The organism is Chryseobacterium sp. JV558, from assembly GCF_033712365.1.
Taxonomy (GTDB): domain Bacteria; phylum Bacteroidota; class Bacteroidia; order Flavobacteriales; family Weeksellaceae; genus Chryseobacterium.
This window is the reverse complement of the sequence record NZ_WJHU01000008.1, coordinates 1-57,671: the sequence shown is the minus strand read 5'-3', so window position 1 is coordinate 57,671 and position 57,671 is coordinate 1. Positions and strand designations below refer to the sequence as shown.

General features: G+C 35.1%; 30 protein-coding genes and 4 tRNA genes (1 of these 34 running past the window's edge). All 34 read left to right on the top strand.

The features are described from left to right. On the top strand, nt 1–224 hold the final stretch of the coding sequence (locus tag GFU89_RS20390; RefSeq protein ID WP_318848871.1) for an SDR family NAD(P)-dependent oxidoreductase. It extends 502 nt beyond the left edge of the window; only the last 224 of its 726 coding nucleotides appear in the window; its start codon lies beyond the left edge, outside the window; its stop codon occupies nt 222–224. Nucleotides 225–230: 6 nt separating this feature from the next. Further along, a complete protein-coding gene (locus GFU89_RS20385) occupies nt 231–818 on the top strand; it encodes an HAD family hydrolase (protein WP_318848870.1) in 588 nt (195 codons plus the stop codon). A gap of 24 nt (nt 819–842) precedes the next feature. Further along, a complete protein-coding gene (locus GFU89_RS20380) occupies nt 843–1,310 on the top strand; it encodes a hypothetical protein (RefSeq protein ID WP_318848869.1) in 468 nt (155 codons plus the stop codon). A gap of 2 nt (nt 1,311–1,312) precedes the next feature. Continuing rightward, on the top strand, nt 1,313–2,488 hold the full coding sequence (locus GFU89_RS20375; RefSeq protein WP_318848868.1) for a cysteine desulfurase family protein: 1,176 nt from the start codon (nt 1,313–1,315) through the stop codon (nt 2,486–2,488). Between the two features lie 84 nt (nt 2,489–2,572). After that, entirely contained in the window at nt 2,573–2,890 is a 318-nt protein-coding gene (gene trxA / locus GFU89_RS20370; RefSeq protein ID WP_047380983.1) for a thioredoxin, read from the top strand. A gap of 124 nt (nt 2,891–3,014) precedes the next feature. Further along, nucleotides 3,015–3,088 (top strand) — tRNA-Asp (locus GFU89_RS20365). 33 nt (nt 3,089–3,121) lie between these two features. Then, nucleotides 3,122–3,195: transfer RNA gene (locus GFU89_RS20360), tRNA-Asp, on the top strand. A 32-nt stretch (nt 3,196–3,227) separates the two neighbouring features. After that, nucleotides 3,228–3,301, top strand: a tRNA-Asp gene (locus GFU89_RS20355). Nucleotides 3,302–3,630: 329 nt separating this feature from the next. Then, a complete protein-coding gene (locus GFU89_RS20350) occupies nt 3,631–5,544 on the top strand; it encodes a nucleoside-diphosphate sugar epimerase/dehydratase (protein WP_318848867.1) in 1,914 nt (637 codons plus the stop codon). Between the two features lie 269 nt (nt 5,545–5,813). After that, nucleotides 5,814–6,533: a polysaccharide biosynthesis/export family protein gene (locus GFU89_RS20345; RefSeq protein WP_318848866.1), complete on the top strand. Its 720-nt coding sequence runs from the start codon at nt 5,814–5,816 to the stop codon at nt 6,531–6,533. A 3-nt stretch (nt 6,534–6,536) separates the two neighbouring features. Then, a complete protein-coding gene (locus GFU89_RS20340) occupies nt 6,537–8,876 on the top strand; it encodes a polysaccharide biosynthesis tyrosine autokinase (protein ID WP_318848865.1) in 2,340 nt (779 codons plus the stop codon). Between the two features lie 2 nt (nt 8,877–8,878). Continuing rightward, the gene (locus GFU89_RS20335; RefSeq protein WP_318848864.1) at nt 8,879–9,847 is read left to right on the top strand and encodes an SDR family oxidoreductase; all 969 of its coding nucleotides are present in this window, start codon (nt 8,879–8,881) and stop codon (nt 9,845–9,847) included. Between the two features lie 21 nt (nt 9,848–9,868). Further along, on the top strand, nt 9,869–11,161 hold the full coding sequence (locus GFU89_RS20330; RefSeq protein WP_318848863.1) for a nucleotide sugar dehydrogenase: 1,293 nt from the start codon (nt 9,869–9,871) through the stop codon (nt 11,159–11,161). A 39-nt stretch (nt 11,162–11,200) separates the two neighbouring features. After that, nucleotides 11,201–12,610: a lipopolysaccharide biosynthesis protein gene (locus GFU89_RS20325; protein WP_318848862.1), complete on the top strand. Its 1,410-nt coding sequence runs from the start codon at nt 11,201–11,203 to the stop codon at nt 12,608–12,610. Between the two features lie 2 nt (nt 12,611–12,612). Then, nucleotides 12,613–13,608, top strand: a complete 996-nt coding sequence (locus tag GFU89_RS20320; RefSeq protein ID WP_318848861.1) for a polysaccharide pyruvyl transferase family protein — start codon at nt 12,613–12,615, stop codon at nt 13,606–13,608. Then, nucleotides 13,598–14,614: a glycosyltransferase family 2 protein gene (locus GFU89_RS20315; protein ID WP_318848860.1), complete on the top strand. Its 1,017-nt coding sequence runs from the start codon at nt 13,598–13,600 to the stop codon at nt 14,612–14,614. Before GFU89_RS20320 ends, GFU89_RS20315 begins: the two co-directional genes overlap by 11 nt. Next, nucleotides 14,595–15,860: a hypothetical protein gene (locus GFU89_RS20310; RefSeq protein ID WP_318848859.1), complete on the top strand. Its 1,266-nt coding sequence runs from the start codon at nt 14,595–14,597 to the stop codon at nt 15,858–15,860. The genes GFU89_RS20315 and GFU89_RS20310 overlap by 20 nt, the downstream gene beginning before the upstream one ends. Next, entirely contained in the window at nt 15,835–16,917 is a 1,083-nt protein-coding gene (locus tag GFU89_RS20305; protein ID WP_318848858.1) for a glycosyltransferase, read from the top strand. Before GFU89_RS20310 ends, GFU89_RS20305 begins: the two co-directional genes overlap by 26 nt. Continuing rightward, nucleotides 16,914–18,038: a right-handed parallel beta-helix repeat-containing protein gene (locus GFU89_RS20300; protein ID WP_318848857.1), complete on the top strand. Its 1,125-nt coding sequence runs from the start codon at nt 16,914–16,916 to the stop codon at nt 18,036–18,038. The genes GFU89_RS20305 and GFU89_RS20300 overlap by 4 nt, the downstream gene beginning before the upstream one ends. A 659-nt stretch (nt 18,039–18,697) precedes the next feature. Further along, nucleotides 18,698–19,798, top strand: coding sequence for a glycosyltransferase family 4 protein (locus GFU89_RS20295; RefSeq protein WP_318848958.1), 1,101 nt, complete (start codon nt 18,698–18,700; stop codon nt 19,796–19,798). A gap of 456 nt (nt 19,799–20,254) precedes the next feature. Then, nucleotides 20,255–20,328: transfer RNA gene (locus GFU89_RS20290), tRNA-Asp, on the top strand. A gap of 1,281 nt (nt 20,329–21,609) precedes the next feature. After that, the gene (locus tag GFU89_RS20285) at nt 21,610–22,371 is read left to right on the top strand and encodes a GLPGLI family protein (protein WP_318848856.1); all 762 of its coding nucleotides are present in this window, start codon (nt 21,610–21,612) and stop codon (nt 22,369–22,371) included. A gap of 31 nt (nt 22,372–22,402) precedes the next feature. After that, nucleotides 22,403–25,120: an outer membrane beta-barrel protein gene (locus GFU89_RS20280; protein ID WP_318848855.1), complete on the top strand. Its 2,718-nt coding sequence runs from the start codon at nt 22,403–22,405 to the stop codon at nt 25,118–25,120. A 604-nt stretch (nt 25,121–25,724) separates the two neighbouring features. Beyond that, nucleotides 25,725–25,961, top strand: coding sequence for an IS1 family transposase (locus GFU89_RS20275; RefSeq protein ID WP_318848957.1), 237 nt, complete (start codon nt 25,725–25,727; stop codon nt 25,959–25,961). A gap of 17 nt (nt 25,962–25,978) precedes the next feature. Further along, a complete protein-coding gene (locus GFU89_RS20270; RefSeq protein WP_318848854.1) occupies nt 25,979–27,676 on the top strand; it encodes a cyclic peptide export ABC transporter in 1,698 nt (565 codons plus the stop codon). 36 nt (nt 27,677–27,712) lie between these two features. Then, complete coding sequence (locus GFU89_RS20265; protein ID WP_318848853.1) at nt 27,713–30,124, top strand: penicillin acylase family protein; 2,412 nt, start codon at nt 27,713–27,715, stop codon at nt 30,122–30,124. A gap of 49 nt (nt 30,125–30,173) precedes the next feature. Then, nucleotides 30,174–30,491: a hypothetical protein gene (locus tag GFU89_RS20260; protein WP_318848852.1), complete on the top strand. Its 318-nt coding sequence runs from the start codon at nt 30,174–30,176 to the stop codon at nt 30,489–30,491. A 77-nt stretch (nt 30,492–30,568) separates the two neighbouring features. Continuing rightward, entirely contained in the window at nt 30,569–32,305 is a 1,737-nt protein-coding gene (locus GFU89_RS20255) for a hypothetical protein (RefSeq protein WP_318848851.1), read from the top strand. A 41-nt stretch (nt 32,306–32,346) separates the two neighbouring features. Further along, a complete protein-coding gene (locus GFU89_RS20250) occupies nt 32,347–38,547 on the top strand; it encodes a non-ribosomal peptide synthetase (protein WP_318848850.1) in 6,201 nt (2,066 codons plus the stop codon). 50 nt (nt 38,548–38,597) lie between these two features. Next, nucleotides 38,598–43,784 (top strand): MupA/Atu3671 family FMN-dependent luciferase-like monooxygenase, encoded by a 5,187-nt coding sequence (locus GFU89_RS20245; protein WP_318848849.1) that lies wholly within the window; start codon nt 38,598–38,600, stop codon nt 43,782–43,784. Nucleotides 43,785–43,803: 19 nt separating this feature from the next. Beyond that, nucleotides 43,804–48,390 (top strand): polyketide synthase, encoded by a 4,587-nt coding sequence (locus GFU89_RS20240; protein ID WP_318848848.1) that lies wholly within the window; start codon nt 43,804–43,806, stop codon nt 48,388–48,390. A gap of 42 nt (nt 48,391–48,432) precedes the next feature. Further along, the gene (locus tag GFU89_RS20235; protein ID WP_318848847.1) at nt 48,433–51,630 is read left to right on the top strand and encodes a non-ribosomal peptide synthetase; all 3,198 of its coding nucleotides are present in this window, start codon (nt 48,433–48,435) and stop codon (nt 51,628–51,630) included. Nucleotides 51,631–51,654: 24 nt separating this feature from the next. Beyond that, nucleotides 51,655–56,142 carry an SDR family NAD(P)-dependent oxidoreductase gene (locus GFU89_RS20230; RefSeq protein WP_318848846.1) on the top strand — a complete coding sequence of 1,496 codons (4,488 nt, stop codon included), beginning with the start codon at nt 51,655–51,657 and terminating at the stop codon, nt 56,140–56,142. A 32-nt stretch (nt 56,143–56,174) separates the two neighbouring features. After that, nucleotides 56,175–57,671: condensation domain-containing protein (locus GFU89_RS20225; protein WP_318848845.1), on the top strand; the 1,497-nt coding region annotated here is incomplete at its 3' end.

The window sequence follows — 57,671 nt, the reverse complement described above, 5'->3', positions numbered from 1 at the left end:
AAGTACATGTTCTTACCATAAAACCTGGGTTTATGGCAACCAAAATGACAGAAGGTCTGCCTTTAAATCCGAAACTGACAGCAACACCGAAACAAGCAGCTGCCTGTATTTATAAAGCCTTCAAAAAGGAGAAAAACGTGGCATATGTTTTGCCAATTTGGAGTATTATTATGATGATTATCAGGAATATCCCTGAATTTATATTCAAAAAATTAAAGCTTTAAAGAGAAATGAAAAAATTGTATTGTTTTGATTTTGACGGAACTTTGACCTATAAGGATACGATGTTTATGTATCTTAAATTCTACGATTCTACAAAATACCGGATACAATTTTTAAGACATGTACCCCTCTTTATTCTGTTGAAACTGAAGCTGGCCGAAACGGAAAAAGTAAAGAAAAGTTTTATCGGGTCTATTTTAAAAGGACAGACTCAGGAAAAGATCGAAATGAAGTCTAAACAATTTTTTGAACTTCATTATCCTAAAATTGTGAGGGAAAATGCTTTAGACTTTATAAAAAATATCGATAGGAATAATACACAGAGTTTATTGGTGACGGCTTCTCTGGATATCTGGGTAAAGCCTTTCGCTGAGGAACTTAAAATGGAGCTTGTTTCTACGCGGGCTGAGTTTAAGAACGGTCTTTTCACAGGAAATTTTGTGGGAAAAAACTGCAACGGGAAAGAAAAATTGGTAAGAATTAAAGCAGAAATTAGCGATTCCAGGTACGATAAAATTATTGCATTTGGGGATACTTCAGGAGATCGGCCAATGTTGAAATGGGCAAATGAGGGACATTACCAATTTTTTCATTAATTTTGGGAGATAAAATTGTAAAAAATGAAAAGCCTGTTAATTGCATGTGTGGTAATCTTCATGAGCTGTGCTAGCGCACCATCTCAGAAGTCTTCTGCCGTACAGGGAAATGCGGAACTCCTTGTTTCTGAATCTCAGGGAGGAACTGATCAATCTGGCTTTAAGATAATTGAAGACGAAAAAGAATTTTGTACTATTATCAGAGGAAGTTTTGGCATCGCAGATCTAGGAAAAGAATCTTATATCAAATACCCTCAATTCCCGAAAAATAAGAAAGTCGTTTTATACAATTTGGGAACCTTCAGATCAGGAAGTCACAAAATTGAAGAAGTTAAAGGAGTATCTGTGAAAAATCAGATTCTCTATGTAGAAGTTCCGGCCGGAGAACCTTCTGGTGGAATGGAAATTCAGGTGATCTCCAGCCCATGGTTTATTTTTACTGTTCCCACAGATTACCAATTTACCTCCGTAGAATTAAAATATTCAAAATAATAATGGATAAAGTATATTTAGATAATGCCGCAACCACTCCGCTTGCAGATGAAGTTATAGATGCAATGGTAGGCACTATGAAGATGAATTTCGGAAACCCGTCTTCAACGCACAGCTTTGGCCAGGAAGCAAAAATACTTATTGAAAATGTAAGAAGACAGGTTGCAGACTATCTTCATGTAACTCCTGCAGAAATTATTTTCACTTCCTGTGGAACCGAATCCAACAATATGATCATCAAATCCTCGGTAGAACACCTTGGAGTGGAAAGAATCATCAGCTCTCCTCTGGAACATAAATGTGTTTCCGAAAGTATTCTGGACATGAAAAGCAGAAAAGGAGTAGAAGTAAACTACATCCGTCCGAATGAAAAAGGAGATATTGACCTTACAAAATTAGAAGAGCTGTTAAAAGCTTCAGATAAAAAAACACTGGTAAGCTTAATGCATGCCAATAACGAAATCGGAAATATTGTTGATATTAAAAAAATTGCAGCAATATGTAAAGCGCACAATGCTCTTTACCATTCCGATACTGTGAAGACAATGGCCCACATGAAATTTGATTTCTCAGATACTCTGGTAGATTTTGCTTCTTGCAGTGCTCATAAATTCCACGGTCCAAAAGGAGTAGGTTTTGCTTTTATTAGAAAAGCTACGGGCTTGAAAGGGATCATCACTGGTGGACCTCAGGAAAGAAGCCTAAGAGCAGGAACTGAAAATGTTGCCGGTATCGTAGGTTTAGGTAAGGCTTTAGAGCTTTGCATCAACAATATGGAGTCTTATGCTGCCCATATCAGAGAAATTAAAGAATACGCTATTGAAAAATTATCTGCAGAGGTTCCTAATATTAAATTTAATGGAAGAAGCGGGGAAATGGAGAATAGTGTTGACAGTGTTTTAAGTGTCTTACTTCCATACAAAAATCCATTGATAGGACTTCAGCTGGATATGAAAGGAATTGCAATCTCTCAGGGAAGCGCATGCTCATCAGGAGCTTCAAAACCTTCAATGGTGATGATGATGGTGCTTTCTGAAGATGAAATGGATCACTGTACACCATTACGCATCTCTTTCAGCCATTTAACGACAAAATCCGATATAGACGCATTGGCAAATGCTTTGAAAGAAATTTCAAGCGACTATACTATAGAAAAAACTAATGTTGAGCATAGATAGTCTTGTGCTCTAAAAATCGTAATTTTGAACATCCGATAAAGGATTAAAAAGAAAATAATATTAATTAAAATAAAAGAAACAAAAATGGCTTTAGAAATTACAGACAGCTCATTTCAGGATACGGTTTTAAAATCTGACAAACCGGTATTAGTAGACTTCTGGGCAGTATGGTGCGGACCTTGCAGAACGTTGGGACCAATCATCGAAGAAGTAGCATCAGATTTTGAAGGAAAAGCAATCGTTGGGAAAGTGGATGTTGATAACAACCAGGAGATTTCTATGCAGTATGGTATCAGAAATATCCCTACAGTTCTTATTTTTAAGAACGGAGAAGTAGTAGATAAATTAGTAGGTGTAGCTCCAAAAGAGGTAATCGCTGAAAAATTAAGCGCTCACTTATAAAAAAATAAGTTTGATAATGAATGCCTTCCAGTATTGGGAGGCATTTTTTCTAAAATAATTTGCAGATAACAAAAAAAGGTGTAATTTTGCAACCACGAAAAAGAAACGACGTTCTTTAAAAAATGATCCGGTAGTTCAGCTGGTTAGAATGCCGCCCTGTCACGGCGGAGGTCGCGGGTTCGAGTCCCGTCCGGATCGCAGAAGTTTTTCTCAATTTACTTTAAAAAAATTGATCCGGTAGTTCAGCTGGTTAGAATGCCGCCCTGTCACGGCGGAGGTCGCGGGTTCGAGTCCCGTCCGGATCGCAGAAGTTTTCTCAATTTACTTTAAAAAAATTGATCCGGTAGTTCAGCTGGTTAGAATGCCGCCCTGTCACGGCGGAGGTCGCGGGTTCGAGTCCCGTCCGGATCGCAACTACTATAGGAGAGTAGTAGAATACTGTAAAATATATGTTTTACAGTATTTTTTTTTGTTTATCGTATTTCAAAAAAATACACAAATTAATAAGCAGAACAGTTGAAGGTGGAAATAATATCCGCATATTCAAGCTGATTTTTTGGCCTTTTAATAGTTTTAATTGAGGGATTTTGTTTTAAAATGTTTCCGATATGTTAATTTATATTTTGAATAAAAATTAATATGTGGTACTAAAAATATTAATAATAATTGTTACCTTCGCCCAATAATAAAAGCCACTGAATGTTGAATTAATGAAAATGATATTTTAGGCTATTTGTATTATGGGGGACATTTTTAAAATCAGGGAATTAAGGTATATACCCAGGTGGTTGGTTTTTTTTATCGATATTTCAGTTATTTTCTTTTCTGTTTTAGTTTCATACTTGTTCTTAAAAAGTCTGGAGGTAAAACTTAACTTTATTGAGTATCAGAATGAAAAAATATTTTCAGTCATTATTGTTAATATTCTTTTTATACTTCTGTTCAAAACATATGCAGGAATTATAAGACACTCTAGTTTTTTTGATTTTTGTAAAATTATGTGGTCTTCGGGTAGTACTCTTATCGCATTGTTAGTACTCAATTTTATCTCAGATCTGACATTGGGTAAGCCTGTTTTTTTATACCCCGTTCTTTTTTTATTTTTCTTGATTTCTATTTTTCTGATGTTCTTTTTCAGAATGATAACCAAGCAAATTTTTGGTATACTTACGAATCCTAAGGATATATCAACTAAAGCAAGGGTTGCAGTTGTAGGAGTAGAAGATGTTTCTATTTCATTAGCGAATGCTATTATTCATAATCCCAATCATCCATACCAGCTGGCAGGATTTCTTAGTGCCAGGTCAGATTCTAAGAAAGCTATGCTGCTAGGTCATAAAATTTATAATAAAAAGCAGTTTCTTAAAAGTGATACTCTCAGAGAACAGTTTGATGCGGTTTTGATCAAGGATATGATGACAAAGCGGGAAATGGAAGAATGGACGGCTCTCGCATTGGATAATGGATTGAAAGTATTAAAAGCACCTATAGCCAGTATCATAAAAGAAGATGATGTTGTAAGGGGTATTCGCCCGCTTAAGATTGAAGATTTGCTTAATCGTCCGGCTATTAAAATAGAAGGTGAGGAGGTGAAAAGTTACCATGTTAATAAAACTATTTTGGTAACCGGTGGCGCCGGGTCTATAGGAAGTGAAATTGTAAGACAGGTTGCTCAATTGAATTCATCGCTTATTGTTATAGTTGATCAGGCTGAATCTCCTTTATATGAGCTACAGCTGGAGTTATTAGAGAAATTTCCAAATCAAAAGTTTAAATTTGTATTAGCGGATATTTCAAACTATTCCAGGATTGAAAAGCTGTTTGATAATCATCAGTTTTCAATAGTTTATCATGCTGCGGCATACAAGCATGTACCTTTAATAGAAGATAATCCACATGAAGCTATATTTGTGAATATTGGAGGAACTAAAAATTTAGCTCTTTTATCAAAAAGATATAACGTTAACCGTTTTGTTATGGTATCTACAGATAAAGCTGTAAATCCTACCAACGTAATGGGAGCCTCTAAAAGAGCTGCTGAACTCTTTGTACAGTCTTTACAAAATTCTCCTGGGAACACAACAAAATTTATTACCACACGTTTTGGAAATGTACTAGGGTCTAATGGTTCTGTAATACCACATTTTAAAAAACAAATCGAAAAAGGAGGTCCGGTTACAATTACTCATCCTGATATTATTCGTTATTTTATGACTATTCCGGAAGCCTGCGAACTGGTACTTCAAGCAGGAACAATGGGACAAGGTGGTGAAATTTATGTTTTTGATATGGGTAAACCTGTTAAAATTCTGGATTTGGCAGAAAGAATGATCAAATTATCAGGGTATACACCGGGTATAGATATTAAAATTGATTTTATAGGCTTACGACCTGGTGAAAAATTATATGAAGAGCTTTTAACTGATAATTCCACAACTATTCCTACCCATCATGAAAAAATTATGATATCCAGGGATCCATTGATGGAATTTGAAGATATAGATACTTTGTGTCAACAGATTATTCTGTCAGCAATGAATAAAGACAGTTTACAAATCGTGAAAATATTAAAAATCATTGTGCCAGAATTTATAAGCAATAATTCGGAATTTGAAGTTCTGGATAAAATATCTGAGTATGAAGTATATGAGTAAAATATATAAATAAAATCAATGAAAAAAATAGTGAAAAATAATAATTTTCGTTATTTTTTTTCAAACGGAATGAAAATTGCTAGAAAAAGAATTGATTTAAATATAGGTGTTAAAATACACTTTACATAAGTAAAAACTAATATCATAGAATCTTAAATAAATTGAAGTTAACTCAAGTAGACTTAGAACAAAAACATATGAATAAAACTATTATTGCATATATATTACTGTTGTCGGTTACTTTACTATCATGTAGACCGAAGCAAAATATGGTATATATATCGAAACATAATATGGAGGAGGAAGTTGCAAAAGCAAAGTTCCAGGGCTTACATATTCAGGAAGGGGATGTGCTTTTAATTCTTGTTTCTGCACTGGATGAAGTTGCAGTAAAGCCATTCAATCTTAATACTACAAATAAGGTAGGGAGCAATTCAAATACAGGAATAAATCAATATGCACAACCAAGTGAGTATTTGGTAAATGAGGAAGGAAACATATATTTCCCTGTAATAGGAAATGTATATGCGAAAGGAATGACACAGATACAGCTGAAAAATGACCTTGAGGCTCGACTTAAAAGATATCTTACAGATCCTATGGTGAGTATTACTCTGAAAAATTTTAATGTGAGTATCTTGGGTGAAGTTAAAAACCCGGGTCAGAAAGAAAGTGTTTCTCAAAAGATTAACATCTTTCAGGCGCTAGGTCTTGCTGGTGATATGACAGATTTCGGAGATCGTACCAATGTAAAGCTTATCCGTACGGGTGATGATGGAACTGATCAAATTGCAAATGTTGACCTTACCAGATCTGATATTGTAAGTTCTCCGTACTATTATATGAAACAAAATGACATATTATATGTACAGCCGGACAAGAATAAACAGGTTCAGGCTAACTCAAATCCGAACAGAGCTCTTACATTCCAGATTATTGGTGCATTATTAACGGCGGGTACGCTTATTATTGCTTTAACACGAAGATAAAATATGCAGAAGATAGAATTTCAGGAAAAGGAAGATAGTTTGAATCTAAAAAAAGTTATCTCTCAATACCTATATAAATGGCCATGGTTTATTGCCTCTATTTTAGTTTTTGTTATTGGAGCTTATATCTATCTTAGATATAGTGTTCCTCAATATCAATCAACAACGACTCTTAAGTTTGATAAAAAAGAAAATAATCTTTCCTCGGCATTGTCTGATCTGGAGAATCTTGGTATGGGACTAGGTAATGCTGATGAATTGAAAAGTGAGGGAGCTGTTGTCACCTCACGACCTATCCTCATGGAGGTTGTGAAAAATCTTAATCTTAGTGTAGAATATTTCAATACAGGAGAAATTAAAGATTCACAACTATTTAGTAAAATCCCGGTTGTTGCAAAAGTACTATCATATAATAACAATGAGAATTTTAAATTTTCAGAATATACAATGATAGACTTAAAAGGTGATGAGTTTACGCTTCAGAATGAGAAAAAGGCAACTTTTAAAGGTAAATTCAATACTCCTCTGAATTTAGATTTTGGAATAGTAATGTTTCAGAGAAATTCTGGTGTTCCTTTTAAATCAAAATATAAAATAGTTTTTTGGAATCCTATTGAGAAAGTAAAAAAATTAGAAAAAAAGGTTGTAATAAATTTACCAGATGAAAAAGCCATGTTAATGGAGATAAATCTGATAGGATCTCTTCCTGAGAAATCGGAGGCTATTCTTAACGAGGTGACTAAGCAATATAATCTGGATGGTCAGAAAGATAAAAATTTACAAGCTCAGAATACTCAGGAATTCATTGATAAAAGACTGGAAGTAATTACCAAAGACCTTTCAGGGGTAGAAAATCAAAAAGAAGATTTTGAGAACCGTAATCGTATTGTAGACATTCAGGCACAGGCAGAACTGGCATTACAGAATACAAGTGATAATACTAAAGTTCTCCTTCAGCAGCAGGCTCAGCTGGATCTTCTGAATTCACTTTCAGGAGAAGCTTTAAAAGGTAATAACCAGCTTATGCCATCCAATCTTGGGTTGAATCCTTCTCTTGAACAAACAATATCTCAGTATAATTCATTGATTATCAGTAGAAATAAAACCCTTAAACAAGCTACCAATGAAAACCCTGCTATTATCGAAATGAACAGGGAAATTGCTTCTTTAAAGGATGTAATCCGTGATAATATCCGTGAGCAGAAGCAAACAGTGCAGACAGGTATTTCTCAGCTACAGAACCAGATCAATACTAACAACAGTATGATTGAAAAAGTTCCCGGACAGTCTAAAGTCTATAGAGGAATTGAGCGTCAGCAAAATCTTAAAGAACAGTTATTTTTATTTCTCCTTCAAAAAAGAGAAGAAAATGCAATCAATTTATCAGTAAATGTACCGAAAGCTAAAATTGTAAACCCTGCATTTACAGAGGATATTCCTGTATCCCCTAAAAAAGATATTATCCTTTTAGGAGCCTTATTACTTGGTATATTATTTCCTTTTGCAGTTTTATATTTCCTTTTCATGCTGGATGATAAGATTTATACCAGAGATGATATTAAAGAACGTTCAGAATTGGGTGTATTGGTAGATATTCCTTCTCTTAAGGATAATGAAAACCATTTGATACAGAAAAACGACTTTTCCGAGTTGGCTGAAGCCTTCAGGGTACTTGTTTCCAATTTGAAATTTGTATTGCCGGTAAAAGATACAGCTAAGGTGGTTATGGTAACTTCCTCGGTAAAAGGAGAAGGGAAAACCCTGGTTTCTGTGAATCTTGCGCTTACCATTGCGAATAAAAATTCAAGAGCACTTCTGATAGGTTCTGATATCCGTAACCCACAGATCCAGCGATATGACAGTGAGCCAACCAAAAGAAAAGGTCTTACAGAATATTTATATGATAATTCTGTAAATGTTGAAGAACTTATCCATACATCTACTACCAATCCATCATGTGATGTCATTTATGCCGGAGCAATTCCTCCTAACCCTCAGGAGCTGCTTTCTAACGGAAGATATCAAAAACTTATTGAGGAGATGTCATCTCAATATGCTTATATCATTATAGACTCTGCACCACTTATGCTGGTTTCAGATACTCTTAGCATTGTTGACACGGCAGATGCAACATTATATGTTGTAAGATCTGGAGTATCAAGAAATATTTTGATCGATTTTGCTAATGATCTGGTGAGAGACTCTAAGTTGAAGAATGTATCTTTTGTTATTAATGATGTTTCTAAACGTGCAGGAGGTTACGGATACAACTATAGTTATGGATATGGCTACAGTCAAACAAATGATAAAAAAAGTTGGTGGAGCAAAATTTTCAAATCATAAAAATGAATAAAATTTTAATTACAGGTGGAGCGGGTTTTATCGGTTCTAACTTAACAGAGTATTTTTTAAATAAAGGGTATTATGTAGCGTGCTTGGACAATTTTGCAACAGGACACCGTCATAATATTGAACCTTTTCTTGAAAATCCAAACTATCAGCTTATCGAAGGAGATATCCGTGATTTGGAAGTTTGTCAGAAAGCAGTGGAAAATGTAGATTATATTCTGCATCAGGCTGCACTTGGTTCAGTTCCCAGATCTATTAAGGATCCTATTACAAGTAACGATGTGAATGTTTCAGGATTTTTAAATATGCTGACTGCTGCACGCGATGCCAAAGTAAAACGTTTTGTATATGCTGCTTCCTCATCTACCTATGGTGATTCTACATCATTACCTAAAGTGGAAGATGTTATCGGAAGACCGTTATCACCGTATGCCATTACCAAATATGTGAATGAATTATATGCAGATGTATTTGGAAAGACTTATGGGTTGGAGTGTATTGGCTTGAGATATTTTAATGTATTTGGAAGAAGACAGGATCCTAACGGAGCTTATGCTGCTGTGATTCCTTTATTCATAAAACAATTAATCAACCATGAATCACCGAAAATTAATGGTACAGGTGATTTTTCCCGTGATTTTACATACATTGACAACGTTATTCAGATGAATGAGCTGGCCATGCTTACTGAAAATCCGGATGCTGTGAATACAGTTTATAATACGGCAGTGGGTGATCGTACAACATTGAATGATCTGATTGGATATCTCAAAAAATATCTGAGCGAATTTGATGGTGAGATTGCCAACATTGATGCTGTCCATGGTCCGAATCGTGTAGGAGATATTCCGCACTCATTGGCATCGGTTGAAAAAGCAGAAAAATTGTTAGGATATAAACCTAGCCATAATATAGATAAAGGCTTAAAAGAAGCAATCAACTGGTATTGGACAAATTTAAAGTAAACATTTTTTAATTGAATCTTTATGAAGAAAGAACATAAAATTGCTATTATAGGGCTAGGATACGTAGGATTGCCTTTAGCTCGTTTGTTTGCCACTCAATATCCGGTTGTAGGTTTTGATATCAATCAGAAAAGGATTGCAGAATTGAACACAGGGGTAGACAGTACTTTGGAAGTGGAAAATGAAGTATTGGAATCTGTATTAATTAAGAATAATCCTTTTAATCAGGGAACTGAAAAAGGATTATATTGTTCAGCTGAGATCAAGGATATTCAGGATGCGGACATTTACGTTATTACTGTCCCAACTCCGGTGGACCAACATAACAGACCTGACCTTACTCCGCTGTATAAAGCCTCAGAGACTGTAGGAAAAGTATTATCAGCAGGTGATATAGTGATTTATGAATCTACGGTATATCCCGGAGCTACCGAAGAAGAATGTATCCCTGTGCTGGAAAAAGTTTCGGGAATGGTCTTTAATAAAGACTTCTTTGCTGGATATTCTCCTGAACGTATTAATCCTGGTGATAAGGAACATACTGTTGAAAAGATCTTAAAAGTTACCTCAGGTTCAACACCTGAAATCGGGGAAATAGTAAATAATTTATATCAGTCTGTTATCGTTGCGGGGACTCATTTGGCTCCAACAATCAAAGTTGCAGAAGCTGCCAAAGTAATTGAAAATTCACAAAGAGATATTAATATTGCCTTTGTAAATGAATTGGCGAAAATATTCAATCTTTTAGATATTGATACTCATGCAGTATTGGAAGCTGCAGGAACCAAATGGAACTTTTTACCTTTCAAACCAGGGTTGGTAGGAGGACACTGTATTGGTGTAGATCCTTATTATTTGGCTCAGAAAGCTCAGGAAAAAGGGTATCATCCTGAAATTATATTAGCAGGACGCCGTCTTAACGATTCCATGGGACAGTATGTAGCTTCTCAGTTATTGAAAACCATGATTAAAAACAAGGTGACGATTAATGGTGCTACAGTTTTGAATTTAGGAATAACTTTCAAGGAAAATTGCCCGGATGTTCGTAATACGAAAGCAGTAGATGTGATTCATGGACTTGAAGACTATGCTTTACAGGTAACTACTTTTGACCCGTGGGCTAATCCTGATGAAGTAAAACACGAATATGGATTAGAGGTCGTGAATGAAATTCCACAGGAAAAATATGATGCTATTATACTTACCGTTGCACATAAACAATTCAATGATCTGGATTTAAAAAATCATTTAAAAGAAAATGGAATAATTTATGACGTAAAAGGAATCTTAGAAGAAAGTGATTCAAGATTATAAATAAATATGAAACTGAAATAAATATTTATTACTATAATAATGAATAGCAATACTTTACTAAAAAGTACATTAATATATACAGTTGGTAATTTTGGATCTAAGATTTTATCTTTTCTATTAATTCCTATTTATTCCTACTATCTTTCCAGAAAAGAATTAGGAGAATATGACTTAGTGTTAACAAGTGTCAATTTATTAGTTCCTTTTGTCTCTTTGCAGATGAATGAGGCCATTTATCGATGGTTTCTGGATAAAGAAAACGAGAAAGAAAATTATATTGATAATATATTTAAGCAGTGTAGTATTTTATTATTGATTTCCTTTATCAGTTTTGAACTATTGCTTTATCTGGCTGGAATTTTTTATCATATTCCTTACCAGAAAGAATTATCCCTATTGATTATAAGTTCATGTTTATTGCCCTTTTTTCAACAAATATTAAGAGGGCTAGGGTTAACGAGATTCTATTCATTTATAGGAATTATAAATAGTTTTTTTATATTTTCTTTTAGTTTACTTTTCTTACTAACCGATATATTTCATGATAAGGTACAAGGGATATTTTATGCCCTTTTTATCAGTAATTTTATTGCAATTTTATTGATGTTGTTCAAAGTAAGCTTTCTGTTTAAAAAATATGTTAGTATAAAAATCAACTATCCATTACAAAAGCAGATCCTATTTTATTCACTTCCATTAATATTGAACTCCATAAGCTGGTGGGTAATCAATGCTTCAGACAGATATATTATTTTAAAATTTTTGACAATAGAGGATAATGGTATTTATGCTGTTTCTGCAAGACTTCCCGCTATTCTGACGATTTTTAATACCGTCTTTATGCTGGCCTGGCAGGATATGGCAATCTCCGGAAATGATCCTAATAATCCTTTTTTCTCAAAGCTGTTTAATAAATATATCGCTGTAAATATTGGCTTATCAACTATTTTAATAGCTGCAACTCCATTAATTACGGAAGTTTTATTTGATTCAAAATTTTATGAATCCTGGAAATATGCTACTCTTCTGTATATAGGATCTTGCTTTTCGTCGATTTCCGGCTTTTTAGGTGCTATTTATTTAAAAACCAAATCAACGAAAGGAATTTTTATTACAAGTATGATAGGGGCGTTGGTGAATGTATTTATTTCTATGGCTTTTATTAAGTATATTGGCCTGTATGCACCTGCTTTAGGAACATTTGTAAGCTTCTTTGTCATGTTTGTTATAAGATATAGACAGACTGCTGAGATTTTAAAATTAGATATAGATATTAAGTCTTTCATCATACAGCTGTTGGTAGTTTTTAGTATAATTATATTGCTATACGTAAACAGCAGCCATTTAATTTCAATATCATTAACGGTATTATCGTTGTGCTTGTTCGGTTATTTTAATAAAGATATTTTTAAGAAAGTCTTTAATAAATTAAATTCTCTAAAAAAATAAATATGAATTCCAATAAAGAAAATATAAGACAATTAAAAAATATAATATCTGCTCAGCTTACTCCTCTCATTGATAATGATTTTATTCTATTGGATATACCTAATCATAGAAATATTGGAGATTCTTTAATTTGGAAAGGAGAATTAGAGTTTTTTAAAACATTATCCCATAAGTGTATTGGGCAGTACAACAGATATACTTTCAAAAAAAGTGATATAAAATCTGAAAAGACTGTTATTCTGTTGCATGGAGGAGGAAACTTTGGTGATATATATGAATCAAGTCAAAGTTTTAAAAGATACATTATTGAAAATTTCCCTAATAACAGGATTGTTGTTCTGCCTCAAACGGTACATTACAATAACGGAGAAAATTTAAAAAGAGATTTTGCTGTTTTCAACGCTCATCGTGATCTTTATGTATTGGTAAGAGATCAGCCTTCATATGATACTTTAAAAGCTAATTTTAATGAAGAAAGATTAAAATTAGCACCGGATATGGCTTTCTTTTTAGATTTTGATGCTGATATTAAAACCAGTTCTCCTGAAACAAGAAAGAACTTATATCTGAACAGAACTGATGCAGAAGCAATTAAAGATTCTTTTCAGAATGTTATTGAAGGTGAATATGATATAAAAGATTGGCCTACGTATAATTCTTCCTCAAAGAAAATGAATACCATTACCAATTATGTAGAAGCTCTGGACGGTAAGCTTTCAAAAGTCATCAAGTATCTGCCTGCCTCTTCTTTAATCATTGATAACGCCTATGGGTTCAAAAAGAAGAATGGAATGGATCTGCATATCAACCGTGGAAAGGAGTTTATCAATCAATACAATAAAGTATATACCACCCGTTTGCATGGGTTAATCCTTAGTATCTTATTGGATAAAGAGGTTGTTATCCTGGATAATGTTTATGGGAAAAGTAAAAATTTTTACGATGCATGGCTGAAGAATTTTAATAATGTTAAACTTTATGTAAAGAATGAGTCCTAAAATTTCGGTAATTTTACCTGCATATAATGCTGAACAGTATCTTAGAACAGCGGTAGACAGTATCCTTGCACAAAGTTTCAAAGACTTTGAGTTGTTGGTTATTAATGATGGTTCCATAGATTTTACAAAAGAAATCATATTAAGCTATAATGATGAAAGGATAACATACATTGAAAATGAAAAGAATTTAGGATTAATAGAAACCTTGAATAAAGGGATCTTATTATCAAAAGGTGAATATATTGCCAGAATGGATGCTGATGATATATGTGATTCATCCCGTTTTCAAATGCAGATAGATTTCATGGAGAAGAATCCCGAATATATTATCTGCAGTTCATCCAGAAAGGAATTTGCCCATTCTATTTCTCATTTTCATCTTAGTGTACTTCCGGTTGATGATACATCCATTAGGATACATTCAATTTTCAGTACTCCTTTTACCCATCCGGCAGTGATGTTCAGGGCTGGTATAATTAAAGACAATAATCTTTTTTTTGAAAAGGATTATAAATATGCTGAAGACTATCAATTGTGGATTAAAATTTTGCAATATGGTAAAGGATATAACTTTAGAATGCCTTTGTTGTATTATAGAGATACACCCAATAGTCAAACCAATGTTGGAACCAGCCAGATAGAACAGAGAAAGAGAACAATATCTAACATCCAGCAACTGGCTTTACAGCAGCAGAATATTGTTTTAGATCAAAAAGAATTAGATTTTATTTATATTCTGTCTTTATCCGATAAGATTAGAAATATCAGTTTTGAAGACTTTTCTGTAGATTTTATTCTTTCCTTCTTTAAGAAACTGTCTTTAAACCTGAAATCAAATTATCCGAATAATAAATTCAATGTTAATTTTGTTTTAGGTAAAAGATATCTTAAAATTTTATTATTTAACTTAAAAAGGTTACCATTTGCTCAGTTAATGAAGTTAGCATTTAATAGATTGACTTTTTTTGGAATATATGAATTGATAAATGAAAAGATTAGAAGCTAATAATATTATTAGACATAGTATGAATGTTTTTATATACTTCCTTTTTGTATATAATGTATCATTTGTTTTTTTGCCGTCTATCCTTAGAACGAGAGTGCTTCTTGGTCTTCTTGGTCTTGCTTTTTTTTTGAGTCAGACCAAAATAGCAATTCCTAAATCTTTTAGTCATATAATCCTTTTATGTTTCGCCTCAATATTACTAATAGTACTTACAACTGTTGTTAATAGCTATTTTGACCCACGTTTTATTGGAAATACTATACAGAATATTCTTTATTTATTTGGTGCTTATTATATGGTAATCCGAGTAAATATGGATAGGCTTTACGCATTAAAATTAATTGTTTTAGCAATCTTTTTGCACAATTTTTTGGCACTATTGATGTTTTTAAATCCTAGCCTGTTAGAGTTTGTTACTTCGATACAATCTACTGGAGATAAATTTGAATATGCATTAGGAAATGCTGTGAAATTTGGTACAAGATTTATCGGAATTGGTGCTGGAACATTTTTCTCGGGTGGTATTATCTCATCCATTGGAATGCTAATAGCAGCATATATAATTGATTCTATAAAAAAAGGTAAATTATTATGGATATTATTATATATTTTTATTTGCATTACTGGAATTTATATTGCAAGAGTAGCTTTCTTGGGAATCTTTTTATCTTTAGCATATTTGGTTATTAGTTATATTCTAAAAAAGAATTATAATAATTTACCTAAAATTTTTATTTACTCAACTGTGTTTGGAGTAATTGCTTTTAGCTATTTATTGACAAATTTAGATAGCTTAATGGCTTCGAATTCTTTTCGGCACTCTTTTGAAGTATTTATAAACTTATTTTCTTCTGGAGAATTAAAAACAGATTCTACAGAAGGAGTAAAAGCGATGTTGATATTCCCTTCTGAACTTAAAAGTATATTAATAGGGGATGGTCAGTTCTATTATGAAAACGGATCTTTTTATATGCATACGGATATCGGTTATTCCAGACTTGTATACTATTATGGAGTTTTTGGTATAGTAATTTACTTTTCATTACATTTTTATATTCTAAGATATAATTTAAAGAGATTCAAGCATGATAAAAGCTTTAAACTTTTACTTTGGGCATTAACTGTTTTATTAATAATCGGAAATTTTAAGGGCCTTTTAGATATTAACTGGATAATATTCATTTTTTATTGGTTGGCATTATATAAAACTAGAATTGAAAATGAAAATTTATCATATAATAAATAGTTTAAGATTTGGTGGTGCTGAAAGATTAGTAGTTGATCTTTGTACTGAATTATCTGAAGGAGGTTCAGACGAAATACACTTGTTATTATTAGATGATATTGATACCTCTCTAAAAAAAGAAGTAGAAAATAATGGAAAAATAAAAATTGAAGTAATTCCTTCAAAAAGTCTATATGACATCCGGATACCCTTTTTTATAAGTAGAATAGCAGCAGATGCGGATGTTATTCATTTGCATTTATTTCCTACACTATATTGGGGAGTACTGTACAAGCTTTTCTTTTCTGGAAAACAAAAAGTAGTATTTACTGAACATAGTACCGAAAATAACAGAAGATCTAAATGGTATTTTAAAAGAATAGAAAAATTTATTTACTCCAAATTAAATTCTATTATCTGTATTTCAGATTCCACAGAAAAAAATCTTATTCAGCATTTAGGATCTGAATTTAAGAAAAGGATGAAGGTCATAAATAATGGAGTCAATCTGGGTAGATTTTATAATTCAGAAGCTTATTCCCGGACTGCATATAATTTATCTGACAAAGATTTCTTAGTAATACAGGTAGCAAGTTTTAGAGCTGCAAAAGATCAGCCTACCTTAATCAGAGCACTTACATTGTTGCCGTCTCATGTAAAAGCAATTTTCGTAGGAGAAGGACCAGAGCTAGAAAACTGCAAAGAACTTGTTAAAAATAATGGGTTGGAAAATAGGGCCTTTTTTTTAGGTAACCAGGCTAATATCGCTGAACTCATCAAAATGAGTGATGTAGTCGTTGTATCATCACATTATGAAGGTTTTGGTATTGTAGCAGTAGAAGGTATGGCTTGTAAAAAACCTGTAGTTGCCTCAAATGTACCAGGGCTTTCAGAAGTTGTTGCAGAATATGGAATATTATTTGATAAAGGTAAAGAAAAATGTTTAGCAGAAGTAGTTAACAAGTTAAATAAGGATGAGGCTTTTTATAAAGAAGTATCAGAAAATTGTTATACAAGGTCAAATATTTTTTCTATTAAAGAAATTGCAAATCAATACAGAAAAATATATAAATTATGATAAAAACAATCAAATTATTTTTTTATATAGTCTTTCTATTTTCAATGAATTTATCTTGTGCTCAGGACAAATTCACATATAGAGAAGTACCGGATTCCTTTGTAAAAACAATGGATATTTCTTCATCAGTAAATCTTCTTAAAAATAAAGCTTTTAAAGTTGTTGATATTCTTCCTCCAAATTACAAGAAGGATGGTTCTGAAGATTACACTATATATCTGCAGAAAGCAATAGATGAAAATGCAATTGTATTATTACCAAATTTTCCTCTTTTAGTAAATGATAAAGGGATAAAACTTAACAACAATTCAGTTTTGTTGTTTGACAGTAATTCTCAAATTAAGTTAAAGCCGACTGACAAAGGGGGATATGCAATTATAAGTATTAATAATAAAAAAAATGTAAGTATATATAATGCAAAAATTATAGGTGATAGAAATGAACATTTAGGAACAAAAGGAGAATGGGGAATGGGTATCAGCATCAATGATGCCGTTGATGTTAAAATATATAATGCTGTTATTAAAAATTGTTGGGGTGATGGGATTTATGTAGGAGGTAAGAACTTTTCAACTAATATAAATGTTATTGGAGGTCTTATTGATAATAATAGAAGAAATGGAATTTCAATTATAGGTGGCGATAATATATTATTACAAAATTTAGTGATTTCTAACTCGAACGGGGCAAACCCTCAAACAGGGATTGATCTTGAACCTAATACTCAACAGAATAAGACACTAAATGTTACATTAAAATCAATCCTAACATTTAATAATAAATTGAACGGATTATCCTTTTATTTAGATAATTTGAAGGGTGATATGCAATCCAACAATGTCCAGATTTTAGTTGACGATTATAAAGATTTATATTCTACAAATGGCATGTCTTATTCCAATCGAAAATCACAAACAAAAAAATCTTTAAATGGGAATATTATGCTTAATAATATTGATTTAAAGTACAATGTGAAACCTTTTAGGTATTTATACAATAATTCTTCTTTGGATAATATTAATTTGAAGGTAAATGATTTTAAATCTGATAATAAAGATAATAAGGGGATTGTAACTGATTTACAAAAATTTTCACAGCAAAAAATAAAATACAATCAATAATTAATTTTGCTTTAAAATAAAGCATATAAAATATATTTATTTTATTGTTAATATTAATTTTTTCCAAAAAAGTGATAATGGAAAGATTTTTGCTATGATACTATTGCTTAAAAAACTTAAAAATTGAAATAGAAATTTTTTAGTATTCCTGAAATATTAAAAATATAATGAAATTGCTTATGAAACTTGAAAAACTGAAATATTCTGTAAACAATCAAATCATCTAATGTAAAATAGATGATATTCAAGGTATTCAATTACCAAAAAATAGCTGGCGAAGGTGTGATATGATGCACATTTATCTTCGCTGCAAAAAGCTGTCAAATCTCAAAAAACACGTATGCAAACCGGGAAATTAATGATTTTCGGGACAGTAATGATGCAATATTAATCCAAAACTAAGTTCTGTTTGAAATAAGTTTTGGATTAGTTGTGGTTCATAAAAATTATATTGTCTTTTTTAAAATCACCAATTAGTGAATTTGCAATAAATGAGTAAAAACAACAACACAAAATAGATTTATGAAGAATTTATTAATTAGTTCTAGGTTTTATAGAAATAATAATAAAAAAAATGAAAGAAGTTGAAAACTAAATTGATACGGATTACAACAGTGCCGCTTTCTTTAAAGATTCTACTGAAAGGGCAGCATCGGTTTATGTCAGAACATTTTGATGTAATAGGCGTTTCATCACCAGGTAAGGAGCTGGATGAAGTGAAAAAAGATGAAGAAATAGACGTAATAGCGATTGATATGTCTCGTAAGATTACTCCTCTTAAAGATATCAAATCTTTATGGAGTACTTATCGATTTTTAAGAAAGGAGAAACCACAAATTGTTCATACCCATACCCCTAAAGCTGGTATTGTAGGTATGTTGGCAGCAAGAATGGCAGGAGTTCCTCATCGGCTGCATACAGTAGCGGGTTTACCATTGATGGAGGTAACAGGCATGAAACGTCAGGTTTTAGATATTGTTGAAAAATTAACCTATGCTTCTGCAACCCAGGTGTACCCAAATTCAAAAGGACTGTCTGATTATATTATTGAGAACAAATATACAAACAAGTACAAGCTTAAAGTAATCGGAAATGGTTCATCAAACGGAATTGATACTTCATTTTTTTCACCTGAACAAGTTTCAGAAGATCAGAAAACTCTCCTCAAAGAACAATTGAAAATAAAAGATACAGATTTTGTTTTTGTATTTGTAGGGCGCTTAGTGGGAGACAAGGGAATTAATGAACTGATAAAAGCATTTTCTGTTTTAAATAAACAAGAAAATCAGCAGCATTCAAAATTATTATTGGTAGGTCCTTTGGAACAGGAGCTTGATCCATTATATCCGGAAACATTAAACGAAATAGAAAACAACCCGGATATTGTCTCTGTAGGTTTTCAGAAAGACGTTCGTCCTTATTTTGCAATTTCTGATGCATTGGTTTTTCCAAGCTATCGCGAGGGCTTCCCTAATGTGGTGATGCAGGCTGGAGCAATGGAACTGCCGAGTATAGTTTCTGATATCAATGGATGCAATGAAATTATTGTAGAAAACGAGAATGGAGTAATTGTTCCTGTAAAAGACAGTGAAAGTCTTAGAGAAGAAATGGAGAAAATGATCTTAGACAAAGATTATTATCAGACATTAAAAATGAATGCACGACCGATGATTGAAGATCGATTCGAGCAGTCAGTGATTTGGAATGCTATATTAAGCGAATATAACAAACTGATTAAGGAAAGAGAATTTCGTGCTTAAGATTTAATAAAGTTTGCAGTGTTGCATTATTAGAATTTATATTAAAAAGATCTGATGTGTTTAATAGTATGATAAATCCATCATCTTAAAATTTGATATTGAAATAAATATTTTTAGAGTAACAAGAATGTTGATTTTGTGTGTGTTTTTATAATTGACTTTCTTAAATGTTCTAAGATGATCTGTTAAAATGAGTGTTTAGAGCAGTTATATCTGAAATTTTTATGTTTGAAAATGTGTATTTTACAAATAGCTTTAAAAGAAAAGGAATGGGTTCCTTTGGAAAAATTAAAAAAAGCTATATATTTGCACCAGTTAAAAACAAACGCTCTTAGATTGTTTACAAAAGTGACTTAGTAAGTAAAAGGGCAGTTTAAGTATATGGATAGGTCTTTTCTGAAAAGTATAAGTTTCGTCCGGATTGCAAAATTTTTGTCAATTTATTTTAAAAAAATTGATCCGGTAGTTCAGCTGGTTAGAATGCCGCCCTGTCACGGCGGAGGTCGCGGGTTCGAGTCCCGTCCGGATCGCAACTATTTAATCAAAATAGTATAAATGCTGTAAAATATATATTTTACAGCATTTATTGTTTTGTATCAGTTTCAAACGGAGCTAAAAAACCACAATCTGAAAGTGACCTAGGCTTCCTCCCACAAATAGAAGTTTCAATAAAAACATCTGAAAATGAGGAAAGCCTCTATTAAAGGTGTTGAGAATGTAAGTTATACATTGATGAGAATAAAAAATAGAATTTCAGTATTGTATAAAAGGCAAAATTTTTTTCTACCCAAAAAGAAAAAGTTCTTTGATACTTCGACGTGCTTATTACAGGCTTTGATGTTAAAATGGAATAGCAGGAAAAAGAAATAATAACTATCCCTGAAACGATATTCTTGTTCATGTATTTTTAATTTTTTATAAGGAGTTCACGAATCTCATACTTCGATTTCTATTGAAAGGATTGTGACGCTACTTTACAACAAGAAGCTCGATTATTTTGTAATCGCTCTTTGTTAATGTGTTCAATATGAGGTCTTATATCGATAAGTTCGGATTTTGAATGAATCTCATCAGAAGTATAAATTTGATGTCGGTAATGAGGTTGGATGGAATTGTAATCATGAATGAAAAACTCAATGCCTTTTTGAAACTCATTAGAATGAATTTCATCTTGGCTTCTGAGATATTTCTTAAGAGTTTTGAAATGTCCTTCAATCATGGAATTAGAAAAATGCACATCTTTTAGGGTAATTTTCTTGTGAATAGTCACTTGGCTGTGTCAGATAAAATTCCGGACTCTGAAATTATTTTTTCAGCACCACCATTTACAACCAGATCTAATTAAGTAGGAGAAAGAGTTTTACCAAATTGAATTAGTATTGCTTCTTTCTCTCATATGTATTTGTGGATAGAAGCAGATTTGATAAGTGTTCATTAATAAATATTTTTTTTTAATTTGTATAAAAAAAGTATTAGATTTGAACAGATTTTAAATCACCAAGCCGAGTATAATACTGGGAGTATATAAGAAACTTAAATATATGTAAAATTAACTGTATATTAATGTGATATAGATCTGAAGGGTTTAGTTTAAAAGTTAGGATCTTTTCAATGGATATGGTTTGAGTTGCCATCATAAAGGAAGAAAACGATTGTTTTGGTACTTTCACAGAAGCTGCATATCGTTTTTTATTAGAATGAATGAAGTTTAAGACAAATTACCAATAGACAGCATTGGGCTTTTAAGAAAACAGACCAGAATAGGGAATTAAAACTAATAAATTATTGATCTTAAATTATATAAAAACAATATGAATACTAAAATACTTCTGTTATTAGCCTTAATATTTTCATTTCAGGTGTTTTCCCAGGAACAAACAATCGAAGCAGATTACGAAACCCATGTTTTCATGGACCCGGATATGGTCATCAATAAAATACCATCACAATACCGATCTCAGGTAGATGCTTCGATAAGAGAAGAAATAAAAAAGGGTATTTCCATGGATTATAAATTACTGACAGACGGAAAACAGTCGGAATATCAATTACAGCCAAAAGTCAATAACTCGCAGGGCGTGGATGGTATCATTTTAAATCAACTATCATCCCAAGATAAAGGGGCTTTGATTAAAAACTTAGACAGTTTATCTTTTCTCAAAGAAGTGGATGTTATGGGGGCTAAATATCTGATCAAAGGTAAACTGACCATAACAGATTGGAAAATTTCAAATGAAACAGAAATGGTTGGTGGCTATGCTGCAATAAAAGCAGAGGGAACGGCAAACGATTCTATAAAAGTAACTGCTTGGTTTTGTCCAAAGATTCCAGTAAAAGATGGTCCAGACCGGGCATTTGGATTGCCAGGATTAATCTTAAAGGCATCGTATACCATCAATAACATTGATTTTACTACAAATGTCGTAAAAATCGCAATCAGGAAACAGAAGCTAAAGTTAAAGAAAATATCCTCTGGAAAAATTGTTACGCAAAGCGAATTTGATGAAGAAATGAAGAATTTGGAAAAGAAGATGAGTGAGATGCATGATAGTGGCATAGATAAAGAAGACTAAAAGCAAATTATTTATCTTGTATACAAATTAAATGAAGAAATTCATCATCGGCCTATCATTTTTATCAATATTACTATTCTCAAATATGCTTACTGCTCAGGAAGTTTGTAAAATTAAAGGAATAGTTGTCGATTCGCTCAATATTGGATTGTATAATGTCTCGGTAACAGTATATGATGCTGATAGAAAAGGTAATGCCTTCACCTACACAGACAAATCGGGGTATTTTAATCTTCAACTTCCATGCAATCAAAAAGTTGATATTCATTTGGAAGCCTTAGGTTTTAAATCTAAGGTTATTCCGGTTGCTGCAAAACAAATTAGTGAGCAGGTGAAATTTACGCTTTCGGACAGTGAAGCACAGCTTGATGAGGTAATAGTTAAAGCTAGGATTCCGATAAAGATGAAAGGTGATACAATTGAATTTGACGCTGCTTCCTTTCAGACAGGTAACGAAGAAAATTTAGAAGATATATTAAAAAAACTGCCGGGAATAAAAATAGCTGATGGTAAAGTGTATTATGAAGGAAAAGAAATAAAAAACTTTACTGTGGAAGGCAGGGAAATTTTTGGAGGTAATATGAAACTTGTGAATAAAAACCTTCCTTCAGGCGCAATAAGTAAGGTGCAGATTGATAAAAAATTCAAGAAAAACCCGTTCGCCAATTCCTTGCAGCAAGATGATGATTTTTCTTTAAATATTGTTTTAAAAGAAGATAAAAAAAGCCTAGTTTTTGGAAATGTTTCTGCAGGTACCAATTTCAAAGAACATTCCGATCTCCAAGGAAAGGCATTTTATTTTAATCCAAAAGTAGATGTAACAGTGATCGCCGATTCCAACACATATGGCAAGGAAGTATTTACAAGAGAAGATATGATTGGATTTATGGGGGGCATTTCAACTTTAAAAAAGGAAGGTGGGCAATTTTCCTTAAGAAGTAATCTTCAGCCTTTTAATCTGGGGGATATAAAAGATGCCTCTGTGGCTAGAACAAATCTGGGGGCCATTCATATAGGTTATGCACCCAATAACAAGTTGTATGTAAACGGATTTGCTTTATATACAGGGAATTCGTTAGACTATACAACAATTGTAGATCGGCTTTTTAGCGATTTCTCATTCAGGCAAAATAAGCAAGAGTCACAAAAACTGCATTCAGGGCTGGCTCAGGCAAGAATTGATTATTTTCCTACAGCGAGATCGGAAATGAGATATAGGGCTATATTGAATATCATGGATAATAAGATGGAACAATCTATAGATAATTCATCATTTTCAAATTCCGCCATCGCAAATCTGGGGTTCCAAATGGCCAATACCAACCGAAATTTCATTAACTTTTCACATAATTTGTCCTATCTGAAAAAGATAGGCAAAAGCGATAATTTTGGTATTTACATCACTCATAATTATCAAAAAGACACACCAATATATGCTATAGAATCGTCGAACCCGATTTTTAATGATGCATTCAATAACCAAAATGAAGAAAATGGAATATATAAAATCAGACAGGCTCAGGCAACTAGCATCAATACCGTACAGGTATATTCTGAATACAATAATTTGATTACCAATACATTTAATCTAAAAGTTAAGCTTGGAGCCAATTTTAGTGCCCAGGATTTTACGAACAACATCTATTCGAACGGCAACCTGCTTTTGGAAAACCAGCAAAAAGCAGACGCTAGACTTTCCTATAAAGAATACTATGCCGATCTGAATTTAACAAAATCCTTTGCAAATTTAAAATTCGATTTGGGCGGAAGCTTGAGTAGATTTGATGAAGCCAATATTATGGTCAACCAACAGAACTCCAGATTGGAAAAGGTAGCCTTTTTGCCTCATTTGACTTTGAAGTATGAGTGGAATATTGCTAAAACGTTAACTCTTGATTATAAGAAAACATTTTCTTACCCAGAAATCAAGGAACTGTCAAATACCTATCAGGTGCAGAACACTTACTTGCTTTTTCTTGGAAATCCGTATCTGGATAGAGAAGTAAACCACAGACTGAAATTGGCTTACAGATATTCGAAATACACTTCTTTTTTTAATTTTTATTCCGAATTTTCCTTTAATTTAATAAAAAATAGTATCCAGACTACGTCTTTGTTTAATGTAAACACTCAACTGGATTCTAATGTGAATAACCATAAAAATGCTTATTCATACCTACTGAATTTTAATATGGATAAAAAGATTAATAAATTTTGGACCATTAAACTGGAAGGAAATTTTTCAATAAATGAATTTTATACACAAACAAATTCACTTGAAGGTAATTCTACAATGCTCTATTTAATTAAGAATGATATTGCTGGGAACAATTTGGTTTGGGCCAATACTTTTAAAATAAAAAAACGATTCGAATTTGGATTAGGGTTAAGTTATACGAACAACAAGTATAAGGTTCGCAATGAAGCTACGCAGCTGTTACTTAAAAATAATTTTGAAACTTGGAGCAATTTTGTCGATGCTTCTTTCGTTGTCACGGAAAAGTTTCTATTCAAGGCACATTACAGTTACGAAAAACAGACAAACAATAAGAAATATTTAAATGAATATAATGACTTGAGTTTTTCGATCAGGTATAAGCTATTCAGGCAAACTTATCTGGAATTGGTCGCGGCCAACTTGCTGGATAATAGACTTGTGAGTAACACTTTCGATTCGAACTATTCACAAATTGTTATCAAAAACAGATTGAGTGCGTATTATCTGCTAGGAATAAAATATAAATTTTAAATGCTGTAAAACAATTTGTTACAAAAAGGATCAGAAATATAACCCAACAGCTTAGTAAAGCAAACCAAAAAAAACGAAATTGTAAAAGGTAATTTTAAATAAAAACCAAACAGGTTCATTATAAAAATTGTATTGTTAAATTAAAATATATTTTATAAATTAGTTTTATGAAATGTTAAAAATATTAACCAGAAGATAAAATTAAAGTGGGCTTCATCATATATCTTTAAAGATATAAATGTAAAAATTACAATTGTTTTTTTATATTGGGAGCAAATTTTATGTCAAAAGTTTAAAACAGAGTAGACTAACTTTCGGAAATGTATTTGGAAGTAATGAGTTTTAAAGCTACAGAAAGAGTGTTAAATGTCAGTTACAGAACAGTGTATCAATGGAGTTTAAATGAGAAAAATTAGTTTCTCTGCTTAAAGAGGCTATAGAAATTGTCGAATTAAATGTTCATAGCCATATACAGAACGAAAAAAAACGACTGTTGGAGCTGGATTACTGTTGATAGATTTGGAAAACAGGTCATTGACTTTATTTATGGAAAAAGAAATACAATACATTCAAAAAGCTATAGGAGAAATTAAAACACACAGATATTAATGATTTTTGTTGTGATTATTGGAAAAGCCACCTGGACACAATCGCACAAAAAAAACATTGCAAATCAAAAAAAAAAACAGTTATGGTTGAAGGATATGATTCCAGAATCAGAAGTTATTTAGCTAGATTTAAAAGAAAAACAAAATGTTATTCTAAGAAACAATTTATGTTAGAAAATTCATTGAGATTATTATTTTTTAAGCTTAATAATCAATTAGATATTTTAAATTAGCAAAACCAAAAATTTCAATGATTGAGCATTCTAATTTTATAAAAGATACTTTTGTCAAAGGATTTAAGCCCAGTTTGTATATTAAAACAGTTATTCTTAGTATTTTATCAGGGGTTTTAAGTTTTATATACATCACATTTGTCAATTCTATTATGGTAGAGTTAATAGAAGGATCTATAAAATTCAAAAAGGAAAGTATGATCCTTTTGGTTTTTACTCTTTTATGCTTTATCTGGACAAGAAAAATGCTGTCTACAATTATTATTAACTTTTCGCAAGCATTTTTATGGGATATCAGGTTAAGCCTAATACAGCTCACCCTGAAATCTAATTTTGAATATTTTAAATCACATCAAAATAAAGTGTATGCGTCGCTGGTAGGCGATGTACCAAGTATTTCCCAGGCTTCTTTAAACATCATTCATTTTTCGGGCGCCTTTGTGATGCTTATCGCGTGTTTTGTATACATCTGGAATATTTCCCACGTGCTTTGCATAATTACAATAGGCGTTGTGATCCTTGGCGCTACGGTATATCAGGTAAGCAGTAGGCTAACCCATAAACATTTAATCAATGCTAGGAAGATTGAGGATGATTTTATGCAAAGTTTCAATGCTGTGATGTCAGGTTTTAAAGAGATCTTCATGGATTATAAAAAAGGTGAAGAGTTGTTTGAAGGACAAATAAAACCAATTTCTAAGGAATCCATATTCTCATCAAAAAAAGCACTCATAGGGTTGTTGAACAATCAAATAATCGGACAAATGTTATTTTACAGCCTTATGGGGGTCACATTAACTGTTTTTGTTGGATTGTTTCAGCTTGATATTGCTATTGTTTTAAAATATATATTTATCCTTTTATTCCTTCTGGGTTCGGTAGAAGCTATTATGGCTTTGTTGCCTAGCCTGATACAATCGAAGATTTCATATGATAAAATCAGTGCTTTACAAATAAGCTTGGACAGTCAGAAAGTACTTGTTGATGAAGTGGAGTTGGCAACTCGGCCTGAAGATTTTAAAGAAATCCAGATCAATGAACTTGAGTATGAGTATAATACGATGAGTGAATCCAATACAGTAATGAAAAGATTTAAAGTCGGTCCTATCAGCCTCAATATTTCTAAAGGTGATGTGCTTTTTATTTACGGAGGGAACGGAAGCGGTAAAACTACTTTTATATCTACATTCTTGGGACTGTTGAAACCTCAAAAAGGACAAATCTTCTTTAATAACGAACAGATTTCAGAAACAAAAAACAGATCATATAAAATGATGTTTGGGGTAGTCTTTTCCGATTTTTACCTTTTCGACGGGCTTTATAGTATTGACTCTTTTGATTTAGAAAAAGCAAACGATTACCTGAAGCTGTTTGAAATAGACCATGTTGTCTCATTTCAAGGTAAAAAGTTTTCTACCACAACATTGTCTACGGGACAGCGAAAACGCTTGGCCCTGATAAGCATCCTGTTGGAAAAAAAGCCTGTAATTGTCTTGGATGAATGGGCAGCTGATCAGGATCCGCAGTTCCGGAATAAATTTTATACTAAAATAATCCCGTTAATCATCAGTGAAGGATATACAATTGTAGCGATTACACATGATGATAAATATTACCATTGCGCAAACAAGTTGTATGAAATGGAAGACGGGAATATTAAACCAATTCATGAAAATATGCATCAACCCCATTATCCTAACTTTCTATGTCAGTAAGCTATTTATTACAGAAAAACACAAATTTACACTTCAATGAGAAAATTTAATTTATATTTTTTTTTCCCATTTGCTGTATTAATGCTGCTAATCGGTGTATGTTCTACCTCAATGTATAAGTTACCTCCGTTAGGTAAATTTTTAAATCCTGTCATTGGCATCAATCACAACTTTGAGAATGATGATCCTGAAGCTTTCTATTCTAATAAAGTGATGAAAGGCGTTGATGATAAAGTTGAGATTATTTTTGACGAAAGAAAAGTACCTCATATATTTACGAAAAGCGATGCCGATTTATATTATGCTCAGGGTTATGCGACTGCTTCGCTTCGTTTGTGGCAAATGGATTTTTTGAGCTATGTTTCTGCCGGAAGATTGTCGGAAGTTTTTGGCGAAAGTATGCTTACGCAGGATCGCAAGCAAAGAAGAATGGGTATGCTTTCTGCTGCCAAAAAATCGCTCAGGCTCATAGAATCTGATCCAGAAACCTTAAAATTCCTGAACGCCTACACCAAAGGAGTCAATGCATTTATTCAGCAGCTTGCTTACAAGGATTATCCTTTCGAATACAAGTTTTTTGACTATGCTCCAGAACCTTGGACAAATCTGAAATCTGTTTTGATCATGAAGCATATGGGCAATGTTCTGTCAGGTTATGAAGAAGACATCAGCATGACGAAGCTATATATGGCATTGGGAAGAGAGGATTTCTTAAAATTGTATCCAGATTATAACAATCATATAAAATCAATTGAACAGGATCAGGTAGCTGACACTAAAGAACTCAATTATGACCGGGTCCAGGACTATCTTAAAGACGGATTCATGGATGCTGACGGAGTTTTGCCAAAAAGCAATTATAATCCTAAATTGGGAAGTAACAACTGGGTTGTTTCAGGTAAGAAAACGAAATCGGGTTTTCCGATACTTTGCAATGACGTACATTTAAATTTGTCGCTGCCATCGCTTTGGATTGATATGCAACTTGTTTCTGATCACATAAACGTCTATGGTGTCACACTTCCTGGCATTCCATCAATCATTATTGGATTTAATAAAGATTTGGCCTGGGGTGTTACTAACGGAGCTGTTGATGTTAAAGATTGGTACAAATTAAAAATTTCCAACAATTATAAAAAATATGAGTTTGATGGCAAAATGGTTGATTTTAAATATGAAGTAGAAGAAATTAAGATCAAAGGAAAAGAATCATTTCACGATACAGTCCGGTATACCATTCATGGTCCAGTAGTAACTGACAATCAATTTAAAGATGCTCCGGAACTCGCTAATTACGCCTTAAAATGGGGACTTCTTTCTCCGTCAAATGAATTGAAAAGCTTTATGCTACTCAACAAGGCAAAGAATAAACAGGATTTTCTGGCAGCAATAAAAAACTTCACCTGTCCGGTGCAGAATTTTATTTTCTCAACCAAAACAGGCGATATCGGGATTATTCATCAAGGAAAGATTGCTAAAAAATGGATAGGACAGGGAAGATTCGTGTTGGACGGAACCCGAAAAGATCATTTATATTCCGGCTATATCGCGCAGGACAGCTTGCCACAGTTATACAATCCGAAATCAAATGTTATTTTTTCTGCAAATCAGCATCCGACCAAAAAAATGAAGTATTCATATACCAACGGATATTATTCAGAGGTCAGGGCAAACAGGATAAGTAAACTGTTGGAATCAGGAGATCAATTTGATATAGCCAAAATGAAAGCCATGCAACTTGATAATGTTAATGCTTTTGCCGCTGAAGCACTCTCTGCTTTAGCTCCCATAATCAGAAATAAAGTTGATAAAACCCCTTACGCAAAAGAATTTGAAGCTTTTGTGAAATGGGACGGGAATTACAACGCAAGTAGTACAGAAGCCGAATTATTTGAATTGTTCTGGAAAAATGTAAAGGAAAATACCTGGGATGAACTCAAAAGATATCCTTTTTACTTAAACCCGCCGGACAATTATGTGTTGCTGGATATGATCTTGAATGATCCGGGTAATAAATATTTCGACAAACAGGGCACGGCCGCTGTTGAAACGGCTTCGGATATTGTTTATTATTCTTTTATTAATGCCATAGCATCTAGGAAAGCGGGCGACAAATTAAAGCCATGGTCGATGTTTAATACTATTAACATTATGCACCCAACAGACATCCGGTCATTAGGAAGGTATGACATTCCAATGCCGGGACACTCTGATGCAATCAATGCTTTATCTAAAAACTGGGGCGCTTCCTGGAGAATGATCGTTGAATTTGGTGAAGACGGACCTCATTCCTACGGCATTTATCCGGGAGGACAATCAGGGAATATAGGTAGTACATATTACGATAATTATGTAAATACCTGGATTAAAGGCGGATATTATAAGCTGAATTTCTATTTGTCAAAAAAAGAAGCAAAAAAAATATTAAGACTATCAGGCAATGAATAAAATAATGAGAACCTTACTTTTGATTTTCGCAGTAGCCACAATAATAATTGTGATTTCATTATTTACAATGCTTCCATGGTGGAGTTTCGTTGTACCCTGCATTATTTTGGGGATTGTACTTCCTTTTCAGAAGTTTGGGCTATCGCCGTTTATGATCGGATTTCTGGCAGGATTTCTCGCCTGGAGTCTAGCACATGTCTATTATGATGTTAGCCTTGACTCGAAAATAATGGACAAGCTTGCTTTAATAATCGATTATCCCAAATGGTGCATTTTTGCCTTCTCAGGATTAATTGGGGGAGTACTATCCGGACTCGCATTGCTTACAGGACAAAAAATGTTTGTTAATGATTTCTCTAAACTTTAAAATTATATATGATGAACAAAATACTTATTTTGATTTGTTGCTTTTCTGTTTTCTGTATCAGAGCTCAAAAAAATAGTATGTCGCAATTTAAGTACGATATCGAGCTGAAAGATAATCCGGATGATGTGGTCAAAGTAAGACTGAAAATTAAAAACGCCAGTCTTTCGAATGATATATTCCAGTTTGTATCTTCAGCACCTGGGACGTACCAGATTATGGATATGGGACGTTTTATAAAGAATTTAAAAGCATATGATGGGAAAGGAAAAATTATAGCAACAGAAAAGATTGCTACCAATCAATGGAAAATCTCCGAGCCTAAAAAAGTAGCTGAGATTTATTATGAGGTAGCAGATACTTGGGATGCCGATGTGAAAGAACAGTATTTTTATTCATTTGCAGGAATGACTCTGGAGAAAGACCACGCACTGATCAACAGTTATTGTATAATTGGCTATTTTTCTGATTATGAAAAAGCAGATTATAAACTCTCATTTCATTACCCAAAAGAATGGTCTGTTGGAACATCGGCAAAAATTAACAAGAATGGCTACTATGAATTCAATAGTTTCGCGCAACTGGCAGATTCTCCTTTTTTATTCGGAAGGTTGTCAAAAGCTTCGTTTACTTATGACGAAATTCCATACACAATCTATGTTTATTCCCAAAATGATGAGATCGCTGCTGTAAATATTAAAGGACTTTTTGAAAATGCCGTGAGAGCCAATACAAAGTTTATTAAAAAAAGGCTGCCGGTTGATCATTACACCTTCCTTGTGGATGCTGAGAAGTTCAACATCAGGGGAACATTGGAATATAGCAATTCTTCGGTTTACGTAATGCCGGAAAAAGACCTTTCAGACACCGAGTTTCGTGACAATATTATGACCGATGCTGCTCACGAGCTTTTTCATTTAGTTACGCCAATAAATGTTAGGTCTGAATACATAAGTAACTTTAATTTTGCTTCTCCAAAAGCATCTGAGCATCTTTGGCTTTACGAAGGTACCGCTGAGTGGGCTTCAGATATCATGATGCTTCGGAACGGTACTTTTAAACTGCCTCGTTACCTGGAACAATTGTCGGAAAAGCTCACTATATCAGAGAAATTTGACAGTAAGTACAGTATAAGCCAATTGGCCCTAAATTGTTATACAGAAACAGGACGAGGCCAATATGAAAACATTTATCACAGAACAGTTATCGCATTGGATATGATAGACATCATGCTTCTCGACATGTCAGACGGTAAGAGAGGCTTGAGGGAAGTAATATTAGAGTTAAATAATATGTACGGAAAAGACAAGCCTTTTGAGGAAAAAAACTTTTTCTCTGTTTTTACAAAAATGACCTATCCGGAAGTAGGAGTGTTTTTAGACAAATACATTAAAAATACCGAAGTGATGCCAATTGAGAAAATATTTGAAAAAGTAGGCGTTAAGTATACCAAAGAACGAAAGACTGGAGATCAGGTATTATCGGTAGGTTATGAATTGTTTATTCCTGATGGTAAAATCAAAATCAGATATGTTACTCCTGAACTCAAAAAAATGGGACTTGAAGATTATGATGAATTTGTATCTTTCAACGATATAGAAACAAGATTAGATAACCAGGCAGAATGGCTTGGCAAATTCGCTATCTTAAAACCAAATGAAAGTTATGTACTTAAGGTAAAACGGGATGAAAAGATCATAACAGTACCATGCAAAGTAATCACCGTAGATCAGGTTGAAAAGCACATATTCGAAATGCTGGAAAACCCTAATGAAAGACAAAAAAAACTACAGGAATGTTGGACAAAAAATCTGTAGTTTTTAACACATAATTATTATCTGACCGAAGCGTGGCTATTATGGAGTTATCATCAATTCAACAAGATATCTGGATCAATCAAAGTTTGCATCCGGATTCACCAATGTATAACGTAGGAGGATATGCATACATCTGTGGCGATTTAAAAATTGATGTACTGCAGGCTGCCATCAAAAACATTCTCGAAAATGCCTCGGTATTCGAAACGTTATATGCATTTCTTACGGAAGAAATGGGTAATAAAGTACAGCTGTGCAAGCGGTACCATATTGATGTCATTGATTTTTCTAAAGAGGATACACCGGAAAAATCATGCTTAAACTGGATGGATTCGGATATAAAGAATAAAATCAACCTTTTTCGCCATGCTATCGAAGTTACAATACTTAAGCAAAGCAATACGGCTTTTTATTGGTATATTAAATCGCACCATTTGGTTTTCGACGGTTATGCCATGGCGTTGATTTTTAAAAAGGTCTTTAAATTGTATGCCAGTATAATCCATGGAATGTCTGAAGAATTCAACGAGCCTGTCAGATATTCCGACTTTATAGCTTACGAAAAGGATTACAGACTCTCAAATGCCTATCGCAACGATGAGACTTTTTGGTCAGGGAAAATAGCATTAGATATTTCTTCGAATGCCTTTGGGGTAACCTATAATTCTCGTTCGGAAAGTAATTCTTTATGCTCAAAACGCCAGGAGTTGAAGATTTTAAGGAAAACATTCAACAAAATAAAAGAATTTACCCAATCTAATAATTATTCTATTCAGAATTACTTCATAGGGGTTATTTATACAGCTAATTTTCTTTATAATGATGAAGCATTTATTTTAGGTATACCAAACCACAATAGAAGTTCCCATGGCTTCAAAAACATATTAGGAACATTTGTAAATATTTGTCCGTTAATACTTTCTGGAAATATCGGTGAGTTTTCATTTTCTGAGCTGATGGAAAATATTCAGAAAGAAATGAGGTTGTCATACAGGCATTACAAATATTTAACGCTGAGTGAAGACCGGAATTTAGAAACCCAGCAATATAACACCCTGTTTTCTTACCAGAAATACCCATATTCAATTGACTTTGAAGGCCTGAATGTTGCTATTAAATATTTATCTAACGGAGAGCAGAAAGAAAATCTGATTTTTCATCTGTTAGAATATAGTGATACAGATGATTTAATACTTGCAATCGATTATAAAGAAATGCACTTTTCTTTTGAGAGGATCGCGTCACTTTTAAAGCATCTGGATGTTCTTGTCAATAAATTGTGTGAACTTCCTGATCCTCATCAGCTATTAAAAGACATTGACTATCTAAGCGCTGAAGAGCGTACATTGCTGATTTCGGGTTTTAATGACACGGATGCCACTTACAAAGAGGGCAGCATTGTTTCGTTAATCCATGACCAATTTCTTTCAGCTCCGGATTCGGTAGCAGTCAGGTATAAATCGACTGTTTTAAGTTATTCGGAATTGGATGATTTATCGGGTAGGTTTTCAAATTATCTCAGGCAAAAAGGTATTGAACATGAAGATTTGGTTGGGGTTAAGCTCAACAGAAGTGAGAAACTGGCCTGGGTTTTACTTGGTATATTAAAATCCGGCGGTGCTTATGTGCCGATCGATCCAAAATATCCGTCAGACCGTATTGATTATATTCTGGCCGACAGCCAATGCAAACATGTCATCGACCAGGCTGCCCTTGATGAATTCTGGTTTGGCCGTGAGTCTTTCTCCCCTGAAGTGATACCGTTGGAAATTACAGGCCCTGAGCTGGCTTATATTATTTATACTTCGGGTTCTACGGGCCAGCCCAAAGGTGTTATGATCACGCATTCGAATGTGTATCATTTTGTGAATTGGGCAAAGTCAGCATTCCAGGAGTCCGATTTCAATACCACTTTTGCTGTCACATCAATTTGTTTCGACCTGTCGGTCTTTGAACTGTTTTATACTTTATCAGAAGGAAAGACAGTTGCAATACTTGATAGCCCACTCGATATTAATGATCGCCTTCAAGATGCTACGTATGGTAAAATATTGCTCAATACGGTTCCCAGCGTGGTTGAAGGTTTGTTGTCTGAGAAGGCAAACCTGGCTTTTGTAAGCGTTCTGAATATGGCCGGAGAGCCTATTTCTCCTGGGATTATCTCTCAGCTTGACCTTACCGGGATTGAAGTACGCAATTTATACGGTCCGTCAGAAACGACCACATACAGTACCTGCCATCGCATTTTTAATAAAGGAAAAGTGTTGATCGGCAAACCTATATCCAATACACGGATCTATCTGCTGGATGGTCATCTGAACCCAATTGCTATTGGTGCGGTTGGGGAGATCTGTATTGGAGGAAAAGGCGTTGCCAGGGGCTACCTTAACAGGCCTGACCTGACGGCATCCCGATTTATCAGCAGTCCTTTCATTTCAGGTGATATTTTATACAAAACCGGTGATTACGGACGTTGGCTTTCAGATGGCACTATAGAATTTTTAGGGAGACAGGATGATCAGGTCAAGATCCGAGGCTACAGGATCGAGTTGGGTGAAATCGAAAAAGCCCTTACATGTTGTAAAGGGATTACGAGAGCGGTGGTTTTGGTTCGGGATCAAAATGCCGGTCTTGACAAAGAATTGGTTGCTTTTATAGTTTCAGACCACGAACCGGATATGGCTGCAATCAGGAACGAACTGGCTCTAACTTTACCATCATACATGCTGCCTTCGCGTTATATCGTTGTAGAAGAATTCCCACTGAATGCCAATGGAAAGACTGACAAAAAAGCCTTGCTTTCTCTGGATGTGAACACTACAGTGAGCAATGAGGCTCATATTAGCCCAAGAAATGAAACCGAAACAGCACTCGCCAAAATGTGGGCAGAGATCTTGTCGCTCGATGCAGACAGCATCAGCGTAAAAGACGATTTTTTTGTATTAGGCGGACATAGTTTAAAAATCAGTTTGTTATTAAACCAAATCAATAAAAGATTTCAGGTTCATATCGCGTTGATCGATATTTTTAATTGTCCAGTACTTGAGCATCAGGCCAGACTGATCATCAATTCAGAAAAAACAATTAGAACCGATATTCCGCAGGCTGTCAAAAAAGAATCCTATGCTTTATCTTCAGCCCAAAACAGATTGTGGATTCTTAGCCAGTTTACAGGAGGAAACCGAGCCTATAATATGACTGGCAGTTATGTTTTTTATGGCGATCTGGATAAGAAAGCTTTTGCAAAAGCATATATGTTATTGATAGAAAGGCACGAAGTTTTGAGAACCTATTTTAAGAAAGATAGTTTTGGTGAAATCCGCCAGTTTATTGCGACACTTTCAGAGTCTGATTTTTCCTTAAAGCTTGAAGACCGAACCTTAGAAGCATTCAATGAAAGAATATTGACTGAAATCAACGTTAATGAAGGTAATAAAACGTTTGATTTATACCGTGCACCTTTAATTAAAGCTAAAATAATATCATTTGCCAATGGACATCATGTATTAAATTTTGTTGTTCACCATATCATATCTGATGAATGGTCGCTAAATATCATCTTCAAAGAATTGGCAGCGCTGTATAGAAATTCCAGACTGACCCCGCTGAAAATGCACTATAAAGATTATTCAGAATGGGAGAAAATTATACTGGTAAATGATACGCTAACCGATAAATATTACTGGGAGAAGCAGCTTTCCGGTGATTTGCCGCTAATTGATTTGCCGTTTTATAATAACCGCCCAAGAATAAAGTCTTATAAAGGTAATACCATCAGAACATATCTAGACGAAAATGCAGCCGCGAAGCTAAAAGCCATTTCCATGAATGAAGGTGGTGGCACCTTATTTATGGGGGCAATGGGGCTTATTTTCACTTTATTGCATCGATATACTGGACAAAATGATATAATTGTTGGCGTGCCAATGAACAATCGTAAGCATATTGATTTGGACGAACAAATCGGATTGTATGTCAATACGCTGCCGATACGAGTTAAATTTGATGAAACCGATAACTTTTACAGGCTTTTAGCCCGTATGAAAGCATTGGTTTTAGATGCTCAAACCCATAGCGTATATCCGTTGGATGAAATTGTCAAAAACCTAAAATTAGGAAAAGATCCAAGCAGGAATCCACTATTTGATGTGATGGTAGTTTTCGAGAATACTGAGACAAATGATTATAAAAATGCCTGCTATTTCGATGATTTAACGATAGTGAAATATCAGGAAGACAAAAGTAAAGTAAGCAAATTTGACTTGACATTTTATGTCCGTGAAAAGCATGATAAAGTAGAGGTTGCGATCGAATACAATACAGATATTTTTGATGCCATTACGATTGAGTCTATTTTGACTCACCTTGATACCACGTTAATTAAAGTTACTTCCGATCCTCATCAGCTATTAAAAGACATTGACTATCTAAGCGCTGAAGAGCGTACATTGCTGATTTCGGGTTTTAATGACACGGATGCCACTTACAAAGAGGGCAGCATTGTTTCGCTAATCCATGACCAATTTCTTTCAGCTCCGGATTCGGCAGCAGTCAGGTATAAATCGACTGTTTTAAGTTATTCGGAATTGGATGATTTATCGGGTAGGTTTTCAAATTATCTCAGGCAAAAAGGTATTGAACATGAAGATTTGGTTGGGGTTAAGCTCAACAGAAGTGAGAAACTGGCCTGGGTTTTACTTGGTATATTAAAATCCGGCGGTGCTTATGTGCCGATCGACCCAAAATATCCATCAGACCGTATTGATTATATTCTGGCCGACAGCCAATGCAAACATGTCATCGACCAGGCTGCCCTTGATGAATTCTGGTTTGGCCGTGAGTCTTTCTCCCCTGAAGTGATACCGTTGGAAATTACAGGCCCTGAGCTGGCTTATATTATTTATACTTCGGGTTCTACGGGCCAGCCCAAAGGTGTTATGATCACGCATTCGAATGTGTATCATTTTGTGAATTGGGCAAAGTCAGCATTCCAGGATTCCGATTTCAATACCACTTTTGCTGTCACATCAATTTGTTTTGACCTGTCGGTCTTTGAACTGTTCTATACTTTATCAGAAGGAAAAACAGTTGCAATACTTGATAGCCCACTCGATATTAATGATCGCCTTCAAGATGCTACGTATGGTAAAATATTGCTCAATACGGTTCCCAGCGTGGTTGAAGGTTTGTTGTCTGAGAAGGCAAACCTGGCTTTTGTAAGCGTTCTGAATATGGCCGGAGAGCCTATTTCTCCTGGGATTATCTCTCAGCTTGACCTTACCGGGATTGAAGTACGCAATTTATACGGTCCGTCAGAAACGACCACATACAGTACCTGCCATCGCATTTTTAATAAAGGAAAAGTGTTGATCGGCAAACCTATATCCAATACACGGATCTATCTGCTGGATGGTCATCTGAACCCAATTGCTATTGGTGCGGTTGGGGAGATCTGTATTGGAGGAAAAGGCGTTGCCAGGGGCTACCTTAACAGGCCTGACCTGACGGCATCCCGATTTATCAGCAGTCCTTTCATTTCAGGTGATATTTTATACAAAACCGGTGATTACGGACGTTGGCTTTCAGATGGCACTATAGAATTTTTAGGGAGACAGGATGATCAGGTCAAGATCCGAGGCTACAGGATCGAGTTGGGTGAAATCGAAAAAGCCCTTACATGTTGTAAAGGGATTACGAGAGCGGTGGTTTTGGTTCGGGATCAAAATGCCGGTCTTGACAAAGAATTGGTTGCTTTTATAGTTTCAGACCACGAACCGGACATGGCTGCAATCAGGAACGAACTGGCTCTAACTTTACCATCATACATGCTGCCTTCGCGTTATATCGTTGTAGAAGAATTCCCACTGAATGCCAATGGAAAGACTGACAAAAAAGCCTTGCTTTCGCTGGATGTGAACACTACAGTGAGCAATGAGGCTCATATTAGCCCAAGAAATGAAACCGAAACAGAACTCGCCAAAATGTGGGCAGAGATCTTGTCGCTCGATGCAGACAGCATCAGCGTAAAAGACGATTTTTTTGCATTGGGCGGACATAGTTTAAAAGCAGTTCAGCTCATTTCAAGAATCAGGGAAAATCTGAATACAAATATCTCATTAGAAGATGTTTTTGAAAAAAGAGATATAGAAGCGCTGGGCAAGTATTTAGATCAAAATAAAGAAGCACTAATAGATGTGCCAATTGAACGAGTACAAAGAAGTGCTTATAAAATGAAAAAATAAAGCAGAAGTGCGCTCATTAGCAGTATATCTTCTGGCATAAAAATAAAGTTATGGATAATTCGTATGTATTTCCAATGTCTTCTGGACAAGAAAGGATGTGGATGCTCAATCAAATGAATGACAATATCACGATATATAACCTGCCTGTGGTCATAGATATAAAAGGACCGATTGACTTCCCTTTGCTGGAAAAATCTGTTATATTGTTGGTTCAACGGCATGAAATATTAAGAACAAGCTTCAATTTGATTGATAACAATCCGTCGCAGGTAGTATATGATGAAGGCCTTATTGCATTGACGTATACAGATCTGACCGGATCTACCTCACAAGTTAGGGAAAATCAATCCAGAGAGGCTGTTCACAAGCTTGTAAATGCTGCTTTTGATATAAAGGAAGGTCCGCTGTTGCGATTAAATTTGATAAAGAAAAAAGAAAACCATAACACATTGGTGATTGTAATGCACCATATCATTTCGGATAGCTTGTCACTGAGATTGCTTGTGGAAGAACTGATGTTTAATTATGAACAGCTGTTGAAAGATTCGGAATACCAAAGTGAAGAACTGCCAATCCAATATGCGGATTATACCATATGGCAAAATAAATGGCTTCAAAGCGATCAATATACAAAAGAGCTCAATTACTGGAAAAACAATCTGGAATCCCCTATAGAATACACAAACCTTCCAATAGACAAGCCGAGGCCCGCAATTCAAAGTTATAATGGCGCAGTTATAAAATTTGAAATTCCCCAAAACCTCTATAACCTCCTTGAAGTTGTAAGTAAAGAAAACAACGCGACGATCTTTATGACATTGTTTTCGGGATTTTCGATGTTGATCACGCAACTGTCCCGCCAAAACGAAATTGCGATTGGTACACCAATTATGAGTAGGCCAAGAAAAGAATTAGAAGGGTTAATAGGTTTTTTTGTTAATACATTGGTCATCAGGAGTGAAATAGTTAAAGGTCAAACCTATGCCGAATTTCTGAAAGAAACACGAGACGTTTTAATTGCTGCTTTTTCGAACAGCAATTTGCCGTTTGAAAAATTAATTGAAGTACTGAACCCTAAAAGGAATTTGAGCTTTTCACCTCTTTTTCAGGTAATGTTCAGTATGCATGATGAAAAATCATACCCTCTGAAAGCAGCAAATTTAGAGCTGACTATTTTAGATACGGAACAAAGCGCATCAAAATTTGATTTTACCCTGCACATAGAAAAAACAAATGGCGGGGCAACGGGAATCTTTGAATATAATACAGATTTGTTTGAATGCGAATCGATCAACCGGTATATTTCCAGATATATGGCGATTATTACTAAAATCGCTGAAAATCAGAATGAATTGGTTTCAAAAATGCTTGCTATTCCTAATGAAGAAAAAATTACTTTATTGGAATGGAATAGCACGCAGCTTGCATACGAATCCTCCGATACCATCATCAGTCAATTGGAGGAGCAAGTTAAAAGTACTCCTGATGCGATAGCATTAATTCATGAAAATGAGCAATACAGCTATTTTGAAATCAGCCAGGCAGCGCATCTCTTGGCCGGAAGACTTATTGAGACCGGCATAAATAAAGGTGATGTGGTAGGGCTTTTCATCGACAGAAGCATCGAGATGGTTATTGGGATTTTTGGAATATTGAAATCGGGGGCAACCTTTTTACCGCTGGATCCCAAGCATCCACAAGACCGGCTGGAGTATATGGTAACCAGTTCACAATTGAGCGCGGTGGTTGGCTTTGAAAAATATGAAAAAAGGATCGCCAGCTGGAAGAAGCCTGTGGTTTTTATAGACAGAATTATGTCTGAATCGTCTGAACCTGCTCATCTGGATCTGGTTATAAATCCAGAAGCAATAGCTTATATGATGTTTACTTCAGGAAGTACAGGTAAGCCTAAAGCGGTTTCTGTAAGACATAGAAATGTTGTTAACTTTTTTGCGGGAATGGATCAGGCAATAGGGAAAGAACCTGGAACATTCCTTGCACTCACAACATATACATTCGATATTTCCATTTTAGAGCTCATTTGGACGATAACCAGGGGCTTCAAAGTAATTATCCAGACAGAAATCAGGAATTCAAATATTTCCAGCAGGAACAAAGTCCTTGATTTCAGCCTCTTTTATTTTGCCAGTTCAGAGGACAGCGCGGCTGATGAAAAATACAAACTTTTATTGGATGGCGCGAAATATGGCGATGAAAACGGTTTTAATGCAGTCTGGGTCCCTGAAAGACATTTTCATGAGTTTGGTGGTATTTATCCAAATCCGTCTGTACTGGGAGCTGCTTTGGCAGTAATGACACAAAAAATTAATATCAGGGCAGGAAGCGTGGTATTTCCACTTCACAACCCGATCCGTATTGCCGAAGAATGGTCTGTAGTAGACAACCTTTCTAACGGAAGAGTAGGCATTGCGGCAGCATCGGGATGGCATGTCGATGATTTTGTATTCTATCCTAAAAACTATAACAACAGGCAGGAAGTAATGTACGACAGCCTGAATAAAGTCAGAAAATTGTGGCGAGGTGAATCTGTAGGTTTCATGAACGGAAATGAAAAACTTAAAGAAGTAAAGATTTACCCAGGCCCATTGCAAAAAGAGCTTCCTGTCTGGATCACCTCTGGCGGGAATATTGAAACCTTCCGGTCAGCAGGAAAGTTGGGGCTAAATATACTTACTCATTTACTAGGCAATACCATAGAAAATCTTTCTGAAAAAATTGATGCCTATAGAACCTCATTGAAGGAAAATGGCTTTGAGCCCGAATCCGGGAAAGTTTCAATTATGCTGCATACCTACATAGGCGAGGATATTGAAGAAGTGCACCGGGAAGTACGTATGCCCCTGATAAATTACTTAAAAAGCTCTGCAGGTCTCGTCCAGAAAATGTTCGAAAGCGAAATTTCAAATGGCGGAGAACTTTCAGAATCTGATATAGATGCTTTGCTGAACAATTCGTTTGAACGGTATGTTAAATCGGCAGGTCTTATTGGTACGAAAGAAAGCTGTACGGAAATACTTGATAAATTATATGCAATCGGAATTGATGAAATTGCCTGTCTGATCGATTTTGGGCTAGACTATTCATTAACAATGAAAAGCCTAGGCTTTATAAAAGAATTGAAAGATGAATACAATTCCAATCTTAAGAGTACTGTGGACTTTTCAATTCCTGAGCAGCTGGTGAAACATAATATCACACATTTTCAATGCACACCATCATTAATGCGTATGTTGAATGCCGATTTAAAGATTTATGAAAAAATGAAATCGGTAAAACGTATTCTATTGGGAGGAGAAAAACTGCCTTTGGATTTAGTAAAAGATGTGTACAGCCAGTTGCCTGATGTAGAAATTTTTAATATGTATGGACCAACTGAAACTACAATCTGGTCAACAGTATCAAAGGTAGACAGACAAACAGACAAGATTTTCATTGGCAAACCCATAGCAAATACCCAGATTCATATTTTAAGCGATGAAATGGAGGTTCTTCCGATTGGTGTTAAGGGCAGTATGTATATCGGAGGTGATGGTGTGTCAGCAGGCTATCTTTCAGATCACGAGCGGCATGCTAAATCCTTTGTAAAAAGCCCTTTTTCGGATGGGCTAATTTATAAAACTGGTGATATCGGACGTTATGCAAATAGCGGGAACATAGAAATATTTGGCCGTGAAGACGAACAAATAAAGATAAGAGGCTACAGAATTGAACTGGGCGAAATCGAAGCAGTAATAAATACCTGCGAAATTGTCCGGGAGGTAGGTATATATATAGATGACAGTAATAATAGCCCTGAGATCGTCGCCTGTATCTCTTTAAATAATACTCAGGGAGAAACGTACAGTGATCAAAAAGAAAACAAGGATTTACTTTCCCTGAATGATAAAAAAACGGTTTATAAATCATCCGGCAGGTCGTTATACCAATTGCCGAACGGCTTATCAGTAGATCATTACAATGCCCATACGACTAATTTAATGTATAAGGAAGTATTTATCGATAATGATTATATCAAGCATGGCATCATTTTAAATGAAGGCTCTTGTGTGATTGATGCAGGGTCTAACATCGGTTTGTTCAGCTTAATGATCCATTCAAGGTTTAAAAATATTAATATATTTGCATTTGAACCGATTCCGACGACATTCGAAAGGCTGCAAAACAACTTTGAAAATTACGGAATTAAAGGACGGGCCTACAACAAAGGTCTTTCCAGTAAAAATGAGACCGTCCAGTTTACGCATTATCCAAATATGTCTGGAATATCAGGAAGGTTTTCTAATACCGGCAGCGATATCATGGCGGCAAAGAATGTAGCCAAAAGCTATATGAATGATCATGATGACCAGTTCCTGCAAGAAATGGAACGGCTCATAGAAAATAGGTATGAAACCGAGAATTATTCTTGCGAGCTTACTACGATCTCTGACGTGATCAAAGAGAACAATCTGAAAAAAATAGACCTTTTGAAGATTGATGTTGAAAAAAGTGAATTGCTTGTACTAAAGGGAATTTCCGATGACGATTGGGATAAAATAGAGCAATTCGTACTAGAGGTTGATACCCGGGAACACAAAGAAGAAGTGATTCGTATTCTAGAAGCCAGAGGATATAATTTATTTGTTCATAACCTGGTTGAAGTAGATAAAAAAGAAGACAACCCGAATGATGTTTTTGCCTATATCATTTATGCGACAAAAAAGTCGGCAAAAGCTTTAGAAACTGTTGAACTTAGCATCCCAGAATCTTTATCTTTCATAAAAAAATATGTGAAAGACAAGCTTCCAGAGTACATGGTGCCAACACATTTTAAAGTTATAGATGAATTTAAGCTTAACACAAATGGTAAAATTGACCGTAATGCATTGAAAAACAGCAAAAGTAAGGTGACTACATTGCCTGAAAAGATAACCGCTGATGCTAGCCAACCAATGTCTGAAGTAATTTCAAATATCTGGAAAAGCTTGTTGCAGCTAGACACGATCGATCCAAATAAGAACTTTTTCGATCTTGGTGGGCACTCCTTGTTACTGATAAAAATGCAGGCAAGTATTGAAGAAATCCTCAACATTAAAATTTCGGTTATTGAATTATTCAAATATCCAACAATCGATTCCTTATCTCAATATCTGGGCTACGATAAACAGGAAAAATCGGAATATGACAGAGCAGCGTTGAGAAAAAACAGGCTTCAGGGTAAAAAAAACAGGGCCTAAAATACTAAAATTAAAAGATATGGATTCCGATAAATATATAAATGATATTGCAATAGTTGGGATGTCGCTTAGGTTTCCTGGTTCTAAAACCATAGATGAATTTTGGAAGAACCTATGTGATGCCAAAGAGTCAATTTCCGTTTTTTCTGATGAAGAGTTAAGGTCGAATGGCATTCCGGAAGCATTTCTCAATGATCCTAATTATGTAAAAGCGAATGGCGCATTAGAAGACATAGATATGTTTGACGGGAGTTTTTTCGGATACACTCCGGCCGAATCTAAAATACTTCCTCCCCAGTTCAGACTGTTCCTGGAATGTATATGGGAAGCGCTCGAAGACAGCGGAAACGTACCCAATAAATTTCCGGGAACCATTGGCCTGTATGCAGGATCAGGGATGAATTCCTACCTGATTCACAACATTCTTACCAACAAAGAAGAAACCGATGCAGCACTGGGCTTGCAATTGCGAATCTTTAATGATAAAGATTTTCTCCCTTTGCATGCCTCATATAAACTTGATTTAAAAGGCCCAAGCTTAAACATCCAGACTGCGTGTTCGACATCATTGGTCGCAGTGCATATGGCTTGTCAGAGTTTGTTAAACGGAGAATGCGATCTGGCTATGGCCGGAGGGGCTTCTGTAGATGCCATTCAAAAAACGGGCTACTTCTATGAAGAAGGATTCATTACTTCCAGAGATGGACATTGCAGGACATTTGATGAAGCAGCAAGCGGATCTGTGAGCGGGAACGGAGTCGGCGTTATTGCGCTTAAGCGGATGTCAGAAGCATTGGAAGATAAGGATCATATTTATGCGGTCATTAAAGGAAGCGCTATAAATAATGATGGGAACCACAAAATTGGCTTTACAGCGCCAAGTGTGGAAGGACAAGCGAAAGTAATTGCCGAAGCTATGTCTATGGCTGAAGTTGATGCAAGCCACTTAGGCTATATCGAGGCCCATGGAACGGCCACTTTGTTAGGGGATCCTATCGAGATAGCCGCTTTAAACCAGGCTTTTGCGAAATCTGGCAAGACTGGAAACTGTGCCATCGGTTCAATTAAACCAAATATTGGTCATGCCGATACTGCAGCAGGAATCGCGGGGCTTATTAAGGCAGCGCTTTGCTTAAAATATAAAATGATCCCTCCGACTTTACATTATAAAAAGGCCAATCCTAAAATAGATTTTAAGGATAATTTTTATGTAAATACAGAATTAAAAAAATGGGATTCTGAAAAAAAAAGGTATGCTGGAGTGAGCTCTTTTGGAATAGGAGGAACGAATGCCCACGTCGTTCTGTCGGAAGCACCTGAATTCATTTCCGAGGAACTTCAAGTGCCTGAGTTGTTTTTAATGTCTGCAAAAACAGAAACAGCATTGGCAAAAATGGGAGAAAATTTACTTGATAAAATAGCGCTTAACCGAGAAATGAAACTAGCAGATATTGCTTACACATTAAGGGAAGGTCGTGAATTTTTTGGTAAACGCAAGTTCTTTGTTTCTGATACGATTGAGGATTTTAAAAATAATTTAGGTCAATTTCACACTATTCCGGGGTATGAACTTTCAGACAATCATACCATAAAAAACATTTGTTTTATGTTTCCGGGCGGTGGTGCACATTATCAGGGAATGGGGAAGGACCTGTACAAAACAGAGCCTGTATTTAAAACTGTGGTTGATGAGTGCGCCCTGATCCTACTTGACGTATTAGAATTTGATATCAGAAACGAGCTTTCCTATTTTGATGATTCCGGTAATAAATCGCATTTCAATGATACCGCCTATTCTCTATCTGCTTTATTTGTTGTAGAGCTTGCGATGGCAAAATTGCTCGAAAGCAAGAATGTAAAGCCCACATATATGATCGGGCACAGTATGGGAGAATATGTAGCGGCGTGTTTATCGGGCGTATTTTCTCTTTCAGATGCGCTGAAAATTGTAGCCCTGAGAGGTAAATTATTCAACACTTTGCCTAAAGGTGCAATGTTGAGTGTCTTTTTATCAGAAAAGGAAATTGAAAAGTATTTAACAGTCAACCTCTCTGTAGCCGCAGTTAACAGCAACTCAATGACCGTTATATCGGGTAAAAAAGAAGAAATAATACAGCTGAAAAATGAACTTTCTGATCATGGGATTGAATGTAAAACCCTGCATATTGATGTAGCGGCGCATTCAAAATACGTAGACGCCATATTGGATTCTTTTAGGGAATATTTAAACAAATTGACATTAAATGCACCCGGAATTCCTTTTATTTCTAATCTTTCAGGTACTTGGATAACGTCTCAAGAAGCTACCGATCCAGAATATTGGGTAAAACATCTTCGCCAGACGGTACGATTTTCAAAAGGTATAGAAAATATACTTGCAAATAAAAACACGGCAATTATTGAAGTTGGTCCTGGGCGCTCATTAACGACTTTGTGCCTGGCGCAAGTTTCAAGAAGTGAAAAGCAGTTAATCATCGATTCGATGCCGGGCTATAAAGACACTATGTCGGATAGCAAAAAGATGTTGAGTGTTATCGGGAAGTTATGGGCAAATGGGTTTGAAATAGATGGAAGTATATTTAACGAAAGTCATAAAATACCATTGCCAACGTATCCTTTTGAAAGAAAGAGGCACTGGATTACTCCGTCGGTATTAAACGAATTTAATGAAAGCGGTACAAACAAGCTCCCGTTATCCAAAATCTTTTATTTGCCTTCATGGAAAAGGATTGAACTAGAAAACACGACAAACACTGAAACTGCATTTGACAATTGTGTTTTGATTTTTAAAAATGAAACTGATTTTGAAAATGAATTACTAAGCCAGATCAAAAAGACCAATTCTAAAATTATCGAAGTAACAAAAGGAGAAAAATTCCAACACAATGGAAACAGATTTACTATAGATATCCAAAGTCAAAACCATCACATCAGACTTGTTGAAATTTTAAATAGAGAAGACAAGCTTCCAACGCAAATTATCTATTCATTGCCATTGCAGAAAAAGTCTTTTACAACAAAAGACCATGAGATAGATCTTAACACTATTGACAGGGAAAGTTTCGAAAATTATTTCGGACTGCTATACCTATCGCAGGCAATACATAAATTGACGGCTGAAGATCGCATAAAAAACATACAGATCATCTGTGTTACCAATGAGCTACACAGCATTACCGGAGATGAGGAAATCGACCTTATTAATATACCTCTTCTGGGGGTTGTAAAAGTAATTCCACAGGAATTTACCAAAATTGATTGTATCAATATAGATTTATCAATTAGCAATAAAGAAAAATGGACATTTTTCATCAATACGATATTAAACAGCATTAATAGTAAAACCGAATCTCATAAAATCCGGGCTTTAAGAGGACGTTTCCAGTGGGTTCCTTCTTACGAAAATATTGAAATAAGTAAATCGATATTGGATGACCATACTCTAAATCCGGTCCGGGATTTGGGTGTATACATTATTGCTGGCGGATTAGGAGATATTGGGCTGGCTGTTTCAGCACAATTGGCAAAAAGTGCAAAAGCGATTAAATTGATATTGCTAAATCGTTCTTTATTTCCTTCGCGAGCTACTTGGGAAGGAATCATTCGTGAAGGAAAAGATACCGAAAGCATTCAAAAAATCCAGAAAATCAAAGCAATTGAAACCTTGGGGGCTGAGGTGATCCTGTTGCAAGCAAATGTTCTCGATGTAGAAAGTATTGAGAATATCAGAGAGAAAATCCTTGAAAAATATGGACAAATCAACGGAATTATTCAGGCTGTAGGACAGTATGAATCAAAAAACAACAGCGAAATATTTGGAGCTAAGGTAAAAGGGACCTTAATTCTCGACCATGTTTTTAAAAATATAGAACTAGAGATGTTCATTTTATTTTCATCCCTAAATTCGGTGATCCCGGTATATGGGCAGTCGGAATATGCGGCTTCGAGCTGCTTTTTGGATGGCTATGCAAATTATAGAAAAACGGTTCTTGGAAAGCCAACATTGGTCATCAATTGGGACCGCTGGCAAGGAATGGGCTCTGCTGCAAAAGTAGAAAAGACATTTAAAGAATTGACAGGTACCGAACTGGATGTCTCTCTTTCTGAACAAGAAGGTGTTGAAGCATTTGATAAAATGATAAGAACACAAAACACTCAGGTGTTGGTTTCCTGTTATGACTTGCAGAACAAAATAGAGATCAATAGAATGGGATTATCCCGGTTACTGCAGGACATAGAAATCAAGGATTCAATCGCAACGACTGAGAAACAGCTTGTTTATAAAGAGAACCTGGACGATTCATTAGAGGCAAAAATAGAACGTATTTGGAAAAATATCATTGGAATTGACACTATAGGTATTTACGAAAATTTTTTCGAAATAGGTGGGCATTCCTTAATGGCAGCCCGAATCATTTCACACATAAAAAAAGAGGTGAATGCTGAAATCTCACTGGTCGAATTCTTTAAAGAGCCCACCATCGCAAATCTCGTTTCTATAATTACGGAACAGAGAAACGAAAATAAAAAACCAATCCTTAAAATTGAAACGGTAAGTAGGGAAAAAAAATATTTCACGTTTGATGAGAACGGGGAAATAGAATAGCAAATAACAATCTTAATTAATAACCTTAAAAAATACATTTTTGTGAGCAAGCATGGTTTTATAGCTACTTTGAGTTATCAGCAAAAAGAATTGTGGATCGCCGAACAGTTTAAAGCAAGGACAAATACTTATGTGATATCGACTTCATATAAAATTGAAGGTAATGTCAATGTTTCCTGCTTGGAAAAAAGCATAAATAAGATCATACAAAGACATGAAATCCTAAGAACCGTTTTCATTAAGCAAAATGATGAACCTATTTTGTTTGTTGAAGATGAAAAAGAATTTTTCATTGATTACAAAAAGGCAGATGATATTGTAGATTGGAGTGAGGTGGAAAAGATCAATCAAATGATTTTTTCGCAGGAAGCCATTCCAATAGATATCATCAAAGGACCCTTGTTAAGGGTAACGCTTTTTAAAATTGCAGAAGAAAGTTTTTTGATGCTCATAGAGGTACATCATCTTATCTGCGATGGATGGTCCTTGAATATTTTCATGGAAGAGCTGTTCCATTTTTACAATCAGGAAGGTGAAGCCTCTAAAAAAGAACTTCCTGCATTAACAGTGCAGTATCCAGATTATACAGCATGGGAAGGCCAATATTTACAGCAGCATAACTTTGATGAAAATTTAGCTTACTGGAAGAATAAGTTGCAAACAGCGTCCAGAAGCATAGCTTTGCCTGTGGATTATCCACAGACACTGTACCAGACAAATGAAGGATCTGTTATATTTTTTGATTTTCCCCTAGAATTAAGCAAAAAAATAAAAAAGTATGCCACAGCACATGAAGTAAGCCTTTTTACAATGCTGTTTTCAGGATTCGGAATCTTATTGGCACGCTATAGTCAGCAGGATGATGTGCTCATCGGAACAACCATTGCCAATAGAAAACAATCGGAACTTGAAGATCTAATTGGATTTTTTGTGAATTTTGTTGCGTTAAGGCTGCAATTTGACAATACGATGACATTTTCAGATTTCTTGCTCGAGACAAAAAAAGAGGTCATTGAAGGTTTCTCTAATAGTCAGCTGCCTTTCAGCAAACTCATAAATGAGCTTCAGCTGCAGAAAGATGCCGCGCTTAATTCGTTTTTCCAAGTCATGTTTATTTTCCAGAATACCCCGAAGGTAGCCTCAAGGATCCATGAGCTTGAAATCACACCGTATAAGAATAACAACCTTACCGCAAAATATGATATTACTGTTGAAATGAGAGAATCTGGCGATCAGATATCGGGACTATTTCAATACAATACCAGCATATTTAAAAAAGAAACGATAGAAAGAATGATTGGTGCCTTTGCTGAAATATTTGAATCGGTCACCACAAATGAAACGATTCTGCTTAGCGAAATCAACTGTATCACGGCACAGGAGTTGGATGAATTGAAATACAGGCTGAATGATACCGATGTACTCTTAGAAAACTGCCCTTCACTTATGGCCCTTTTTGACGAAACGGTACAAAAAAATGGAGATAAGGAAGCATTGGTTTTTAACGGAAAAGTTGTTAAATACAGCGATTTGGATGATGCTTCAGATAGGTTTGCCTTTTTTTTGAAAACAAACCTTCATATCAATTATGGAGATCGTGTAGCGCTAAAAATGAAAAGAAGCGAACAATTGATTATTGCCATTTTAGGAATTTTAAAGCTTGGAGCTGCATATGTGCCACTTGATCCCGATTATCCGGAATTAGTTGTTAATGAAATGATTGTTGACAGCGCTGTAAAAACTGTAATTGATGATATAGTCTTTGATAGTTTTTATATGCAAATAGCTTCATTTCCAAGATATAAAAGACAATGGCAAGACAACGAAGACCAGGTCATCGCACTGCTGTATACCACAGGCTCAACCGGCAAATCTAAAGGCGTCATTATAAAAAATTCGAATCTGTACAACAGGCTTCACTGGATGTGGACCGTATTTCCATTTCAGGAAAAGGAAACCTGCGCAGTTAAAACTTCTTTTAGTTTTGTAGATCATATGTGGGAACTTTTCGGGCCGTTGCTTAAAGGTGTCAAAATTGTTATATTCGACTATCAGATGATTCTAAACATCCCTGAATTTATTGATCAGTTGATACATTACAGTATTACTAGGATTGTACTTGTGCCTTCCTTATTGGCAGAAATATTAAAATATAAGGACTTATGCCTTAAATTAACACAGCTAAAAGAATGGACAAGCAGCGGGGAGGTACTTCATCCGTATTTGGTCGAAAAGTTTTATAGCCTATTCCCACACAGTAGGTTACTCAATATTTACGGTTCAACAGAAGTCACAGCAGATGCCACATATTATGATACATCTGTAGATAAAAAAGGCGGAGGGAAAATACCAATAGGCAAACCAATATACAATACAAAAGTATTCATTTTGGATGATCAGGGCCAGTTGTTGCCAATTGGCGCTACAGGAGAAATTTGTATAAGCGGATCAGGAGTTACGGACGGCTATTTCAGGAATGATACGTTGAATGCATCAAAATTTTGTATAAGTGAAGCTTTGAGCGGCAAAAAGCTATATAAAACCGGAGATTTTGGAAGATGGCTTTTAGATGGAAATGTTGAGTATGCTGGCAGAAAAGACAATCAGGTGAAAATAATGGGAAATCGGATCGATCTAGTTGAGATAAAAACACAGCTGATGAAACTGCAGACAATTGAAGATGCTGTTGTAATCAGCAAAGAAACTGAAAATGGGCATAATACCTTAATTGCTTTTTTGTTATCTAAAGAAAAACTGGATGTAGAGCAAGTGCGTGCAGATCTTGGAGAACGGGTCAAAAACTACATGGTGCCATCCATTTTCATCCAACTTGATGAATTTCCGTTGATGCCAAATGGCAAAATTGACGAAAAATCGTTAAAAACAGCTGCTGTGGTCACTACAGCTGCTACTGAATCCTTTTTGTCGCCAACAAGTGAGATAGAGAAAAAATTAGTAGGTTTGTGGAGCGATATTCTGGATATTCCATCAGACAAAATTGGTGTATTGGACAATTTTTTTGAGCTTGGCGGCAATTCCATAAAGCTGCTGAACCTGGTTACCAAGCTGAAATTGAATTTTCAAAAAGATATTGATATCACGGATATTTTCAAATATATCAACATCAAAAGCCAAGCGCTTTTCCTGGCTGATAAAGAAAAGCAGCAAATCAGATCAGATCGGGAAATTGAATCTTCCCGTGACTTACTCATCGATACAATAGATAAGTTTTTAAATTAATGAATTTTATCAAAACACACATAAATGAATAAATATACTGGGTTGGAAATTGCCGTAATCGGTATGTCGATAAAATGCCCTGGGGCCAATAATATTACAGATTACTGGGAAAACCTGCTGGAGGGCAAAGAAAGTATAAAGCGTCTTACAAAAGAAGAGTTGCTGGAAAGGGGCGTGAGTGAAGAAAACATTGAAAGTCCCAATTACATCAATGCCTCTGGCGCTATGGATGATTATGAATCTTTCGATGCCAACTTTTTTAATTACCTGCATAACGAAGCCATACATCTCGATCCTCAAACCCGTCTGTTCCATGAAATTACCTGGGAAGCCTTAGAAGACGCGGGCTGCAATCCCGATGTTTATCCCGGAATGATAGGTATGTTTATAGGTGTCCCTTTAAATGCCATGTGGAAAGTACATTCGTCCTTGGCAAAAAATGATACAGGATTAAGCTCTTATTATATTGAAATTTTGAACAGTAAAGATAATCTTCCTATGCTGATTTCGAATAAGCTAAATCTTCAGGGCCCTTCTTTTTCACTGAATACGGCTTGTTCTTCATCGTTGGTTGCCATTCACCAGGCCTGCCGGGCTATACTTACTGGGGACTGCAGTGTGGCAGTTGCCGGAGGCATTACTTTGGATTCGAATGCCAAAGGCGGATATTATTATGAAGACGGACTTATTTTTTCTCCTGACGGACATTGCAGGCCTTTTGATACAGATGCCAACGGAACAATCTTTTCCGAAGGAGCAGGAGCTGTAGTATTGAAAAAATTATCCGAAGCAATAAAAGACAACGATCATATTTATGGGATCATTAAAGGATCGGCAATCAACAATGACGGAAACAGAAAGCTCGGTTACATGTCCCCAAGCATTGACGGCCAGATAGAATGTGCCAGAAAAGCCTTAATCATGTCCAAGGTCGAAAGCGATTCCATTTCCTATATTGAAGCACACGGAACCGGTACCAAGCTTGGCGATCCGGTAGAACTCAAAGCCCTGGAACAGGCATATAGGCTTCCTTCAGGAAAAAAGTGTGCCATCGGTTCGGTGAAGTCAAATATTGGGCACCTTGATGTGGCGTCAGGTGTGGCGGGAATGATCAAGGTTTTGCTTTCTTTAGACCAGAAGAAAATTCCTGCATCGATAAATTTCAAAAAAGGAAATGAGAATATTGATTTCAACAAATCCCCTTTTTATATCAATGACACGCTAAAAAACTGGAAGAAAACAGATGAAAATCCGTTAAGGGCAGCTATAAGTGCATTCGGGATCGGAGGGACTAATGCACACATCATCTTGGAAGAAGCGCAGGATAAAGCTGTTACTGATGTTGTTGCAGCCCCATTATTTGTCTTTTCGGCAAAAACAAAAAAATCTTTAGAAAGCTACATAGAGAAGTATATAAAATATTTATCCAAAGAAAATGATCCGGCAAATCTTTCTGACCTGGCATACAGCCTGGCTGTTGGCAGGAAAGATTTTGACTATAAACTATCGGTAACATGTTCTGATAAAAACGGGTTGATTGCGAGCCTGAATGAAGCCATAGCCAAAGATTTGATTTCCGAGCCTGCAAAAGACGAACATTCCGTCGTTTTCATGTTCTCAGGACAGGGGTCGCAATACAAGGCAATGGGCAAGGAAATGTATGACAATATTCCTTTTTTTAAGCTTTGGATTGACAAAGGGCTTGAAGTCCTGGAATCGATATCTGATGAAGATCTTAGACAATTTATCTTTCCGACGACGGAAACTAAAGGTTTTGAAGATACAAAATACGTACAGCCGCTGCTATTCGTTTTTGAATATGCCATTGCACAATATCTTATGCATTTGGGGATTACACCAAAATTCATGATTGGTCATAGCGTTGGAGAATATGTTGCTGCGGCATTAGCTGATGTTTTTTCTTATGAAGAAGGATTGATGCTCATGGTAGAACGTGGCAAATTGATGAGCGCACTGCCTAAAGGAGCGATGCTGAGTGTGGCACTGAGCCATGAGGCTGCTCAGGATTATTTAGAAGATGATCTTTCTATCGCTTCAATAAACAGCCCAGGTCAGGTAGTGATATCGGGGGATCTATCAAAAATTGAAGCATTATCTGAAGTGTTGGAAAGTAAAGGGATTACAAACATTAAGTTAAGGACTTCCCATGCTTTTCATTCGGCAATGATGGATCCAATCCTTGAAGATTTCAGACTGGTCTTGAAAAAAATCAATCTGAAAGAACCCAAAATGCCTTATGTATCAAATTTAACAGGGGCTTTGGTTCAGGCCGGGGAAGTGACTTCGGAAATCTATTGGTTGGATCATTTGAGGCATGCTGTACAGTTTTCAGAAGGAATTCGTACGCTTATGAATCTGAATGCAAACGTGTTTTTAGAACTTGGGCCGGGGAAAACACTGACCGCTCTTTTAAGGCAAAATACAGCAAGTGCAAAAGGGCTTTTGGCTGTAAATATGATCGCCACAAAGGATTATGACGCTGGTGCCAATTTTCATTTTACCGAAAAAATCGGGCAGCTTTGGACAAATGGACTGAAGATAAATTGGCCATCATATTATGCAGGAAAACACCATCGAAAGCTTCCGATGCCGACTTATGCTTTTGAAAAAACAAAATACCAGGTAGTTGTAGGAAATTTTGATTCGATCAAAGAAAATGGCTTCCAGAATGCCAAGCCGGAGAAAAAGGATATTTTAGATTCGTTTTACATTCCGTCTTGGAAAAAAACATACTTAGTTAAAAACGAGGATACACCTTTAAAAGGTTATAGTCTATTTTTTTCGGAAGAATGCGATTTTTCAGAGCAATTAAAAGATACATTTACAGAAAGACAATCTGACCTTTTAATTGTAAAGCGTGGAAATGCATTTTTAAGGATTTCAGAAAAATATTACGAAATCAATCCAAACGATCCCAACGATTACAAACAGTTGTTTGCGGATCTGGAAAAAAGGGAAATCGTTCCGGAATACATCCTTTACAATTGGAAAAGCAGGGAAAACATGACCTTCAGCGACAAGGTCAGCCTGGATGAAAATGTTTTAGGGTTTTATTGCATCCAAAATATACTGAAAGGTCTTATTGCAACCGACAGGTTAAAAAATAGCAAAATTATTTTATTGACAGAAGCCTTATACCAGGTTGTAAATACTGAGTATATCTCAACGGAACATGCCATTACAAGCGGATTACTTAAAGTTATCAGCCAGGAAATACCTTCGGTTTTTGCCTGTATTGTTGATATAGACCTGAATGAAAAGAAGCATTGGGCTACTTTATCTGAATTGATATATAATGAAGTAAAATACAACAATACCGATAAAACCGTAGCTCTGAGAAATAACGCCAGATGGGTTCAATATATAGAAGACATACAAATCAAGAAGCGGGAAAGTACAAAATTAAAAGAAAAAGGTGTATATCTTATTACCGGAGGTTTGGGACATATGGGGTACACTATTGCTAGTCATTTGCTGGAGCACTACAATGCGAACCTTATTCTTATCGGAAGGACAGCTTTGCCAGTTGAAAGCGAATGGACAGAAGCATTGTTAGAAAATAACTCCAAAGCATACCGCTTGAACCAGCTTCTGAAAAAGAGTAGCAATGTCGCTTATTTTTGTGCCGATATTAATAATCAAAGCAGATTTGAAACATGCATGGAAGCTGCTGAAGCTAAATTCGGTCCGGTGAATGGTGTCATTCATACGGCAGGAATATTACACAGTGACTATTTTATGCATTGTGACAAGATCGACATCGCAAAGGCACTAGAGCAAATTGCTCCGAAACTTCACGGTACCAAAACATTGTATTCATATTTTAAAGATAGGGATCTTGATTTTGCTTGGTTATCGTCAAGCCTGTCTTCTTTTTTAGGAGGAATGGGAATTGTTTCTTATTGTTCGGGCAATATTTTTATGGATACTTTTGTTACACAACAGGCAAAAGAAAGCCCGAATTGGATCAGCGTGAATTTAGATTACCTGAATTTTAATGATCAAAAAGAAAAAAAATCGATCAATAAGAATGAATTAATTGAAACGTTTGAAGCCAGCTTGGAATTAGACGGCATAAATCAGGTGATTGTAGCAAAAGGAAATATCCATGAAAGATTTAAAAAGTATGTTCTTGATAAATTAGAAATCGAATCGGATTCTGTGGAGGTTGAAAAGTCGAAAGTCAACAGGAATTCTATTACAAGTCACTATATTGAGCCGTCATCGGATACAGAGATCAGGCTTTTGGAGATCTGGAGCAGCTTCTTGAACATCAATAATATAGGAGTTGTAGACGATTTTTTCGAACTGGGGGGAGATTCATTAAAAGGAATGGGTTTGCTGAAACTGATTATGAATGAGTTTGGCGTTAAAATAAACCTTGTAGAACTTTTCGACAATCCGAGCATTAAAACTTTAGCCTTTAAAATTGACAAAGAACTTTCTGCAGCTCAAAAAGGTCAGAAAGGAGAAAAAAATATAATCATTTAACAGTTTCGAATTATTTGAACCACAATGGCAATATGATAGCATTTATTGAAAAGCTTAAAGAACAGAATATTCAGATTTCTCTGGAAGGAGGGGATTTGAAGGTTACTTATTTTGGAGATGATTTATCGGCTGGGCTGATTGAATCGATAAAGGCCATGAAGCCGCAGTTAATCCAGTATCTTATGGAAACAGATGCTAGTAAAAGCAAGAACATCCCAATTGCGCCACTACAAGAAGCATATCAGGTGTCTAACGCGCAAAGGCGAATGTTAGTTCTTTCTTCAAACAATAAGATGAATGTTGCATACAATATATCCTATGCCTATAAAGTGACGGGGAATTTAAATAGGGAATATCTTCAATTGGCCTGTGATGATTTGATCCAAAGACATGAAGTTTTAAGGACCATTTTTTTTGAAACAGAAATGGGCAGCTTTAACCAGAAAATCTTAGCGCCAAGTGATTGCAGGCTAAAACTGGTATATGAAGATTTCAGCGGCTATCCTGATAAATCAAAATCGATTTCTAATTATCTAAAAGAAAAATCTTTAAAGGAGTTTGATAAGCAAAAACCGTTCATAAAATTTTACTTGTTAAAACTGGAAGAAAACAGTTACGTATTAAATTATATTACCCATCATACAGTTTGCGACGGGTGGTCGATGATTATTTTAATGCGGGATCTTTTCTCTTTGTATATCAGCCGAACAAACAACATCGAATCAACGCTTCCTGTTTTGAGAATTCAATATAAGGATTTTGCAGTTTGGGAAGATAAAAAAATGAATGCCATTTCATTATCTGATGCAAGGAACTATTGGCTGAAGCAATTTTCTAATGAGGTTCCTATATTAGATCTACCTGTAGATAATCCTTATCCTGCCGTAAGATCTTATAAAGGAGGTTTGGTTCATAAAACAATTGACTTAAAACTGAGTGATGATTTCCGAGAGAGCCTTAACCATGACAAATCGACTTTATTTATGGGTTTTTTGGCGTTAACAAATATCCTGATTTATAAATATACTAATCAAAAAGATATTGTTATTGGTTCTCCTGTGTCGATAAGGGATCAAGCCGATTTGGAAAACCAGATCGGAGTTTACATCAATACGCTGCCCTTACGGGTCATTCTAGATGTTAACAAAGGCTTTAAAACGCTTCTTGATCAAGTAAAAGAACTTACACTTGAAGCCTATAAATATAAAGATTATCCTTTCGAACAATTGATAGAAGATCTGAAAATTAAAACCGATGCCAACAAAAATCCATTATTTAATGTAATGGCTGTAATGCAAAACAACGACATTAGAAACGAAGGCAAACTGATTCAGGATTCGAATGAGTTTAAGATCGAAACCTACAAGGATAAAGGGGCAGAATATGTAACAAGTAAATTGGATCTTGCCTTCTTTTTTACAGACAATCATGAAAAAGGCTTAGTTGTTGGCATTGAATACAACACGGATATCTATCACAGCTCTACCATTGAGCGTATGTGCCGCCATCTGGATGCTCTTTTAAGATCA

Excerpts from the sequence above, each read along its gene's own strand:
- GFU89_RS20345 (WP_318848866.1), top strand. The coding sequence starts at position 5,814 with ATGGTATATATATCGAAACATAATATGGAGGAGGAAGTTGCAAAAGCA.
- GFU89_RS20265 (WP_318848853.1), top strand. The coding sequence starts at position 27,713 with ATGAGAAAATTTAATTTATATTTTTTTTTCCCATTTGCTGTATTAATG.
- GFU89_RS20340 (WP_318848865.1), top strand. The coding sequence starts at position 6,537 with ATGCAGAAGATAGAATTTCAGGAAAAGGAAGATAGTTTGAATCTAAAA.
- GFU89_RS20280 (WP_318848855.1), top strand. The coding sequence starts at position 22,403 with ATGAAGAAATTCATCATCGGCCTATCATTTTTATCAATATTACTATTC.
- GFU89_RS20295 (WP_318848958.1), top strand. The coding sequence starts at position 18,698 with ATGTCAGAACATTTTGATGTAATAGGCGTTTCATCACCAGGTAAGGAG.
- GFU89_RS20375 (WP_318848868.1), top strand. The coding sequence starts at position 1,313 with ATGGATAAAGTATATTTAGATAATGCCGCAACCACTCCGCTTGCAGAT.
- GFU89_RS20310 (WP_318848859.1), top strand. The coding sequence starts at position 14,595 with ATGAAAAGATTAGAAGCTAATAATATTATTAGACATAGTATGAATGTT.
- GFU89_RS20245 (WP_318848849.1), top strand. The coding sequence starts at position 38,598 with ATGGATAATTCGTATGTATTTCCAATGTCTTCTGGACAAGAAAGGATG.
- GFU89_RS20325 (WP_318848862.1), top strand. The coding sequence starts at position 11,201 with ATGAATAGCAATACTTTACTAAAAAGTACATTAATATATACAGTTGGT.
- GFU89_RS20285 (WP_318848856.1), top strand. The coding sequence starts at position 21,610 with ATGAATACTAAAATACTTCTGTTATTAGCCTTAATATTTTCATTTCAG.
- GFU89_RS20305 (WP_318848858.1), top strand. The coding sequence starts at position 15,835 with ATGAAAATTTATCATATAATAAATAGTTTAAGATTTGGTGGTGCTGAA.
- GFU89_RS20350 (WP_318848867.1), top strand. The coding sequence starts at position 3,631 with ATGGGGGACATTTTTAAAATCAGGGAATTAAGGTATATACCCAGGTGG.
- GFU89_RS20270 (WP_318848854.1), top strand. The coding sequence starts at position 25,979 with ATGATTGAGCATTCTAATTTTATAAAAGATACTTTTGTCAAAGGATTT.
- GFU89_RS20380 (WP_318848869.1), top strand. The coding sequence starts at position 843 with ATGAAAAGCCTGTTAATTGCATGTGTGGTAATCTTCATGAGCTGTGCT.
- GFU89_RS20230 (WP_318848846.1), top strand. The coding sequence starts at position 51,655 with ATGAATAAATATACTGGGTTGGAAATTGCCGTAATCGGTATGTCGATA.
- GFU89_RS20240 (WP_318848848.1), top strand. The coding sequence starts at position 43,804 with ATGGATTCCGATAAATATATAAATGATATTGCAATAGTTGGGATGTCG.
- GFU89_RS20255 (WP_318848851.1), top strand. The coding sequence starts at position 30,569 with ATGTCGCAATTTAAGTACGATATCGAGCTGAAAGATAATCCGGATGAT.
- GFU89_RS20300 (WP_318848857.1), top strand. The coding sequence starts at position 16,914 with ATGATAAAAACAATCAAATTATTTTTTTATATAGTCTTTCTATTTTCA.
- GFU89_RS20335 (WP_318848864.1), top strand. The coding sequence starts at position 8,879 with ATGAATAAAATTTTAATTACAGGTGGAGCGGGTTTTATCGGTTCTAAC.
- trxA (WP_047380983.1), top strand. The coding sequence starts at position 2,573 with ATGGCTTTAGAAATTACAGACAGCTCATTTCAGGATACGGTTTTAAAA.
- GFU89_RS20315 (WP_318848860.1), top strand. The coding sequence starts at position 13,598 with ATGAGTCCTAAAATTTCGGTAATTTTACCTGCATATAATGCTGAACAG.
- GFU89_RS20320 (WP_318848861.1), top strand. The coding sequence starts at position 12,613 with ATGAATTCCAATAAAGAAAATATAAGACAATTAAAAAATATAATATCT.
- GFU89_RS20385 (WP_318848870.1), top strand. The coding sequence starts at position 231 with ATGAAAAAATTGTATTGTTTTGATTTTGACGGAACTTTGACCTATAAG.
- GFU89_RS20330 (WP_318848863.1), top strand. The coding sequence starts at position 9,869 with ATGAAGAAAGAACATAAAATTGCTATTATAGGGCTAGGATACGTAGGA.
- GFU89_RS20250 (WP_318848850.1), top strand. The coding sequence starts at position 32,347 with ATGGAGTTATCATCAATTCAACAAGATATCTGGATCAATCAAAGTTTG.